Genomic DNA, 57671 nt, shown 5'->3' with positions numbered 1-57671 from the left:
CCACGGTCACAGTCCCATTCTCCGACGGGCCATCACGGTGTGACCGGACGGAAACACCCTGGGCGTTTTGACGACCGCTGGCACGGACGGCACCGTGGATCAGCCTGGTCAGTGACGGGGAGGGGTCCACACCGAATTCCTCCCTCAGCTCCTCGGAGAAGCTTCGGTAGGTGCGGAGGGCGGAGACGAGGTCTCCGGTGGCGAGGTGTGCCTGTATCAGAAGCCGGTGGGAGGATTCCCGAAACGGTTCCAGAGCGATGGCCAGGGCGGTGGAGGCTTTGGTTTCCTCGGCATTTCCCTGGCTGAGCTGGTATGCGGCGACGGAGTCGAGGGCCGCTGCCCGCAATCCCCGGAAGCGTTCCTGTTCGGCCAGAACCCAGTCCTCGTACCACCCCGGAAGGAGCCGCGCGGTTCTTAGCCGTTCCCACCTTTCGTACGAACGGTGCAGCTCAGAGGCCGGAGTGTGAAAATCACGTTCAAGATCGGTGATGTCCACCCTCACCCGCTCACTGAGGGAGACGGAAACGTCGGTGGCTCCATCGGCGTCGAGCAGTCCGGGGAGCTCGTGGTTGATGTGCCAGATGCTCACCCTGAGGCCCACCGCCGCCTGAGCCTCAGAAGAGTCCGGCCAGAGAAGACCAGAGAGGAAAGTGCGCGGGCGGGGCCCGAGCAGTGCCAGCGCGGTGATCAGGCGTTGCTGCCGATGCGCTACTTTGACCCGCCGGCCAGCCCGGGTCAGCGTCCAGCCGTTGAGCAGGGACAGGAACCACTCAGGCTCTGATGTTGGCCCCATGTCCCCTACCCCCTTGAACGTCGGATACCTTCCTTGTTGCCTGAAGCCGGGATGTTCCCGTCTGCCTATGTCGACCCGGGTGACCGTCCGGCTCGCTGGATTCTTGATCCCTGGTCCGGGCGGGCGGTTCGGGAACGGGGCCGGAGGAATTCAGAGGGCTTCGGAGGGAGGTCACAACTGATGCCTGAACCGGATGGACGCCCCGGTTTTTGGACCCTGGAAATGCTTGTGGCTGAAATAGTTCCATCTCGGGTGCTTTCGTCGTTCCGGCACAGGAGGCGACACGTTACGTGGACAGACACTACCCAGCGCCAATCAGGCCGGTCACGAGTGGCCACTACTTGAATGAAGGAGCCCTGGACTTCGGAATACGGGGTGTCCTACTTACCGGGTTCGACTCCACTGACCCGGCAGGCGATGCGAGTTCCGGCTGACGCACGGCCCGGACTTCTGGTAACAGGGCTGTAACGGGCACGCTTTCATGCTCATGCCAACATGCACCTGACCTGGTGCCTGTAACCGCGAGTGAGATCGAGGTGCGGCCATGAAACATCCAGGCCCCCGTTCCCGGCGAGTGTCCACGGGAGCCCGCCGTTCAGTTGCCAGCTGGTCTTCCGCCTTCGTGCGGGTTAATGGTCGGGGGTGAGGGAGGTGTCCATTGGACAGCTGGAGCCCGCACCCGGCCGGACCGAGACGGCCCCGCTCCCGGCCGCCTGGACCCCGGGGGCTTCGCTCCCGGCCGCTTCGATAAGTGTGGTGATTCCTACCTTGAATGAGGCGCTGAACCTGCCGTGGGTGCTTAGACGGATGCCATCGTACGTTGACGAAGTGATTATCGTGGATGGCCGGTCAGAAGACCTCACGGTCGACGTCGCCCGCGCGCTTCGGTTCGACGTCGTCGTGGTAAACGAACTGCAGCCCGGCAAGGGCGCCGCCATGCGCGCCGGCTTCGCCGCTGCCGGCGGGGACATCATCGTCATGCTCGACGCGGATGGCAGCATGGACCCAAGGGAGATCGGCTGGTTCGTTTCGCCCCTTCAGCACGACTTCGACTTCGTCAAGGGCTCCCGCTACGTCACCGGCGGCGGATCGGATGACTTGACCCGTCTGCGTAACCTGGGCAACCGTGCGCTCACAGGGCTGGCAAACAAGGCCTTGCATTGTAATTTCTCAGACCTTTGCTACGGGTATATCGCCTTCCGTAAAGAGTGCCTCGAGGTCCTGGAACTCGAATCCGACGGTTTTGAAATCGAGACCGAGCTCGTATCGAGGGCAGCAAAGGCGGGGCTTCACATCGCCGAGGTGCCCAGCCATGAGCTGTCCCGCATTTCGGGCAAATCAAATCTGCAGACCTTCCACGACGGGTGGCGGGTCCTGCGCACGCTGACCCGTGAGTGCGTCGGATGGGATGCGCCGACGGCGGGGGCGAGGCCGGAGGCTCTTCGGCGGGTAAAGTACCGCTACCCGGAGATGAGGCTTCCGCATGTTCCCACCGACCCGCAGACGGTCCTGGCAATACTGGCGGACGACTGAGATGCCCGACAGTGCCAGCTGGCCCAGCGTCAGCGTCGTGATCTGTTGCTTCACCGAAGCCCGGTGGGAGTTGCTGTTGCGCGGGATCAAATCGGTTCAGGCCCAGACGTTCCGGCCGGAACAGCTAATTGTCGTGGTCGACCACAACAGGGGCCTATACCGGGGGCTCAGCCTTTACGGTCGAGTGACAGGTGCGCTGACAGGGGTCGTGGCAATGGAGAACTCGGGCCCGCAGGGACTTTCCGGGGCCCGCAACACTGGGGTGCACGCGGCAACGGGTGACATCGTGGCCTTCCTCGACGATGACGCTGAAGCCGCCCCGGACTGGCTGGCCAAGCTCATCCCGGCGTACGACGATCCGGACGTGCTGGCGGTCGGGGGCCGGGTTGAACCGGTATGGGAATCGGGCCGGCCGGCCCACTTCCCTGAAGAGCTTGATTGGATTGTCGGGTGCACCCATAAGGGACTGCCCAGAGTCGCGGCGCAGGTGCGCAACGTGGTCGGTGCGAACATGTCCTTCCGCAGCGACGTCTTTGAACGGGTCGGCGGGTTCAACGCTTCCCTTGGCCGGCAGGGGGTGCGCCCCCTTGGCTGCGAGGAGACCGAACTGTGCCTGAGGGCCTCCATCGGAGCCCCCGGAACCCGTGTGGTTTACGAACCGGCAGCCGTGGTCCGCCATCATGTGCCGGCCACGCGCGGCACCCTGCAGTACATGCTCGCGAGAGCCTGGTCTGAGGGCGTTTCGAAAGCCCAGGTGACCCGGATCTTGGGCCAGGCCAAAATCCTTGGACCGGAACGCCGGTATGTTCGCCGGGTGCTGCCACGCGCTGTTTTGGCCGGGCTCCGCTCATATACGCACGGCGGCGACGCGGGCGGACTTGCCAGGGCCGGCGTGATCATAGCGGTCTTGGCCGTCACCGCGTTTGGTTACCTGCAGAGCCTTTGGCAGCCCTCACCGCCGCGGGCACCGGAACCCGGCCCGGTCCTTTCGTACCGGCTCATCCGCAACGACCGTGGAGGCAGCACCCGTGATTAGTCAGCAGATCCTCACATCGCCGGCAGTTACCTTTGACGTCCACGGACGTGTCGCAATCCGGGTCGCTCCGGACACACCAGGGGAGGCTCAACTACGCGACATGCTTGCCCCGTTCCTTGGCCGGTCGGCTTCAACGCTTCAGCTGAACATCAGCGGGAGCGTGACCGCGGTTCCCGCCCAATCCCATGCCGAGGACGCCTACCGCTACACCGATGATTCCTTGTTCCTCCCGGAGGACCGGGTCCGGGTCATCCGCACAGAGACCGGATTCACCGTTGAAGGCGCGGGGGAACTGCTGACTGCGGTTGTGCCGCTGCTGGACCACCTGTGCATCCGGCAGGACACCGCGATGGTTCACGCCGCGATGGTGGACTACCGGGGAGCGGGCATCCTGCTCCCGGCGTGGGGCGGCGTCGGCAAAACCAGCACCGTTGCGAAACTCGTGGCAATGCCGGGCGTCGGTTTCATGGCCGATGACTGGGGATTCATCACCACGGACGGGACGCTTCTGCCCTACGCCAAGCCGATGTTCATCAAGCCCCACCACCGGCCGATCTATCCGGACCTGTTCCGGGGACTCCGCAAGCCGCTCGCACCGGGCTGGCTGACCTCGACGGTGAGTAGCGTGGCTACCGCCGTGCACCCGGTGATCGTCCGCTATCCGCGCACCGCCGCGTTCACGCGCAGGTGGTCACCCGAACACAGAATGGTCCACCCGGCGGACGTCTTCGGCGCAGGGAAAATCGCGTCCACGGCCCCTGCCCGGCTCGCCATTTTCCTCGAACGGTTCGACGGAACGGAGGCCACGCTCGAGCGGCGGTCACAGGCATGGATGGCCGCACGTATTGTTGGCAACTTTCACTCGGAGCTGCCCCTGGTCTCGCGGAGACTCATCGAGGCGCTGGGCGCCACGGGCCTGGTGCCGTTGGGCGAACATTTCTCGGCAAAGACCTCCGCCATCGCGCGCGCATTGGGCGAGGTTCCCTGCTTCGTGCTGCGCCTCCCGGCCGCATGGTCGGCGGACCGAACCTCGGACCATGTCGCGGGCACCGTCACGTCGATGGTCGAGCGCCAGCCGTGAGCAGGAGTGCGGACGCCAGCGCTGGCCTGGACGTGTCGGTGGTGATCCCGGCCCGCAACGCCGCGAACTGGCTGGCCGAATGCCTTCAGTCTGTCGTTGACCAGAACCCCCGCGAAGTGATCGTCATTGACGGCTGCTCGCAGGATTCCACCGTGCAGATCGCCCGCTCCTTCGGGGTCCGTGTCATCTCCGACGAAGGGCGCGGACTTCCGGCGGCACGGATGCTCGGCGCCCGGGCCGCGCAGACCGAGATTATCGCGCTCATCGACGCCGACGTCATCGTGCCCGCGGGTGTCCTGGCAATCCTGATGGATGAGTTCCAGGCAGGGGGCTTCGATGGTTTGCAGTTTGGACTCGTCAGCGAGCCCGACGGCTCCGGCTACTGGGGAGCCGCACTTGCCTGGCACCATAACCACAGCAGGGTCCGATCCTGGTTCGGTGTGAGTGCCACGCTCATGCGCCGCAGCGTGCTGCTCGATGCGGGCTTCGATGAAAGCTTCCGGTCCGGCGAGGACATCGAGCTCCGGATCCGGCTTGAGGACGCCGGTTGCCGCCTCGGTGTCTCTCCCACCACGTTCGTCAGGCACCGGTTCGCTGACAACTTCGAGTACGCCCGCGACCAGTGGCTTCAGGACGGGGCCGGTTTGGCACGGACGATGCTCAAGCACCCCCGCCGCGCCGGGTGGCTGGTGTTGCTGCCCCTGTTGGCAACAGCGCGTGGCGTCGTCCTCTCCCTGGCCACAGCACCCCGGTACCTGCCCTACTGGGCCGGTTTCCTCATGTATAACTACCGGGCCTTTGGCGGCACTTTGCTGCGCCTGCCCAAGCAGGAACTTTCCCTCGGCGGGAACGCCCTGTGGCTGGCCGCGGCGCGCATAGCACCGATGGCAGCGGGGCTGCTGTTCTGGGCCCTTGCCGCCCTGCGGATTCCTCCCGATCGTCTGGGCCTGGCCTCCGCTGTGGTCTCGGCGACCCTGTTGACAGTGCAAGTGGGCATGCTGGGGGTCGGCCCCGCAACCCTGACCCTGTTGCCCGCCCAGGCAGACCGGGGGCGAACCCTTATACCGGCGAGCGTCGCAGCCGTGGGTCTTTCATCGCTGCTCACCGCTGCCGGGTTGGTCGTGGTTACCTACGTCCTGGGATCCGGGGTCGGGACCGCCTGGAAGAACCCGGTCATGACCGCCGCCTTTTTCGCGGCCGCACTCCTCGCCGCTGTCGCGTACCAGTTCGACCACATCGCCGTCGCGCAGGCACGGGCGGACCGTGCACTAACGCGCAGCCTCGTACAGGCCCTGTTCCAGCTCGCTACCCTGGCGGTCTGCCTGTTTGCCGGCTACGGGGCTCCGGCCGCCATCGTCGCCTCCGTGGCCGCCGGTGCCCTCGCGAGCGTACTCCTTGGCCTGCACCAGCTCAGACGCGCCGATACTGCTCCGGACTGGAGAGGGGTTCAGTGGCACGAAGCTATAGGGGTCTGGGGTCCGGGGCTGCGCCAGCATGCGCTGATGCTTGCTGACCGCGCCCCCGGCTATGTCCTTCCACTCGTGGTGGCAGCAGCGTTAAACACATCCGCCGCGGCAGCTTGGTACGTCGTCTGGATGCTTGCTTCCGCGATCTTTTTCGTCCCGCAATCAGCTGGCTACTCGCTCCAGACCGCGATCGCGGCTGACACGTCCGTTCCTCCCTTCTCCTCCCATCCGGGCTTGATCCGGAGGGCCTTGAAGATGAGCCTCTTCCTGACCGCCCTTGCCGGGGCACTGTTGCTGGCGGCCGGTTCAGTGCTGCTGCCGTTGTTGGGCTCCGGCTATGCTTCGGCGTGGGTACTGCTGCCTGTTCTGGTTCCGGCTTTGATGCTTACCTGCATCACACAGGTTTATTACGGGCTATGCCGCTCCACCGGACGATTGGCCGAATCCACCATGGTCGCGATGATGGCGTTTGTCTTGGCGGTGGCGCCGGCTGCGGCGGTTGCACAACACTACGGGCTGGGCGGAGTTTCGGTGCTCTGGTTGACCGCGCAGCTGGCGGCGGCCCTGGTCGCCGGCGGCCGGCTGCACCGGCTTTCCCGCGGCCATCGCCGCGCCCCGGTCAGACACAATGTCGAGGGGACGTCCGGGCCACGTGCGCATGGAGCACCGGCGCCGTGATGGTCCAACAAACCCTGTGGAGTGACTCCACCGCGCGCTTGCCAGGATTCGACGGCGCGACCGGCCCGAGGAGTCCCCGCCCGGCCCGGCATCGGGCTGACCGGGGAGACCCCAAGGCTCCGGGAGCTCTCGCGATGATGGCGGCGACCGCCCTGGTCCTGGGCGTGTGGGCGCTAAGAACCGTGAACGCACAGGACATTGGCGGCGCCGGCCTGATCCAGGTGCTGCCCGTCACCTACTTTCTCGCCCTGGGCCTGAGCCTGGCCGGTTTCGTAGGTTCCCTCGGGCTAAAGGTTCTTCGCCCGTGGCTGCTCGTCGTTCAGCTTCTGGTTCTGATCCTCGTTCTGCACGGGGCTGACCCGATCATTCACGGCTTGCCCCGGCTCGAAGCCAGCTACCGCCACCTGGGCATCACCGACTACATCACCCAGTCCGGAGGCCTGGACCGGAAGCTGGACGCATATTTCAACTGGCCCGGGTTTTTCGGTCTCCTGGCGATGCTCTCCGATACCACCGGAATCCACGACCTGACATGGGCTGCTACCTGGGCGCCCGTCGGCGTCAACGTCCTGCTCCTGCCCGCCCTGCTCGCGCTGGCCCGCCGGCTTACCTCCAGTCCACGGCAGGCGTGGGCAGGGGTATGGATGTTCTATCTGGCCAGCTGGGTCGGGCAGGACTACCTCGCTCCACAGGCCTGCGCCCTGCTGCTGCTCCTGACCCTGACCGCCTGTGTGCTGACGGCCTTCCCCGGATGGCCGTGGAAGCCGACAGGCAAACCCGCCACTCGGCTCAGGAACCTTGTGCACCGGCTCGAACCCGGGCAGCCGGCACCGGTGCCAGCCGAAGTGTCGCCGGCCGGGACCCTCATATTGGCCGCGGTCTGCGTGGTGCTCCTGGCAGGGATGACCGTCGCCCATCAACTCACACCCTTCGCCGCTATTCCCGTCCTGGCCCTGCTCGCCCTGAGCGGAAAATGCCGGCTACGGTTCCTGCCGGTCCTGGCGGTGCTGCTTCCGGTCGGCTGGCTGGTCCTGGCCGCCACCCCTTTCCTCCTCGGTCACCTGCACACCCTGTTCGGGTCCATCGGCAACATCAACGCCGCCGCCTCCGCCTCCTTGTTCAACAGGGTGGGCGGCAGCCCGGCCCATCAGTTCGTTGTCTACTCCCGGCTCGCGGAGGGAGCCGTGGTATGGGTCCTCGCGGGACTGGGCAGCCTCCGGGGACGACGGCTGCGGACGCCGTGGCTGGCCGCGGCGATGGGGACCATGGCGCCTTTCGTCATGTTTCCGCTCCAGTCATACGGTGGTGAACTGCTGCTCCGGATCTACCTGTTCAGCCTTCCGTTCGCCGCCACCCTCGTCGTGCTTCCGCTTGTTCCCCGTAGCCCCGGTCCCCCCGGTGCGCGCCAGATGGCAGCGCTCCTGCTGCTCGGATCCGTCATCGCCACGAGCACAGTAGCCACCCGGTACGGCAATGACGCCATTGAGAATTTCACCCCCGATGAGATCACCCTGGTCAACCAGCTTTACGTGACCGCCCCCCACGGCTCGGTCCTCATCGAGGCAGTACATGACACCGCCTGGCGGTATGAGCAATACGCCGGATACCGGTACCAGACTCTCCTCCAGGCCGAGCCGGCCCGCCCTGGCGACCCGGCACCCGGCTGCGCATCGCTAACCGGGCTCGTCCCCTCCACAGGCGCCTACCTGATAGTGACCGCAAGCCAGGTCGCCGCCGCCGACGTGCTTCGCACCGGGCCGGCTGAAGGCTTGGAACACTTCATCGACAGGTGCGCCCTCCAGGGGGGCTGGTCGATGGAGTACCGCAACGCCGGCGGAGTGATTTACCACCTGCAAGGAGCACCGAATGGCATCTAAGCACAGGAGCGTCGGCACCATCGGCGCCATTGTGGCCGCTGTGGCACTGGCTTCGGTTCCATTGTCCTTCGCCGGCCCGGAGCCACTACGCCTTGCCGTCATCGGACCGTTCCTTCTGGCCGGCCCGGGAACGGCGCTGATCCTGCTCCTGAAACCGGTCCGAATCCGCAAAGGTAGCGGATTCGGGGTACTCCCGCTGGCCATGGCAATAGCGGTGAGCTTCAGCCTTGCCTCGGCCATCCTGCTCTCGACGGCGATGCTCTACGCCGGCTTCTGGCACCCGTCGGCGGCCGTGTCCCTCTTGGCCGTGCTCACCGTGGGACTGCTCGCCGCCGACAACCGGCGGTCCCGGAGGGAGGGACGCGACGGGGTAATCACGCTGCCCTTCAGGACTGCCCTCGGTGTTCCCCGTACGGACTCTCCGGCAACCCGTACCGGGACGCGCTGAAACCGGGGGCGGCGCTGGTGCGTTCTTCCCATGCCACTGACGACGAAAGGGGCCGGTAATGGAGCTATGCTCTTGCCCAGATTGCCACCCAGTCCACCTGCAGGTGTCCGGCTGTTCCCGGCGCGGGGCAGCCGGTCAGGCAGGATTCGGTCTGGAGAATGTAATGCATCGGCTTGTCCGGGACGCCGACGGTGCTGGCCCCGATCGAGACACCATCGAGAAAGAACTCCACCCGGCCAGGCCCCCATTCAGTGGTCGCGGTATGCCAGGACGTGAACCGCGCACCCGACTGGATCAGGTGGGCGATGTTCCGGTCCGACCCTGCCTGATGGAGTGCACCGTAAAAAGCCCTGGACAGATCACCCTCGGGGTAATCAATCTCCCCGTCACGCGGCCACACCCCGCTGTCGGGCCACAACAGCCACGCCGTCTTGAACCCCTGCAGCGCCTCGGACCTGAACCGCACCGAATACCGCCCGTACAACAGGCTGTCATAGGGTCGGTCATTGGCTGGACCCAGCTTCGGAGCAGGCGCCGCCCCCATCGAAACACCCTTCTCGGTGTGCAGATACATATCCAACACGCCATCCGTGACGCTGAGCACCTTCGAGGGGTAGTACCCGGACCTGCCGCCGTTCTGCTGACCGGCCGTGTCCGGCGTTCCGTCGACGTAGTTGACACTCCACTTCGCGCCGTACAGGCTCCCGGGGAAACCCCCAACCGCGACGTTCCCCTCAGTGAAATCTTCGCTGAAGACCTGCCGCCAGCCGGGCAGATCACCCACGGGCATCCGTCCAACCGGCTGGGACAGCTCCGGCGCAGTCCCCGCCGCCGGAGTTCCCGTGGCGCTGCCCGTGTCGGAGGCGTCCGGTGTCCCCGACGGGCCAGCGCTGCTGCATCCGGAGAGGGCCAGCGCCAACACCGCGACGAGCACCATCGTCATGCCCGCCTGGGGGCCGGTACCAGCGCCCTTGCTGTGCCGCCGTCCCTTCACGTGCATGCGAGCCAGTGTGGCGGCAAACGCACGCCAAAACAAGACCCGGGCCTCTTACCATGATGAACCGGAGCCGCCGCGCCCACGGCAGCGGCACGAATTCACAGGGAACCCGAAGCCGGGAACCATGGCCCGGCTGAACATAGCGTGGGAAAGTGAACGGACCGGAACGCCCGCCACCGCGAAAACGAGGCGTGGCCCTTCGGCGCAGGGCTTCCGGAAGGCCAGTCAGGGCCGCTGCCCCCGGACGGGAGGAGGCAAAATCAGATGAAACTCGGAACGAAATCCGGCAGAAGGGTGCCCGGCCCCGGGCGTCCACGGGCGGTGCGCGTCCTCCTTGCGGCGGTGCTTATGGTCATGAGCACCGCCTGCCAGGGCCCATCAGGGGGTGGAACGCCGGTTCCCAGTCCCACCGGCCCCGCCGCTTCCTCCCCGCCCGGGCCCTCGGCTTCCCGGCCCGCCGGCAGCCCCGTGCCCTCGGCAGCATCCGGGAAGATCGGCCACGTCTTTGTGATCAATCTGGAAAACCTGGGTTATAACAAAACCTGGAGTCCGGACTCGGACGCCCCCTACCTCGCCCGGACTCTACGCAGCCAGGGCGTCCTGCTGACCCGGTACTACGCCATCGCCCATCATTCCAACCCCAACTATCTGGCCCAGATCTCCGGACAGGGATCCAACCCGATAACGCGCAACGACTGCACGACCTACGCCCCGTTCTCCCAAACCGGAACCGCGGACCCGGGCCAGGTGCTCGGATCGGGCTGCATCTATCCCGCTTCAGTCCCGACGCTCGCCGGGCAACTCAGCGACGCCGGCAAAACCTGGAAAGGATACATGGAAGACATGGGCACCCCGTGCCGCCACCCGGAACCAGGCGCCCGGGACAATGCCCAGAACGCCAAAATCGATGACCAATACGCCACCCGCCACAATCCCTTCGTCTATTTCACCAGCATCACCTCCTCCCCCGACTGCCAAAACAACGTCGTGGACTACACCAACCTCGCCACCGACCTGCAGTCCGCCGCCACCACCCCGAACCTGGCTTACATCAGCCCCAACCTCTGCCACGACGGCCACGACAGCCCCTGCGTCGATGGTGCGCCCGGCGGGCTGGAAAGCGCCGACGCCTGGCTGAAGGAAGAAATCCCCGCCATCCTGAACTCACCGGCCTACCGGCAGGACGGCGCGCTCGTCATCACCTTCGACGAAGCGGACGGCAACCAAACGGGCCCCTCCGGCCTGCCAGGAGGCACAGCCGGAGGTCTGATCGGCGCGCTTGTGCTCTCCCCGTTCACCAGTCCGGGCACCAGCACCGGAACGATGTACAACCACTACAGCCTGCTCGCCACCATCGAGGACACCTTCTCCCTCCCCCGCCTCGGCTACGCCGGAGCCCCAGGACTGCACAGCTTCGGGCCTGACGTCTTCAGCGCCGACCCCTGACCCTGCCGGGGACAGCCACCTCCCGGGAGGCGAGGGATTGTTCCTGACCGGACGGCCAGGAAAGGTCGCCGATGTCTGCGCTTCGCCTGCCGGTCACTTCTCCTGGAGAGCTCCTGCCTCCCCCGCCACCCTCATCAACGCAACCGGGACTGGTAACGCACCTGTAACCGCCCCCATGGTGCCATGGGTTCTCGACGGCGTTGCCGGGCGCCTGGGCCGGAACCGTCGCAAGAACCCCCACCACAGGCAGATCAAACCGGCTCCACGCCCAACAGCGGCGAAGCCGGTATCGACCGCAGGTTGGAGGACAGATCAGTGAAACGACTGTTTAGGTTCGGCGTCATCAGCACCCTTGCCGTGCCCGCAATGGCACTCGCCTTTGTATCCGGTCCGGCAAACGCCGCCACCACCCCGCCGCCAGCCACTTGTTCAACGGGAGTTTCCGCTCCGACGAACACCTATCCTGGAACGACGGTGGCGGCCAACAACTTCGAATCCGGAACCCTGGACGGGTTTACAGTTAACACCGGAACGACCGGAACAGCCACCATCGACAACACCCAGGCCCATTCCGGCACGTGTGCCGCGCACCTGCATGTGACCACCGACCCCGGTTCCCTGGCCAACCTGGTGACCACGCTCCCGGCAAATTCCAATGACGTATATGCGGACGCCTGGTTCAATATCACCACCGCGGGCGTCGCCGGAAACGATGTCCCGTATTTCCGGTTCTTCTTCGACACCACCAGGTTCGTGGACATCTACCGATACAACAGTAACGGCCAAATGTGGCTCCGGGTAACGTCCTCCGCCGGCTTTACCTACACCAATCTCGTGCCCGGCTCCATCGCGCTGAACGCGTGGCGGCATGTTGGCATGCATGTCATAGCCAACGGGGCAGCCTCCACGGTCGAGGTCTGGCTCGACGGAACATCCATCTTCTCCAGCAACCAGATCGACACGACCGCGACCACAGTAACGGCGGTCCAGCTCGGGGCTGAGCATCTGACGCAAATGGGTGACGAGTACATCGACGATTTCGTCATCAAGACTGGAGGAACGGCGCCCGGAGGACAGAACCCGGGCGCGGATGCCATCACCGCAGCAGCCACAACCGCGGGCATTGGTACGGCCACCGGAACCGTTGTATGCGGCCTCACCGCTGGCGGCTGCTACCAAAACTACACGGGCGGCGTGATCCACTGGACGGCGACCACGGGCGCCTTCGCCACCAAGGGAGCCATCGACGCGGCCTGGGCAGCCCTGGGCTGGGAAACGGGCGCCCTCGGCTACCCCACCAGCAATGAAATCGGCGGCCTCAAGAACGGAGGCGTCTACCAGAACTTCCAGCACGGCGTCATCCACTGGTCCCCGGCCACCGGAGCCCACGCCACCAAGGGCGCCATCGACGCTGCCTGGGCGGCCCAAAACTGGGAGAACGGCGGACTCGGCTACCCCACCAGTAACGAAATCGCTCTGAAGAACGGCGCCTACCAAACATTCGAAGGCGGCGTCATCCACTGGTCCCCCGCCACCGGAGCCCACATCACCCAAGGGGCCATCGACGCGGCCTGGGCGGGGCTCAACTGGGAGAACGGCTTCCTCGGCTACCCCACCAGCAACGAAATCGGCAACCTGAAGAACGGGGGCGTCTACCAGAACTTCCAGGGCGGCGTCATCTACTGGTCCGCCGGTTCCGGGGCCCACGCCAACGCCGGCGCCATCCGCACAGCCTACGCATCACAGGGCTGGGAGAACGGACGCCTTGGCTATCCGACCACCAATGAGTACGCCTCCGGCGCCGGCGTGGCCCAGGACTACCAAGGCGGACGCATCACCTGGTCCGCCGGTACCGGCACAGCGATAACCTACAAGTAGGCCGGCACAGCCAACCCGGTACTCCGGCAACCACCGAACAAGGCACACGCCCCGCAGACCGTGAATGCGACCAGACCCCGGCTAGGCCCGCGAGGGCCCGGCCCGGGGGTGCCGGTCGACGGAGCCGGGGACGGCCTGTAGCAGCAAGGCAAAGCTCAATCCCGGCGAGGCGCACTTCAGGGTTTGCGGGGTGTCATTTCGTAGCGGCTGGGAGCCGAATGGCGCTGGGTGGTTTTCATCCAACGCTCCCTCCCCGGGATCGAGGAAGCCACACCATGAATACCTGGAAACCATTGGACGTTGCTGGTCTTGGCGGCTCTATTGACCCGGATGGCCGGGTGCGCTTCCGGCAGCGGGTCGCCTGACCCGACGTCGAAGCCCTCCGTTTTCGCATTAGGGCGGCCATGAGCCGCGATACCCCGTAGGCCCCGAAGACGCCGTTGAGCTGCGGATAGCGCGACGTCGGGGTCGTGGTAAGCCATAACACACTACCGGCACCTCGCCAACTGTCATCGCAGAAGCCTCCGTCGCCGACCTCCTTGTTCCGTCCCATCGACAGAGCACCAATCTAAAAACGTGTTACGTTATTTTAGAGATTCGGCGATGCCAGCAGTTTGAAACCGAGCACGCCTGAATCTCAGAAGGAGGGGACCAATGCCCGAGGAACATGTCATTGCAGCAGGACCGGGCGCCGGAACGGACGGCATCGGCACGGTGTCCGCCGATTCAGCCGCGGTTGGACCCGTTGGACGGGCGCGTTCGGGGCCCCCTCGGGCTACGATGCGCACCCGGGTGCGCATCCCGCTCAGGTTCGCCGACGGCTTCGCCGCGACGGCCGATGCATTCACTTTCCGGGGTCTGGTGGACGGCAAGGAGCACTTACTACTGGCGCTCGGCGATTGGGAGGGCAGCCTCGCCGGAGCGGCCGCCCCCTTGGTGCGCCCCCATAGCGAATGCCTCACCGGGGACGTCCTGGGATCGCAGCGGTGCGACTGCGGGCCACAGCTCCGCGAGGCGGCCGAACGGATCGCGGGCGAGGGCGGCTTCCTGCTGTATCTGAGGCAGGAAGGCCGGGGCATTGGACTCTACGAGAAGCTCGACGCCTACTCCCTCCAGGACCGCGGGCTCGACACCTACGCTGCGAACGTCGCCCTCGGCCACGGTGAGGACGAGCGCGACTATCGAGCAGCGGCCCAGATGCTGCTCGCCCTCGGAGTGGAACGGATCCGGCTGCTGAGCAACAACCCCGACAAGGCACTCCAGCTAGAGGCCAACGGTGTCGCTGTGGCCGAACGTGTGCCCACCTGGGTCCATCTCTCCCCGACGAATGCGCGGTACCTGGCCACCAAGCGCGACCACACCGCCCACACGATCGTCCTGGGGCCGATTCCGACCGGGATGCCCGACCGTTGACCCGGCGACCGCCCCTTTGACCCACCGTGCGCCGTCCATTACGGCGCTCCGGAGTTCACCCGCATTCCCCGGATGGGCCGCCGCACCACCCGACACCGGCCACCGACTCCGGCCCGGGGCGTAGCTGCGTCCAGGCCGGTCCCTGATGTCCGTGGCAAGCCCAAACTGGCGCTGGGCGCGCCGAGCTCAGGCGTCTGATCGACGCCACTGACGGGCACTGATCGGCGCGAGGTTCATCCGCCAGGGTGATGCATGGGCCGGGGCCGGGTTGCCGGTCCCGGCCCGTTTCCGTATCAAGGATCTGCCGCGGCGCCCGCCCCCAAGGCCAAGGGCTGCTCGGTGCTTTCGGGTTGCTGCACCTCCTCAACAACCGCACACGACGCCGTCGACACCCGCAGCAGAGAAGCCATACCCGGAACGACGGGGGTGGCTGCCAGGCGACACCCGCTCTCAGGGCGCAAAGCGGTCTGACAGATGAAAAGTTCCTGGTTGCGAAAGCCGGTGTGGTTCGGGTTGGCTGTGTCAACTATTCAGGCCCCACCTGCACCTAGGTCGTGGGGCGGATTGTTGTCTGGGGTCAGGCGGGTTCGCGGCCGAGGATGAGGGAGCGTTTGAGGTAGTCGTAGAGTCCGTCCATGATGGGTCCGCACACGGCCAGGGTCTGGTCGTCGTTCAGGGTCATGGATAGTCCGCGGATGATGATGTCCAGGCCGGGGGCGGCGGGGGCGTCGAAGCGTTCGTCGTCGATGTCGGCTTCGTGGATGATTTCGGCGAGTTTCCACAGCACGGGATCCTGGATTTCGTAGCGTCGCAGCATGGTTTCGAAGGTGCAGTCGTGGCCGTGGTGGGTCAGCTCCACCCCGGGCATGTCGAAGGGCACGGCATCGTCGGGGACCTCGGCGGGGTCTGCCACGAAGATGAATTCGCAGGCGTGGTCGATGTTCCTGCGGATCAGCCATGCGCACGCGGCCCGGTCAACGTGGACGCCGGTGCGGGTGGCCCAGTTCATGGCTGTCCCGCCGACGCGCTTGTGGTGCGGGCGGGAAGCTCGGCGGTGGCGAGGGCGGTGACGGCGGCGTGGGCGGCGTCGCGTTCGAGGGGCGGGAAGTAGTCGCGCCGGCCGATCCGGCGCAGCTCGGCCCGGAGCCGCTTCACGGCCCTGGCGCGTTCCGGCGCATCGAGTGCCGCTGCGGCGTGGGCGGCGGCGGTGATGTCCTGGTATTCCCGGGCCCGGTCCGCGGCCATTCCCGCGGCGAGCTCCCGCTCCTGCCCCAGGGAGGCGGGCCGGCTCAGCCAGAGGCCGGCGGTGCCGCCGGCCTGCCGGACCTGGTCCGCGATCCAGTCCAGGTGCTCCCTGGTGCGGGCATCGGCCGGGAGGGCGACGAGCCCGTCTCCGAGCTGGGCGGCGCCCAGGGCCTGCAGCCGCCGCCAGACCGCGACCCTCGGCCCGGACGGGACGCGGGGCATCCGGTAGGTCAATAGGACCCAGCCCCCGGGTATCAGCGCTTCACTCTTCACATTTTGTATTGTAACCGTGGTTACCTTGAATTGGTGTGGTTCAGGCTGGACGTGCGGTGCACGCGGCTTTCGAGGTTTCAGGAGAAGACATGATTTCGCTCGTGCTCATTGTGATCTCCGCGATCATCGCGGCGGCCGCGGTGGTCCTTGCCTGCCGGTTTGCCCGCTGGCCGACGGCGGATCTTGCCGCCGCTGCGGCGGGCACGCTGGTGGCCGTCATCGCCTGGCGGGTCCTGGCCAATGCGCTGTTCCTGAACGAGGATTTCATGCCTGCCGTCAGCGTGGGGGATGCGGTGTGCCTGATCGCCGGGGCCCTGCCGCCGGCCGTCGTCGCCTCCGTCGACCGGGAGCTCCCGCGCCGGGCCCTCCCGGCGTTGGCGGGCGGGCTGGTCGCCTTCATCGCCAATGTCATCATCCTCTGAACGGAACGGAGACAGCTATGGAATCCACCCCGCCGCGCAGGCCGGCGAAGGCCGCGCTGATCGCCGCAGGGCTGCTGGCCCTCCTGCCGGGGTCCGTGACCGGCTGTTCAAGTCCGGCCCCGGCGTCCTCGCTGCCGCTGACCCGGGTCCAGGACATCGCCCTGCCCGGGGCGGCGAGCAGGCTCGACTACCAGGCCCTCGACGAGGCAGGGAAGCGGCTTTACATTGCCCACCTCGGCGACGGCACCGTGCATGCGGTGGTCTGGCCAAGGGCACGGTGGCGGGGACCGTGCCGGGAACACCCTCGGTGCACGGGGTCACCCTCGCGCCCGACCGGCATCTTCTCCTGGCCGCGGTCTCGGGAACGAACCTGGTGGCGATCATCGACACCAGCACCCTGACGGTGACCGCCCGGGTCCCGGCCGGGAACACCCCTGACGGGATCGCCTACGACCCCGTCCACGGCAAGGCCTACGTCTCGAACGAACACGACCACGCCGAAACGGTGATCGACCTCGCCACGAACACGGCCAAAGCCCCGATCGAGATCGGCGGGGAGGCCGGCAACAGCGTCTACGACCCCGCCAGCGGAACCGTGATGGTCAATGTCCAGGACCGCAACGAACTGGTCACCATCGACCCGGCGACCGACACGGTCACCGGCAGGATCCCGGTCCCGGACTGCGCCAGCAACCACGGCCTCTACCTCGACGGGGCAAACAAGCTCGCGTTCATCGCCTGCGAGGGCAACGCGAAGCTCCTGGTCCTGGATCTGGACACCAACCAGGTCACCGCACGGTTCGACACCGGCGAGGGCCCGGACGTGCTCGCCTTCGATACGGGCCTGCACCGGCTCTACCTCGCCTCGGAGTCCGGGGTCGTGAGCGTCTTCGACGAACAAAACCGCACCCTGGTGCCCAAGGCGTCCGGCAAACTTGCCCACAACGCCCACACCGTCGCCGTGGACCAGGGCACCCACCGGGTCTACTTCCCGCTGGAAAACATCGACGGACACCCCGTGCTGCGCATCATGGAGCCCAGGCCATGACCTCCGGCGGCGGACCCGCCCGTGACGGCCCCGGGGACGATGCCCCGGAACCGGCCATAGCGGCCGTGCCGTTCCGCCGCATCGTGCTGTACTTCCTGCATCTGGGAACGACAGGGTTTGGCGGCCCGATCGCCACCGTGGGCTACATGCAGCGGGACCTGGTCGAGAAGCGGCGCTGGATCGGGAGGAAGGATTTCCTCGACGGCGTCGCGCTGGGCCAGACCATGCCCGGGCCCCTCGCCGCCCAGGTCGCCATGTGGGTCGGCTACCTGAACCGCGGCCCCTGGGGCGCCCTGGCAGTCGCGGCCGCGTTCAGCGGCCCGGCCTTCATCATCGTCGTGGCATTCCTGGTTCAAAACGGCACCTTGGTGCCCATTAACAGCAGCGCATTCGTCTCCATTTTTGCCGGCACGGTCGGCCCGTTCCGCTCCGAAGTCCTCATCTTCGTGGTCGTGACCCTGGCAGCCGCCGCATTAATGAGGTGGAGCATTCTCGGCCGGCGACTGTACGCGCTGGGTGGCAACGCCCAGGCAGCACGACTCTCAGGGCTGCCGGTGAACCGTGACATAATAACCGCCTACCTGCTGTCGGGCTTGCTGGCCGGCCTCGCCGGCCTTATGTTGGCGGCCCAGCTGCGCGAGGGAAACTCGCTGCTAGGCAGCGAACTGGCGCTGAACTCAATTGCCGCTGCTGTCGTTGGTGGCGCCTCCCTCTTCGGCGGGGGGAGCACCGACTCTTACCGCCTCGCCCACACCATCGCCAACAGACAGCAGGATAACTGAGGCAGCTTGGGACTGACAGAACCGAAATTTCGGATGCGATTATCTAGAGAAGACGAAAGCCTGAAGTTCTGTCCGGGTTGTGAGAGCTTTATGCCAAGGAAATAACTGGGGGCTTGGACTAACAGTCAAGTTGCAGGCGCCAGGGCAAGCATGACAGCGACGGCCACAAAACAGACGCCGACCACTACGAACGACCCTCCAAATACCCGTACGAACCGAACAAGAAAGCGGGATCCCGTGTCAGGCCCGAACGTCTTGCTCAGCCGGGCGTAAGCGGACGCGGAACCTCGGAAGTCCGTAGCCAGAATCATTCCCAAGGCCAATCCCGCGATGCCAAGACTTCCTATCGTCCACGCGACTAAGCCGCGACCGGCAAGTCCTTGCCCTGCTAGCACTGAGAGTGACAAGAACGACAGCACGAACACGGCGAAAAAACACCAAAGCCCCGATCCGCAGCGGCGCAGGAAGTGTCCGAAGACTATCTGTCAGTTCCATGCCGTGTGGGTCCCGCCGCATTGTGAAGGCTTCCGGAATTGGCCGCTGGTTGGGAGCCTAGATGTATTGTCCACGGACGTTAGGGACGCCCGGCGTGGATAGGTGACAAAAAGAAGACCTCCGAGTGGAGTGGGGCTTGTCTAGAGTCCGATCCACAAGGAGGTCTTCAATGTCCCATGCTAACGCGCTCCTGACGCCGAAGGGCAGGCTCCGGCTGGCTAGGTGCGTTGTCGAGGACGGGTGGTCCCTGCGCCGTGCTGCTGAGCGGTTCCAGGTGTCGGTGGCAACCGCGGCGAGGTGGGCGGCCCGTTACCGGGAGCACGGTGAGCGCGGGATGGGTGATCGTTCCAGCCGGCCCGTCAGCTCCCCGCAGCGGACGTCCGTGCGGCGGGAGCGGCGGATCATCGCGCTTAGGGTCAACCGCCGGTGGGGTCCGGCACGGATCGGCTTTCTGCTGGGGATCCATCCGTCCACAGTGCACCGGGTTCTGTCGAGGTTCGGGTTGGCGAGGCTGTCGTGGATGGACCGGGCCACAGGCCGGGTGATCCGCCGGTACGAGCACCACAGCCCCGGGGAGCTGGTCCACGTGGACATCAAGAAGCTCGGACGGATCCCGGACGGCGGCGGCCACCGCGTCACCGGCCGGGCCGCGGGTAATAAAAACAAGACCGGCACGACGGCGAACCGGCGACCGGGCTACGCCTTCTTGCACAATGCCGTTGATGACCACTCTCGGCTTGCCTATACCGAGATCCTGGCCGATGAGAAGAAGGACACCGCAGCGGGGTTCTGGGAACGCGCCAACGCCTATTTCGAATCGTGCGGAATCGTAGTCAAAAGGGTGTTGACGGACAACGGCTCCTGCTACCGCGCCCACGCCTTCAAGGACGCGCTGGGCCCGGACATCAGCCACAAACGCACCCGCCCCTACAGGCCCCAAACCAATGGCAAAGTCGAACGCTACAACCGCACCATGCTCGACGAATGGGCCTACGCCAAACCCTATGGATCAGAAACCGAGCGTGCTGCCGCTTTCGCTGACTGGCTCCATCATTACAATCATCACCGAGGCCACACTTCACTCAAAGGTCAGCCACCGGCCAGCCGTGTTACCAACCTCTCAGGTCAATACACCTAGATGCGGTGCGGGCACTTGTCATTGGCCTCCACCTGGGGAAAACTCCGGCCGCTGCTTGTCCAAAAACACCGGGTCTCCGGACCAACTGATATTGGCTGCCTAGATGGCGGAATTTTGCAGTTATCGACCTCGTCCGAGTCGGCAGAATACGCCTCACCCGGGAATGCCGCCCCTTTACCGAACTACTCAACGGCCCGCACCGTCCGCTCAGGTTTCCCACAATGGGACGGCTCTTGCATGCGCGAGCCCGTCCGTCGCCAGCCTCCACTGTCTGCGCGCAATCCTTGGCGCTGGTCAGCAAGGTCGTAGGTGGTCCTCGTTCAGGCCGTCTCGGCGGTCCTGAATCGGGTTGACATACTCACCTGTCAGGACCTTCGACCCTTCTTCCCCCTCGTCGCTACCGCCAAACTAAATGGTCAGCCATAGATCGGAGAAGCCATGCCCCCGCACTGCGACTCATTGGATGGTCCCGTCGTGACCGCTGCGCGACAGGCACTCGAGGCCGCCGACGTCGACCTCGTCCTGCCCTTCGTCCAGCCCGACGGGGAGGCAGAGGTTCGTACCATGTTTAACACGGTGATGCCGGTCCGGGGCCTGGCCCCGGGGGCCCGCGAGGTGGCCGACCGCCTCTTCTTCGAGACTGTTGTCCGCATACACCGCGTTGGGGAAGGCGCCCCTTACACGGGGCTGAAACCTGCCGGACTCTCGGTTGGGCCGGTCATCCCGCTCGCCGAACGTGCCGTCGCGACCGGCTCAGCAGATGAGGTCCAGACCTTCCTTACGGCAGCGCTGCGCGACGAGCTTAGGCGGCGGCTCGAGCTCGTCAACACCCTGAAGGCCGCCAGGGACCGCTCCACCGACGATGCCAGGCAGTACATCGAGGCAATGCTCGATTTCGAGGTCTACAGTGACCACGTATTCCGGTCACTTGGCACTGCGGGGCACAATGATCTCAAGCAATCCGAGTTCGGGCATCACGGCTAGGCTGCGTCCGGCTGCTGACAGAAAACCCGAATCCGAGGCACTGGCAAGCACTCCCCGGCTGCCTGGGCATTGACGCGCCGACGATTGCCACCAGGTCAGACCGGCAAGTCCCAGCAGTTCCAATGCCGCAGCGAGTGCCGCCTGAAGGATCAGCTTCTCGGGAATCGCGTCGAACGTCGTACCGCGGATCTGCACCGTACGGCAGTCGGCATCGCCGCACACGGAACAGCAGGGGCTGCTCCCCACCGTCGCGCCGAGCCAATCCTCCATCGGCCGACCCGCGATCCAAATGCGGTTGGACTCCGCGGGGTTTGCTTGCAACGTCGCCTTGTCGACGCCTTGTCACCGTCACGGGCCAGATTTCCCTGGAGCGGCTCGTAGCTGCCGAACCGCTTCGGCACTGCCTCTGGCAAGTACTGCCGGGCAAGATTCAGATACTTCTGTGGGAAATCGTCTCGGACCTCATCCATGAGGTGGTACCAGCGCACCTCCACCGTGTCGACCATCATGTCTCGTTCGGGCTTAGTCGCCGCGCGGGTGCTGGTCTTGGGCCAGATCTCTTCCGTCTGGGCATCCATGGCCGCGCCGTTGCCTTCCTTTGCCAGGCGCTTGGCGAACCGGACAGCGTGCGGGATGGACACCGGATCGGTGCCTTCAACCAGGACGCTGTACATGACGCCCGCACCCAGGACGGCAGCCGTCACTTTCATAAGAATCATCCTCCGGCTCGACGAGGTAGGGGCCTTCAAGCGTAAAGCAGTATGCGGCTATCTTGCCGCGGAGGATGTGCCAATTCTGAGGGCCACCAGTGCTACCGCCGGTGCTTTCCTCCAACTGCAGTCCCGGCGAAGCATTCACGAGAGCAGCGACCGCTTCAGGATCCAGGGCTTCCGGCATGTACACGTCAAGGTCATATGACATGACCACAGGCTAGATGTGTTCAATCCTCCATCAAAACCTGACCAGACGGTGGTCTAAATGCAGTCATTATTTGGACGCTACTCCGTTAGTAAGCTGTCTTGGAAAACAACAGCTTTTCGAGACACTGCCCTCGGCACCTGCCGGGCCTGCATTTGCCTCGCAGAGATAAATGGCGGCCTTTCGCAGCGCTATTTGTCACCCTTCCGGACGTAAGGGGATGGCTACCCGGACCCAATCACCAGTGGCTCATGTGGCGTCCTGCCGGGGCCTGCCTATCTCTTGGCGGCGAAGTGTCGTATTTTCAAAATGTCAATGGCCATCAGTTTCTGCCCACCGGCGGCCAGTGAATGTGCCCGCTGGCTTGAATTCTAGGGGTCGTTGCAACGCCCGTGCTTAGCTGGCTATCAGTAAATCACGTAGACGCTCGGCTGGGGTGTCCCAGTCCAGTGTCTTGCGTGGTCGGGCGTTGAGTTCCTGGGCGACGTGCTCGAGGTCCTCTGGCCCGTAGGCGTTCAGGTCCGTGCCTTTCGGGAAGTATTGGCGCAGCAGCCCGTTCGTGTTTTCGTTGGATCCGCGCTGCCAGGGGCTGGCGGGGTCGCAGAAGTAGACGTCCATGTCGGTGGCGATGCTGAATGCCTTGTGTTTGGCCATTTCGGCGCCCTGGTCCCAGGTCAGGGATCCGCGCAGGTGCGCCGGCAGGGTGGCCATGGTCTTGATCAGCCCGTCGCGGACCGATTCGGCGGTATGGTCCACCGGTAGGTGCACCAACATCACGTAGCGGGTGGTGCGTTCGACCAGGGTGGCGATCGCCGACTGGTTGTAGGCTCCGGTCACCAAATCCCCTTCCCAATGGCCTGGGACGGCGCGGTCTTCGACCTCGGCGGGGCGTTCGGAAATGTTGATCATCGGATCCCGGAAACGGCTGGTGCGTTCCTCGGGCTTCCTGTGCTGCTTGCGGCGGGTCCGGCCGCTGCGCAGGGCCTCTTTGACCTCGCGTTTGAGTCCGCCGCGGGCCTGAAAGTACAGGGCCTGGTAGATCGTTTCGGGGCTCACGCGCATCTGCTCGTCATCGGGGAAGTCCTTGATCAGCGCCTTCGAGATCTGTTCCGGGGACCAGCGGGTGAGGAGCTTGGTCTTCACGTAGTCGTGCAGTTCCCCGGGTTCTGCCAGCTTACTGTCCTTCTGCCGTGCACGGGCCGCCGTGGCAGCCCGGTGAGCACCGTAAGGCCGGTAACCAAGCACCGGGTGGCTGTTGCGCTTGATCTCCCGGCTGATGGTTCCCATGGACCGGCCCAGCGCCCTGCCGATCGCCCGCATGGAGGTCCCGTGGGAGCGCAGATCCGCGATCCTCTCCCGCTCCTGCAAGGAAAGGTAGCGGGCGCTGATGGGCTGCTCCAGAGCTTCCAGCGCCACCGCGGCGGGTGCTGGCTCCGTCGCTGAGGCTGGCAGCTCCGGCGCTGCCGCTGCCGTCCGCTCTGGTGCCGCTGCAGGGGCCGGCGGTTCCGCGAATGTAGTTCTCACTTCCTGTTTATACGGCAGATCAGCTGCTTGACCTTGGGCCGCGGCCGTGTCCTTTGCAGCCTGTTGCCGGTCCCACACGTAGGAGCTCTGTTTGCTGGCGCCGACGGCGAGGGCGGCGTCCCTCCGGCCGGTTCCTTCCCGGCGCAGGCGCAGGTAGTGAATCTGCTTCGCCGATGGGCCTCGCGTACCGACGGAGACCAGACCGGCGGCCTTGGCCCAGTTGTGGCAGGTGGAGTGGTTCAGGCCCAGTTGCCGGGCTGCCGCGCTCACGTTGCCGACTTCGCGCAACAGACCCAGGAACTCCTCAATCACCGCCGTCGGGTGGCGCTGCGCCGGAACAGGCTTCACAGTCCTCGTGGCCCGTGGTTTTCTCGCGGCAGGATTGACCTTGCCGGCCCAGTTATGCGCGGTGCTGATGTTCAATCCCAGCTCCTGGGCCGCCGCAGTGATGGTGCCGGTCCTGTCCAGAACGGCATAGAAGTGGTCCTTGTCCGCCTGGCTGTACTGGCGCTGCGGCCTGATCCCGGCAGCGTTCGCCCACTTCTGGCAGGTACTCCTATTGATGCCGAGCTCCTGAGCCGCCTCGGCGACAGTTCCCAACCGCGCCACGGCGGACAGGAAATCCTGTCTTTGCGCACCGGTATGAGACTGCTGCTGACGCTTCACGGCAGCCCCAGACCAAGGCGCCGGTTCTTCCGGTAAAGGAGATTTTTCCCTTAAGGAAGGACTATTTTCTGATGGTGATTCCATGGGTGTTGCGACTCCCGATTATTCGGGGGTGTTGCAACGTTCACTAGAACTCGCCTGGTGGCCAGCAAAACTGCCCGGTGATGGCCAATAGATCTGCCCACTGAATGGTTCGGCGGGATCGGCCATCTTCGGGTCGTGTTAGTTCAGTTGGGTGACTCCTTTTCCGGCGAGGGCCTGGGTGAGGCGGATGGAGTCGCCGCTGGTTTGGCAGACGTGGGCGTGGTGCAGGAGCCGGTCCACGGTGGCCGTGGCGAGGGTTTTGGGCATGAGCTCGTCGAAGCCGGCCGGGTGCAGGTTCGAGCTGATCGCGACGGAGCGTTTTTCGTAGGCTGCGTCCACGACCCGGTAGAGGCCTTCGGCGGCGTCGGTGGCCACGGGTAACAGGCCGATGTCATCGATCACCACGAGTTCGGCGCGGAGGATTCTGGCGACCGCGCGGGTGACGCTGTCATCGGTGCGGTGGGCCCGGATCAGGGCTCCGAGGTCCTCGAGCCGGAACCACGCCACGCGCATCCCGGCTTCGACGGCCTGTTGGCCGAGGGCTTCGAGGAAGAACGTTTTCCCGGTCCCGGAGGGTCCGCAGACGACGAGGTTTTCCCGCCGGGTGATCCATTCCAGCGTCCGCAGTGCCTGCTGGGTCGGGGCCGGGATCGAGGAGGCTGCGGGGTCCCAAGCGTCGAATGTTTTACCCGTGGGGAAGCCTGCTGCTTTGCGGCGGGTGGCGAGCATGGACCGGGCCCGGCCGGCTGTTTCTTGGGTGAACAGGGCCTTGATGACCTCGGCCGGTTCCCAGCGCTGGGCTCGTGCGGTGGCGATGAGTTCCGGGGCGAGGGCCCGGGCGTGGGGCATCTTCAGCTGGCGCATCAGCGCTTCGAGGTCTGCCGGCAGTGCCGGGGCGGTGGTGTTCGTGGTGGTGACCGGGCTCATCGGTTCTGCTCCTTCGGCGTAGCGAACGGTCCGGCACCCATAGCTGCCCAGGCGCCGGTGCCCTGGGTCAGGGACCGGGTCTCGTCCGCGGAGTGGGCGGTGGTGCGTTGGATATTGGCGTTCAGTATCGAGGCGAGGTCCGGGTGGGCGAATCGGCCGTGGACTGCTGCGTTGCCCAGGGCTTTATCAACTTCGGCGGTCCCGGCGATTTTGGCCAGGGTCACGGCCTCGGCCATCTTCACGTTCATCCTGGCAGTGCCGGCCGCCGCGGCCTCCAGAAGCCAGGTCTTGGCGCCCTCACCGATGGCCAGGAACTCGGCCTCGCCGGCGTTGCGGGCCTTCACGGCATAGTCGCCCGGGATTCTGGTCCTGGTCCCGGGGAAGTGCTCATCGATGATCGCGGGGCTGCCGGGCCTGGCCCGGCCGTGGCGTGCGACCTCGATCGGACCGGACGGGCCGTGGTGGACGATGACGATCTGTTCGTCGGGCCCGGTGCCGTGGCAGCGGACGAACACCCGGGCTCCGAGCAGGTGCGCGGGCACGGAGTACTGGGCGTTTTCGAAGGTGACCATCGGGGTGTTCTCCGGAACGGTGCGGGCCAGTCCGAACGCGACCGTGTGCGCGGTCTCCGGGATCCGGTGCAGGCGGGATGCCTCGTCTGCCAGCACCGCGGCCGGCTTACGCCGAGTGGTGCGGTGCTCACGGTTGTTCACTTCGTCCATGAACGCCTGGCAGGCGGCCTCGAGCTCGGCGAAAGAACCGTACTCAGGCCGGAGGTTAGTGTCCTTCGGCACGAGGTCGGCCTTGGCCAGTTTCACGGACGCTTCGACTCCACCCTTCGTGGCGGGGTCCGCGGGCTGGCAGGTCAGCACGGTGATCCCGTAGTGCCGGGCGAAGTCCAGGGTCTGCTGGTTCCGCACCGGGACCCCGGCGACATGCGCGGTGGTGACGGTTTTCTCGTTGTCCGTCAGAACATAGGTCGGTGCCCCGCCCAGGATGCGGAAGCAGCGGTCCAAGGCGGCGAACACGCTCGGCGCGGTCCTGTCCCGCAACGGGATCACGATCCGGAACCGGGAGAACGCCAGCCAGGCCACGAACAGGATGGTCTTCACCCCGCCCACGCGTGGCCCGTCGCCAAAGTCATACTGCAGCCACATCCCTGGCTCTGTGATCCATGGCCGGTGAACGCGGGTGTGGCCCAGCCGCCATGCGGCTTTGACCTGCGCGATCGCACGGCGGGTGGACCGCTCCGACCCCGCATAGCCCAGGGCGAGGAGCCTCTCGTGGGCCTTGTCGGCGCGGATCCGTCCCTTGGACGCCTCGATCCATTCCTCAATTTTGGGCAGGAATACGTCCGTGACCCGGGGCCGGAGCGCCGGTTCGGCGATTGGCCGGCTGGCGTCCCGGGCCGCGACATGTCTGGCAACAGTGTGGTGCGAGCATCCAGTGAGCTCCGCCGTGGCGCGCAACGATCCGGTCAGATCGTAGGCAGCAAGAATTTCCATGATTTCTCCGTCATGCTTCATACAGGGCCTCTTCCTGGGCGACATTTGATGCGACTAGACACCGTCATCAAATCCCGGGGAGAGGCCCCCGCCGCTTAAGACGCGGCAGGTTCAGTAAGGAAGTGGGCAGATCTGCTGGCCATCACCGGGCAGTTTTACTGGCCACCAGGGCGAGTTCTAGTGAACGTTGCAACACCCCCGAATAATCGGGAGTCGCAACACCCATGGAATCACCATCAGAAAATAGTCCTTCCTTAAGGGAAAAATCTCCTTTACCGGAAGAACCGGCGCCTTGGTCTGGGGCTGCCGTGAAGCGTCAGCAGCAGTCTCATACCGGTGCGCAAAGACAGGATTTCCTGTCCGCCGTGGCGCGGTTGGGAACTGTCGCCGAGGCGGCTCAGGAGCTCGGCATCAATAGGAGTACCTGCCAGAAGTGGGCGAACGCTGCCGGGATCAGGCCGCAGCGCCAGTACAGCCAGGCGGACAAGGACCACTTCTATGCCGTTCTGGACAGGACCGGCACCATCACTGCGGCGGCCCAGGAGCTGGGATTGAACATCAGCACCGCGCATAACTGGGCCGGCAAGGTCAATCCTGCCGCGAGAAAACCACGGGCCACGAGGACTGTGAAGCCTGTTCCGGCGCAGCGCCACCCGACGGCGGTGATTGAGGAGTTCCTGGGTCTGTTGCGCGAAGTCGGCAACGTGAGCGCGGCAGCCCGGCAACTGGGCCTGAACCACTCCACCTGCCACAACTGGGCCAAGGCCGCCGGTCTGGTCTCCGTCGGTACGCGAGGCCCATCGGCGAAGCAGATTCACTACCTGCGCCTGCGCCGGGAAGGAACCGGCCGGAGGGACGCCGCCCTCGCCGTCGGCGCCAGCAAACAGAGCTCCTACGTGTGGGACCGGCAACAGGCTGCAAAGGACACGGCCGCGGCCCAAGGTCAAGCAGCTGATCTGCCGTATAAACAGGAAGTGAGAACTACATTCGCGGAACCGCCGGCCCCTGCAGCGGCACCAGAGCGGACGGCAGCGGCAGCGCCGGAGCTGCCAGCCTCAGCGACGGAGCCAGCACCCGCCGCGGTGGCGCTGGAAGCTCTGGAGCAGCCCATCAGCGCCCGCTACCTTTCCTTGCAGGAGCGGGAGAGGATCGCGGATCTGCGCTCCCACGGGACCTCCATGCGGGCGATCGGCAGGGCGCTGGGCCGGTCCATGGGAACCATCAGCCGGGAGATCAAGCGCAACAGCCACCCGGTGCTTGGTTACCGGCCTTACGGTGCTCACCGGGCTGCCACGGCGGCCCGTGCACGGCAGAAGGACAGTAAGCTGGCAGAACCCGGGGAACTGCACGACTACGTGAAGACCAAGCTCCTCACCCGCTGGTCCCCGGAACAGATCTCGAAGGCGCTGATCAAGGACTTCCCCGATGACGAGCAGATGCGCGTGAGCCCCGAAACGATCTACCAGGCCCTGTACTTTCAGGCCCGCGGCGGACTCAAACGCGAGGTCAAAGAGGCCCTGCGCAGCGGCCGGACCCGCCGCAAGCAGCACAGGAAGCCCGAGGAACGCACCAGCCGTTTCCGGGATCCGATGATCAACATTTCCGAACGCCCCGCCGAGGTCGAAGACCGCGCCGTCCCAGGCCATTGGGAAGGGGATTTGGTGACCGGAGCCTACAACCAGTCGGCGATCGCCACCCTGGTCGAACGCACCACCCGCTACGTGATGTTGGTGCACCTACCGGTGGACCATACCGCCGAATCGGTCCGCGACGGGCTGATCAAGACCATGGCCACCCTGCCGGCGCACCTGCGCGGATCCCTGACCTGGGACCAGGGCGCCGAAATGGCCAAACACAAGGCATTCAGCATCGCCACCGACATGGACGTCTACTTCTGCGACCCCGCCAGCCCCTGGCAGCGCGGATCCAACGAAAACACGAACGGGCTGCTGCGCCAATACTTCCCGAAAGGCACGGACCTGAACGCCTACGGGCCAGAGGACCTCGAGCACGTCGCCCAGGAACTCAACGCCCGACCACGCAAGACACTGGACTGGGACACCCCAGCCGAGCGTCTACGTGATTTACTGATAGCCAGCTAAGCACGGGCGTTGCAACGACCCCTAGAATTCAAGCCGTGGGCATTTTCGTGGCCGCCTACGGGCAGTTTTTCATGGCCGCTAACACAAAATCCAAGCGATCTCGGGGGAACTTGGTCTAGTTCCTGGGAGCATCCGGGCCACCATCGCGACGCAACGCCGCGTCCCCGGCAAAGGTCACGAACCGTAGATAAGCGTCACGCGAACCTGATTCGGGAACTTCCTGGAGGCTGGCGAGCAGATCGTGAAGAGGCATGCTGCCATCTTGGCGCACAAGATAACGAACAACTCAATGCCACGACAAAGGGACTGGTGTCGGTTGTCGAGTCACGCCCGTTAGACGGTCGATCACCGTGCCGCGGAAGCCCGCCGCCACGTTCCGCGCCGTTGCTGGCCTAGGCCTGCGACTCGCAGCGATAAATGGCGGTCTTTTTGCAGCGCTATTTGTCACCCAACAACCCGTAGGGGAATCGGCGGATTCAAGCGGTGTTCGTGGTTCAGTGGAGGAGTTCTGCCCCGAGGGTGTCCAGCGCATCCATGATGACCGCAAGCCGTTCATCGGTGAGACCGGGGAAGGCAGCGCGGATTGCACTCGTGATAGGTCTCCGCCCGCGGGACTGGAAGTCGTTCGCCTGAAGGGCCGGGTTGATCGAGATGAGGCTGCGGCGCCGGTCCGCGGGGTCGGCTTCTGTCCGGACAGTTCCCGCGGTACCCATGCGGACGATGGTTCGTGATACGAAGCTTTGAGCCAAGCCGGTGCGTGCGGCGATCTCACCGACGGACGTGCGGGGGTGATAGGAAATATCTTCTGCGATGGCCAGCTGTCCTGTGGAGACGCGTGGTTCCCCGGGGTCGGCGGTGGCCGAGACCGCGATCTCCCGAAGAGCCCTGGCCAGGCGATGAAGTTCTCCAGCATACATGTGACCATCTTAGAACCCTGGTGATGCATATCTAGTGATCGACATGGTAGTGTCGTTCCCTAGGGATATATCCCTAGGGCTGGAATTGATGGACGCGGTACAAGACTACCCGTCGATCCCGGCTCCCGCAAGATGTTCAGGAGGAATCGATCATGCAAGAAGCGCTCATCGTCGGTGCGGTGTTCTTCGGTTACATGATGCTGACGCAGTTCGGCCGGCGACGCTGGACGTGGCACAAATGGCTGCCCCCGGTTGTGGCGATTCCCGTCTTCGTCGGGATCTACTTCGCCAAGGCTCCCCATACCTGGCAGGACGTCCTTGCCTACGCCGCCTGCGGTGTTCTCGGGCTGGCGTTCGGAGTGCTCGCCATCGTCTTTACCAAAATGTATCGGTCCGGGACAGACGGGCGCCTCTACACCCTGTGCGGCGTCGGATTTGCAGTCACGTGGCTGGTTGCGATGGGATTGCGCGTTGGGTTCGTTTGGGCACTGCAAAACATTGACCCGTTCCGGACCGGGTTCGGCAGGTTCATGGTGGAAAACGACATCGCCAAGGACGCGATCGCGCCCTGCTTCGTGATCCTGCCCTGCGTGATGATCAGCGTCCGGATCATCGCACTGGGTCTGCGCGCCCGCCGCTTCCCACCTCACGACGACCGCATGACCGCGAGTACCCATCGCCTCGCAGAGGGCCAGCCCGCTCCCTCCCCCTCAAATGGGCGCTGATCGAGTGCCGCCGCACGATGACTTCGCAGACCTCGTGGGCCGACACGGACATGTGGGAGGCCTACTTGGCGCGAGTTCCGATCTCCTGAATGGCCCCATCGGGGTGATCCTCGGAATCGCAGTCGTCCTTTACGTCCTGATGCGCCGGCTAATCGGTCAGCAGGCCGAAGGCAAGCGGCTGCTCCTGCTGCCCGCCATCCTCATTCTCGTCGGGCTGCTCCAGACCGCGAGAACGGAGATGTCACAACTGAACGTAACCTTCCTGCTGGTGACCGCTCTGGCCAGCACCGGCCTCGGCGCACTCAGAGGCAGCACCGTTCGCATTTACGCTCACGATGGCATCGCGTGCCTGCGCTACACCTGGCCGACCATTGCGCTCTGGACCGTGAGTGTGGGCATCCAAATCGGCGCTCACATCTTCAGCTCCTCTCTAGACCCCAAGGGCGGTGCAGCCACCCAGAGCGCCGTGCTCATCACCGTCGGAGCCGGTCTCCTCGCCGAAGGACTCGTCGTGCTCCACCAAGCCATACGGCATCAACACCGCGTTATCTGGCAGCAAGGCAAAAACGGAGCACCGTACACCACCTCACCGTTCCTCGACCACCTCCAGCATCACCATCCAGGATGATCCTCACCCGAAGACGCACGTAGGCCGGTCGATCAGCGTGCCGCAGAAGTGCGCCGCCATGTTCCGCGCAGCTGCTGTGTGACTTTCGGCGGTAAATGGCGGTGTTTTCACAGCGCTATTTGGCGCACACCTGAGCCCGGAAGGGGATCCCTTACCGGGCCGTTTGGGATGCCGTGGTGCTCAATGTCATCATCCGATGCGCTGACGGGTGCCCCCCACTCACGTTCTTTGCCGTCGTTGAGCTAGAAGCCATCGGTCGAACTCGGCGGTTGAAGACAGAACCTTGAAGCTCAATGGAGGACTGAACCGGCCCTTGATTCCGTAGCGCTTCCCCACCAGTTTGTTCATCCGGCCCATGAGGTAAATAGATCGGGCAGAGGCAGGGACCAAAACGGCGAAGCCAAGACCTGCGCAAGCGATTCCCAGAGCGGGCAGACCAACCAAGTTGAAGACAACAATTCCCAGTGCCAAAACCAGGACCAGAAGGTACCCGTATCTAAAAATCCGCTTTCCATCCTCAAGCGCGTCAACCGCTTCGGGGTCGAGCCGGCCCTGCCATTTTTCCTGTTCGCTTCCGAAACGCGTGGGGCTGGTTCTCAATGAAAAGCGCGATTTCATGACCATCATGAAAGACATTCTCCAGCCGTTGTCTCCGCCAGACCGTAACCATCCAATGCCATACCTCCGTTGCCTGGCATCATTGAAAGATGCTAGGCCCTAATGATGGGCGCTTGGCGCCCTCAAAGGAACACAGCCGGGACTGCTGAAGGTTTAGTTGACAGCTTGACCTGCCCCAGGGATTGGTTACCCCGGGAAGAATGAGCCTCAGGCTGTTTGGGATGGGTTCTGGCAGTGTAGCTCGTGCTCGATCGGAGTCCGATAGTCCAGCCGGAATGGCGGCGCTGACGGTTGTAGAAAATCTCGATATAGTCGAAGATCGCGTTGGCCAGGTCCGTCCGGGTCTTCCAGCGTTTCCTGTTCAATAGCTCGATCTGCATGCTGGACCAGAAGGACTCCATCATGGCGTTGTCATACCCGTCCCCAATCGTCCCGAACGAGGGCATCAGGCCGGCTGAGCGGATCTTGTTGGTAAAAGCCCAGGACGTGAACTGGACGCCATGGTCGGCATGGACGATGCCGCCCGGGACGGGTCGGCGGTTTTTAATGGCCATGTCCAGGGCGTTGACGACCAGGACAGAGTCCTGGCTGGTGTCGATCGGCCACCCAACGATCCTGCGGCTGAAGGTGTCCATCACGGCACAGCAGTAGACCTTGCCCTCCCTTGTCGGATGCTCTGTGATGTCCGTGACCCAGAGCTCGTTCGGCGACAGACGGTGGAATTTACGGTGGACGAGGTCATCGCTGGTGGCGATGCCTCGCAGGCGTTTGACCTTGGCCGGCCCGGGAAGGCCGGCAATTCCGGCCAGACTCATCAGCTCTGCGACCAGATGCTCGCTGACGCGCACGTCCATGCCCCGCGTCAGTTCGGCATGGATCCGGCGGGACCCGTAGGTTCCGCGGCTGGCGGTGTGGACCTCCCTGATGAGCCCGGTCAGCCACTGCCTGCGCATCCGGGTCGGTGACATAGGCCGGTTCCGGTACTTGTAGTAACCGGGACTGCTCACGCCCAGCAGCCGGCAACAGACCTTCGCGGGAAACCCGGCACCGGTAAGTTCTCCGATCACCGGGTGGATTCTTTTGGGTCGGGCCGGTCCTCACCGAGCAGCTTCGCTGCACGCTTGAGGATCTCTACTTCCGTTTCCAGCTGACGGATCCTCTTCCGCGCTTTGGCCAACTCGGCGCTCTCCGGAGTCGTCAGTCCTGGGCGTTCGCCACGGTCGATCCGGTCCTGACGGACCCAGTTGTGAAGGCCGCCCTCGCTGATGCCCAGTTCGGCGGCCACTCGGCTTATCGGTTTGCCGGCCCGGACCAGGGCGACTGCCCGTGCGCGGAATTCCGCTGGATAGGGTCTTGGCATGTCTGAAAGCCTCTCAGCGAGAGCCCAAAACTCAAACCATTTCGGGTAACCAATCCCTGGGGCAGGTCAAAGTGTCAATCAAACCTTCAGCAGTCCCTTTTCATGGCTGACGGGCAGATTCTCGAATCCGGAGAGCCCAGCGTCGTCCTGCGCACCCCGCAACATGCTCGGACGCAGAAATTTCTGCAGGCGGTGATCGGCAGGTGACCGGATTCCTGGGCGCAATGCAGATCATTGCCGGGGGCTTGGGAACAACGTTCGTTCTGACCGTTTCCAGCTTCATCATAGGAGGGGTCTTGGCATTTCCCCTGGCGATGGCCAGAGTAGCCAAGAATCCCTTTCCGCGACTGTTGTCCGGAGCCTACACATCGATCGCCCGCGGCATCCCGCCGATCGCGTTGTCTTCTTCTTCGGCCTGGGTCAGCTCGGCCTGAAGCTGAACAGCCTGACGGCCGCGATTGCTGGACTGTCGATAATTTCGGCCGGCTACCTGGCTGAAATCTACCGATCCGGTCTGCTTGCCGTACCGGCAGGCCAGCGAGAAGCATCTACGGCTCTGGGCTTGTCCTCGTCGATTGCACTTCGGAAGGTCATTGTCCCCCAGGCCATTGTGACCGTCCTGCCAATTGCCATTGCCTTCTTCATTGGGCTGCTGAAGGACTCTGCCGTAGCGTCAGTCATCGGTGTTCAGGACGTGACAGCCTTCGCCCTGTCGCTCAGCCGGCGTGAAGCGGACAGCTTCGGGGTTTTCCTGGCCGCCGGAGCCCTATACCTGATTATCAGATGACGCCGACCACAAAACCTTCGAACTCGTCGCCGAGCACGGCAGCGAACAGACCGACCTCACCGCACTCTTCGGCGCCTTGATACCGGACTCCGGTGAGTCTTTGGGTGCAGTCGAAGACGAGGTCGACCTACCGGTCACCAAAGAACCCGAAACGTTCCGTCATGACCTCGCGACGATTTCGGCTGGAAACCGCAGTTCGGGGACCTAGCCTCTGCACTCCTGACTTCGTAGACGTATGCAATACGCGGAAGTGCGCCCGGGCAATTGAGGCCGTACCTCGGGACGCACTCCTGGCGCCTTGGTGCGTCAGGGGGTCGGACGTATTGCCGTATCCGAGCTGTAGGAGGTGATCTGGGAGGCGGCCCCGCTATCGAGAACTTTCGAGTGGGTGGTCGATGCGTCGAGAACGACATGCTGGGAGGGGACGTCGCTGACCACGTGGTTAAGCGCGACCACGTTGGCATCTCCGCCGGCGATCAGGATCTGTGTCGGTTGGGCGCCGGCGGGGGCGATGTTGGCGGGCGGGACGTTGTAGGCGAAGAAGTTGTCGGAGATGAGGTTGTTGTCTCCCGCGACGTGGACGACTCCGTAGAGGTCGTCGAGGCCGTTGCCGCGGCCGATGAACGGCGCATACCCCTCGTTGGTCCGGCGGATGTGGTTGGCCGTGATGAGGTTTTCCTTGCAGCCGTTCAGCAGGCGGAGCATGCCCGGGTAGAAGCCCTGGAGCCTGTTCGAAGTGATCGAGCACCGGTTGCAGCCGGTGAATTCGATGAGGCTGCGGCCTCGGGGGAAGAGGTTGTTGCCCGTGACGAGGAGGCCTTCGTGGTTCTCGGCCAGGAGAGTGACTCCGTCAGGGCCGGCGCCCATGTGATTGCCGCTGACAATTGTCGCCTGCCCGGCCCCGGTGAGCTCGACGCAGTTGCCACATTCGGCGATCATGTTATCGCTGACGCGGAGCGCGTCCGCGCCGCGCACGATCAGGGCATGTTCGAGATAGACGAATCCCATTCCGGTGATGTGGAAGGAGTCGTTATCGGAGGCAACTTCGATTCCGGTCTTGCCGTTGTGGTAGCTGTTCTTCTCGGGGGTGAAACCGACTCCGTCGAGGCAGAAGTCCCGGAACACGATTCCTGAGAGACGCGGATCCCCCGCCCGCTTGACGAGGAACGCCTGGGGCGCGCTCGGAGAGGTCAGGACGCGGATGTGGCTGGCTCCGGGCTGGAGGTTCTGCCATCCGGTCGGGTTCGAGTTGTCAAGGATGCTTCGGGAGAAGAAGCCATGCCCGAAGCCTGCGATTGTCAGGTAGCTCACATCGACGACAACCTGGGTGTGCAGATCGTAGTCGCCCGGAGGGATGATGATCGCGGCTCCGGGACGCGCGTCCGGGGACGACTGCCGCTGCTTGATGTCGGCAATGATGTCGTTGATGACCGCCCCGATGTCGGACTGCGCGGTAACGCCCGGGTGCGCCTTGATCCGCCATGTCGTTACGTCGTACGTGTTGGGCGAATTGAGTGGTGCCCCTTGCTGGCCGTCGGCCGCATTAGCGTTCTGCGTTGTTCCGAAACTCAATGCAGCCGCAAGCGTTCCGGCGGCTCCTGCGCCGATCAGCCGGCGGCGGCTTGGAGTCGGATTTTCTTGATTCTTGCCGGTTACCACGGGTTCTCCTCTGTGAGATAAGACTGCTGTTGTTCAGAATCGGGTACTGCCGGGCTGGGCAGCCGAATACCTGACTGTCCTGGTCATCCGCGTCGGCGGCATGACGCTTTTATTCCGGGAAACGCCTGATGTCCCACGTGGACTGATGCCACAACTGATATGCCAAACCGTTTGGGCCAACGAAAGATGACACTAGAAGTACGGCAAGCCAGCTGTCAACGCCAAAATCTGGACAGAAGTTTTTGGCACACCCGACCGCCTCTGCCAATCATTTGTGACCCTTGACACCCTCCGTCCTCTATGCCTAGTCTTATGCCAAGTCGTTTTGGCAAAACGGTTTTTCACATGTCACTCAATCTTTATTTCCGTTCCCGAGAAAGGGAGTCGACAGCGATGTCCTCTCGAAAAACAATCTCCAGGCTTGCCGCTCTCGGCGGTCTTTCAACTGCGGTGATCCTAGCCGCGACCGCATGCGGCGCAGGGGGCCCGGCGACGTCCGGGGGCGCGGCGAGCAACTCCATCAACGTCCTGGTGGAGGCGGGCGGACATGCAGAACTGCAGCCCATCGCCGACCAGTGCAAGAAGGACACCGGGATCAGCGTCAACTTCGTTGAACTCCCTTATGACGGCCTCTTCAACCGTCTCTCCAGTGAGTTCTCCTCCGGCGCTGTCTCCTTCGATGTTGCGGCTCTTGACTCCGTCTGGCTCCCCAGCTTCAAAGACGCCCTGCAGCCCATCGATGAGCTCTTCACGGAGGAGGCAAAGAAGGACATCTTCCCTTCTCTTGTCAAGGAAGCCAACGTCAATGGCCACTTCATCGGCATGCCGGCGTGGACCAACGCCGAGATAGTCCTCTACCGCAAGGACCTTTTTGAGGATGCCAAGAACAAGGCCGACTTCAAGGCCAAGTACGGTTACGACCTCGCCGCGCCGAAGACCTGGCAGCAGTACCAGGACATCTCCGCCTTCTTCACCAAAGACGGCATGTACGGCACGGACGTCAAGGGAGGCGTCGAAACCGAGTACCTCGCCCATGTGCTTCAGGCCGGATCGCCCATGGTCCTGGACAGCAACAACAACGTCGTGATCGACAATGCGGCCCACAAACAAGCACTGGATTTCTACACCAGCCTCGTCAAGGACGCCCCGGCCGGGGCGGCCCAGGTCGACTGGGCCGCCGCCCAGAATCTCTTCAACCAGGGCAAGACAGCGATGACCCAGTTCTGGGCCCACGCGTACCGGCAGATCCCCAAGGACTCCCCGGTCTACGGCAAGGTCGGAACGGCCCCGATGATCGGTGGATCCGCCGGCGTTGCCGGTGTTCCCGGCCCTTGGTACCTCTCGGTGCCCAAGGCAACCAAGAACACCGACGCCGCCAAGAAGTTCGTCAAGTGCGCCTTCGACCACAATGATCTTGCCATTCAGTCAACCCTTGGCCTGGCAGCACGAATCTCGGCCTTCCAGAAATATCAGGACCAGCCGGGCTACGAGAGTTTCAAACCGCTGATCGAAACCCTTAACGCTCCCGCGACGGCAACCCGCCCGCCAACGGCAAAGTGGCAGCAGATCGTTGACACCGTCCTGGTTCCGATGCTCCAGAAGGCCGTCGCCGGTGGAGACAGCACGGCCTTGCTGGCGGACGCCAAGTCCAAGATCCAGGCCCTGATCAAGTAAGCCCTTCGCGGCCGGCACCCGCAATCAGCGGTGCCGGCTGCGGAGATCCACCAAACAGAAGAGAATCCCGTGCGTATCCCTGATCGCCGTTTCGCGCTGTTCCTGATGACCCCTGCCGCCGTTTTCCTCGCGGTGTTTGTGGCCTACCCGCTAATCCGGCTCATCACCGACAGCTTCTACAAAATTTCCCCCAACGTCGGCGGCACCCGCGAATTCATTGGCGTGGCCAACTACGTTGAGGCTTTCAGCTCCGAAGCCTTCACCGGCGCCGGATGGCGGACCCTCGCGTACACCACCATCGTCGTCACCCTCGAATTCACCCTGGGGCTCGGCATGGCCCTGCTGTTCACCATGCTGGGCAAACGGTCACAGATCTGGCGGACAGTGTTCCTGTATCCGCTGATGATCGCCCCGATCGTGGCCGGCCTGCTCTGGAAGTTCCTCATGATCGACAACTTCGGTCTGATCGGCACCCTCCTGCACCAGGCCGGCATCCTGGAGAACCCGAACCAGATCGGCTGGCTCTCCAACCCGGACATCGTGCTGTTCTCCGTGGCCGTTCCGGATATCTGGCTCACAACCTCGTTCATGTGCCTGGTGCTCTTCGCCGGGCTCCAGAACATCCCCGGAGACCTCATTGAAGCAGCCCGGTTGGACGGCGCCAAGGCTCCGGCGCTGCTGTTCCGCATCATCCTTCCCCTAATGCGGCCAGTGATCGCCGTCGCCCTGGTGGTCCGCGGCATCGATGCCGCCCGGGCCTTCGACACGATCCTCATCCAGACCAACGGCGGCCCCGACTCCGCCTCGGAGACCATGAGCCTGCTGATCTACCGGACCATGATCCGATTCGGCGATCCAGGCCTGGCCAGCGCCATGGGCACCATCTACCTGCTCGCGATGCTCGGCGTCGCATTCTTCGCCGTGACAACCATCTGGCGGCCTGGAACGGACACCTGATGAGCACCGCCCAGACCCCCGACGAGGGCGCCTTGTCGACTCACGTCGTCCCCTACCGGCCACGCCACGCAGGCGTTGCAGCACGCGTCTCCGCAGCGTATGACAGGAGCAAAATCCCTTTGGCTACCGCAACAGCCCCGCCATTGCCTACCACCGAGGCTCCCGCAAGTACCCCCAAGCGGCGCCGCCGCTACAACGCGGAAGGCCTCGAGGCCGCAAAGCGCGGCACGCGGACCCTGCTCTGGATCCTGCTGGCCGCGGCCATGGTGCTCTACAGTTTTCCGTTCCTGTACCTGCTGTTCACGTCATTCAAGACTCCGATCGACACCATCGCGGTACCGCCCACCATCCTGCCCCGGGAATGGACGCTGGAGAACTACACCAACGCCCTTGGCCGCAGCGGGGTCCTCCCGTCGTTCATCAACAGCGTCCAGACGGCCATCATCAGCACCATACTGTCCCTTGTGCTCGCCATCCCCGCCGCCTACGGCATCACCCGCTACAAGACCCCCAGCGGCAGGGTATTCATCATGGCTGCCCTGGTCACCAGGATGGTCCCGCCCGTCGCCATCGGCATCCCGCTCGCGTCCATGATGGCCGGTGTTGGTTTGGCCGACACTCCGATCGCACTGTCGATCGCCCACACCACCATCTCCCTGCCGCTTTCCATCTGGCTGATGTCCAGCTTCTTCGAAGCCGTTCCGCAGGACCTGGAGGAAGCGGCTACGGTGGACGGCTGCAGCCGGCTGGGCGCCTTGTGGCGGGTGGTCATTCCGGTGGTGTCCGGAGGCATCGCCGTCACGGCAATCTTCGCCTTCCTCGCGTCCTGGAATGAGTTCCTGTTCGCACTGCTGATGACCGCCGTCCGGTCCCAGACCACCCCGGTGGTTATCGCCAACTTCCAGACCCAGTTCGGACTCGACTGGGGATCCATGACTGCGCTTGCGGCCGTGTTCTCCATCCCGGTCATCCTTCTCACGCTTCTCTTGCAGCGCAAGATCGTCGCAGGCATGACGCTCGGCGCCGTCAAGGGCTGAGAAGCCACAGCACAAAGGGGAAGAACCTATGTCAAGCAACAACTACTACGACGTGACCACCTGGCCCGTCGGCAACCCGTCCGAGGACGTCGGTGAAGTAATTAACAGCATCATCGCTGACATCAAGGACCGGCAGACGGTCACCGATGCGAGCAATGGAGGAAAGCCAGGCGCGGTGATCTACATTCCGCCCGGGGACTACCACCTTCGTACGCAGGTAGTGATCGACGTCAGCTTCCTCAGGATCCATGGCTCGGGACACGGCTTTACGTCCTCGAGCATCCGGTTCAACGTTCCTGAAGACGAATGGTCCGATTTGCATGAGCTGTGGCCCGGAGGGAGCCGCATTATCGTCGACATTCCCCTCGGCGGAGACGGGGAGGAATCCAAGGGAGCCGCCTTCTACGTTGAGCGAAGCGGGAGCCCGCGGATCAGCTCGGTCGAGTTCTCCAACTTCTGCATCGACGGGTTGCACTTCAACTCGGATGGCTCGGGGATGCATCCGGAGAACACCTACGTCAACGGCAAGACCGGTATCTATGTCGCGAACGCCAATGACTCATTCCGCGTAACTGGCATGGGGTTCGTCTACCTTGAGAACGCGCTCACTATCTACAACGCGGACGCGCTGTCCGTTCACGACAACTTCATCGCTGAATGCGGAAGCTGCATCGAGCTGCGCGGGTGGGGACAGGCATCAAAGATCACCGACAACCTGGTCGGAGCAGGGCCCAAGGGTCACTCGATCTACGCCCAGAACCATGGCGGGCTCCTGATCACCGCGAACAACGTCTTCCCCCGTGGTGCGAGCAGCGTCCATCTTGACGGCGTCACGCGTTCAAGCGTCACCAACAACCGTTTGCATTCGTTCTACCCGGGGATGGTGATTCTCGCAGCGAATAGTTCGGAGAACCTCGTGGCCACAAATCACTTCCTGCATGACCATGAGCCCTGGACGCCCTTCCTGGGAGTCGACAACGGACTGAACGACCTCCACGGACTTCTCTGTGTCAGCGGCAGCAACAACTCTGTCATCGGCAACCACTTCTCCCAGATCATCGACTCACAGAGCATCCGGCCGACAGGTGCGACGCCTGTCATCATCCGGCTGATGGCCGGGGTTGGCAACTTCGTCTCCAACAACCACGTGGTGGCGATGGACGTTCACTCCAAGTCAAGTGACGACTGCTTCTCGGCTCAGGTGGACGCCCTGTTGACGACCGAGGCATCCGACGGCCTCGCCGTTACGGCCGTCATGGTCGATTCCGAATCAGCCCGGAATACGATCCTTGATTCCGGACGTGACGCCCAAGTTATCGCAGACAGGGCTGTCAACGCCTTTAGGGCCACACCCACGGTCGGTTTCCAGGCGGCACACGCACCACTTGTGGCCCAGTAGCCCGCTCAGGCCCGGCGAGCCCCCGGGGATCGCCATTGGGACGAACAAAACGCACGCAGCAATTACCCGGACGTAGAATCAGCATCAACATAAGGACGTGAAAGACCAATGAACAAGTCGGTCGGCATCAAGGACGTGGCAGCCGCAGCCGGCGTCTCCGTCACGACGGTCTCCCACGTCCTCAATGACGTTGCCTACGCCCGGGTGGGCGTGGAGACGAGGGAACGGGTCCACGAAGCGGCGCAGCGTCTCGGATACGGCCCGAACCGGCTGGCGCAGGCCCTGCGCACCCAACGTTCGGGCATGATCGGGTTCATCAGCGAGGAAATCGCCACCACCCCGCACGCTGGCCGGATCATTTTGGGGGCCGAGGAGACGGCCCGTGCCCGCGGGTACCGCATCATGATCATCAACTCCACCACCACCAGCTCCCAGGATTCCAGGGAAAGTGATGTGGCGGATCTACTGGACCGGCAGGTAGACGGCATCCTGTACGCCACGATGTATCACCGCAAACTGGCCGTCCCCAAAAACCTCGTCGGGCTCCCCGCTGTCCTGGTGGACTCTGAAGACATCAGCCACACCGTTTCCTCCGTCATCCCCGACGAAGTAGCCGGTGCGAGGTCGGCCGTACAAACCCTGATCGACGCCGGACACACCCGCATCGGCATGCTCAACAACACCGACGACGTTCCGGCCACCCACTCCCGGCTGAGGGCCTTCAAAGAGACACTCGCGGACGCCGGGCTGCCGTTCCACGAAGAACTGGTCCAGTCCGAGCATTCGGAGGTGCCCGGCGGCTACCAGGCGGCCCTGCGCCTCCTGAAACCCCAAACCCGGCCCACGGCCGTCTTCTGCTACAACGACCGCATGGCCATGGGCGCGTACCGGGCCGCCGGGGAACTTGGCCTTAGGATTCCGGATGACATCTCCTTCGTCGGCTTCGACAACCAACAACTCATCGCCGAAAACCTCTACCCCGCGCTGACAACCGTCGCCCTGCCCCACTACGAAATGGGCGCCTGGGCAACCGAAAACCTGATCGACGCCATCGAAGGAAAAACCGACCTGCAGCTGTTCGCCGCTCATCCAACCCTCCTTCCCTGTCCCCTGGTTCTTCGCGATTCCGTCGCCTCCCCAATACATAAGAACGCTTCCAGTAGAGCGGCACCGGACTCTCCTACACACGCCAACACCTGACCTCGAGCGCGTCCAATAACAGACGCGCCCACCCCTCCAAGGACCGCAAATGCACATCACCCCAGTTCCGCCATGCCCTGAAACGGATGTCGTCGTCGTCGGCGAGGCCATAATCGACATCATTGATACCGCCGCAGGACCCGTCGAGTTCCCCGGCGGATCGGGTATGAACGTCGCGTTCGGACTCGGCCGGCTAGGCGTCAGCACCGCATTTCTCACCGCCCTGGGCAGGGATGAACGCAGCAAGAGCATCCAACGGCACCTGGGAACCGCGGGCGTACGCCTGCTACCGGGAGCCGAACACCTCAACCGCACATCCACTGCCAGGGCACTTCTGGACAGCAGCGGCTCCGCAGAGTACGAATTCGACTTCGACTGGAACCTCCCCCAAATCAGCCCCACATTCCTCCCGCAGGTGCTGCATACGGGGTCACTGGCCTCCTTCACGGAACCCGGAGCAACCCAAGTCCGGTCCCTGCTGGAACTGTTCTCCCGCCGTTGCTTGATCACGTACGACCCCAACATCCGCCCGACACTGCTCCACAGCCACACTGAAGCGCTCAGGACCTTCGAACACACAGTTGCCCTGGCTACCGTTGTGAAGCTCAGTTCGGACGATGCCCAGTGGCTTTACCCGCGCACGTCTGCTCACGACGTCGCGCGGCGGCTGCTTGATCTCGGGACAGAACTGGCAATCATCACCGATGGCGCATCCGGATCCTATCTGCGGTCGAATGCCGCCGAGATCGAAGTGCCGGCACCACCAGTACTCGTCAAAGATACTGTCGGCGCGGGCGACTCCTACATGTCCTCGCTTATCGCCGGCCTCATCGAGGACCCCGAGGACGGTTTCGGCTATGGCAAACTCACCCGCCTGGGAACAGCCGCCTCGCTCGCTGCGGCCATAACGGTCGGGCGACACGGAGCGAACCCGCCCACGCGGGCGGAACTGATCCGCTCCCTGGAACTGGCCCAGACTTCCCGAAAGAACTCCGATGACTGAAACAACAACACACCCTGCCGGGGGCCGCGCCGCAGAAACCGCCCCCAACATGCGGCCGATACTTCACTACACAGCCAAGAACACGTGGCTGAACGACCCCAACGGGCTCGTATGGCACCAGGGCGTCTACCACCTCTTCTACCAAAACAACCCCTTCGACAACATCTGGGGCAACATGTCCTGGGGACACGCCACCTCAACGGACCTTCTGCACTGGACCGAACACCCGGTTGCCATCGCCTGCGACGAGGAAGAAGACGTCTATTCCGGCAGCATCGTGGCGGACCGCGGCAATACGTCGGGATTCGGCACAGCAGAAGATCCGGCCTTGGTGGCCATCTACACGAGCGCCTTCAAGGAAGGTTCGGTGCACCAAGGGACACAAGCCCAGTCTCTCGCGTTCTCCACGGACGCCGGCATGACGTGGACCAAATACGCAGGCAACCCGGTGCTTGGCCGCGGCTCGGCCCATTTCCGGGATCCCAAGGTGTTCCGCTACGAGGGACCGGCCGGTTCCTGCTGGATCATGGTGGCGGTGGAGGCCCAGCATCAGCAGGTTGTGCTGTACCGCTCGGCCGACCTCAAGGACTGGGATTACCTAAGCACCTTCGGCCCCGCCAACGCCAGCGGTGGCGAATGGGAATGCCCCGACCTCTTCCCGCTGCCCGTCGAAGGAGATGCAGAGAACGTCAAATGGGTCCTGGTGGTAAATATCAACCCGGGTGCCGTGGCCGGCGGCTCCGGAGGGCAATACTTCGTCGGCGACTTCGACGGGGTGCGGTTCACCGCCGACCCTGACTCGCTCGTTCCAGCGGATGCCGACGGGAACGTCGATCTCAGACACTGTCTGTGGCTCGACTGGGGACGTGACTACTACGCCGCCGTCTCCTTTAGCAACGCTCCGGAGAACCGCCGCATCATGATCGGCTGGATGAACAACTGGGACTACGCCAACTCCTTGCCCACGTCTCCGTGGCGCTCCAGTATGTCGCTTGCCCGGGAGGTCGAGCTCGCGATGGTGGACGGCTTGCCGCGCCTGGTGCAGCGCCCTGTGCTGCCGTTGGACTGTGGGGAGCCGGCCCTCACCATCCAGAACATGGAACTTCGCGACTCCCTGCTGCCACTGCCCGACGCGATGCCCGGATCAGCCCAGCTGATCGAGGCCGAGATCCTGCCCGGCACGGCACGGAGCATTGCGTTCAGGCTTCTCGGCGCATCGCGCGGGAGCGCCGCAACGGTTCTCAGCTTCGATGCCGTGACGAGCAGCCTCACCCTGGATCGCCGAAAATCCGGAAACACCGCCTTCCACGGAAAGTTCGCGTCCGCCGACTCGGCACCACTGAAGCTCGACGGCGGCGTGCTTAGGCTAAGGATAATCGTCGACGAGTGCTCTGTGGAGGTCTTCGCCCAAGAGGGCCGGGTTGTTCTGAGCGATCTGGTGTTTCCCCTGTCCGGGAACCTAGGCACCGAGATGCGCGTGGAAGGCGGCACGGCCATGGTGCGGAAACTGGCCGTCACGTCCTTGTCCTAATGACAGCACCCTGCCACAGTGCCCACCAGGTCCTGCCGGAAAGATGGCCAGCCACCGGCGGGGAGCCCACGATTGGTCTATCGGCCGTTATGGAGTTGGAGGCGGCGGGGGTCGGTGCCTTTTTGGGTGATGTCTGAGCCGAAGTCGAGCACTCCTTGATCGACGTAAAATGCTGGTATGGCATCCAAGCTGGCGCCCTACTTGAGCTACGCCGACACCCTTGCCGCAATTGCCTGGCTGGAAGCCATCGGCTCCGTCCGTCCGTCAGGACGGTCCTGACGGTAGGGTGATGCACTCTGAACTGCCGATGGACGAGGTTGCCGTCATGCTCGCGAGCGATGACAGCGACTATGTTGTCGCTCCGCTTGTTGGGAGGTCGACCGGGGCGGGCCTGTATGTCGTTGTTGACGATGTTGATCTGGTCTATGCCGCCGCCGTCAATGCCGGCGATGCGTCGGTTTTCCCGCCCGAGGACACTGATATGACAAAGGAAGAAAGCGGTCCTCGGGCACTATCGCCGATGCGAACAGTGAAACAGCCAGCCAGAAGACTCATTGCCTGACCACGAGTCACCGCCGCCGGGGTCCTTATACGGCGCCACGGACCTGCCAAGATGCGAAGACGCAAGATCGACGCACGAAACTGGACTGCCGCACCCTGGAACTCCTGTTTGATCTTGCATTCGTCGTCTCCATACGCTCGGGCTGCAGATCAACTCACACATCAAGTCGGGACTGTCTGGGACTGTCTGCATAGCGGTGGATCCACGACTATTCGGACACTCCCCCGCCCAACTATGTGGGCGTGAGCCAGAAGATTCCTTTCATGGGCGGGTCTTGAAGGATTCCACTTTGGTGGGGTCTCGTTCAATGACCGGGTCCAGGATGTCATCGATTTTGGCTAGCAGGGCGGGGTCAAGTTTCATCCCGGCTGCGGTGGCGGTGTCGATAAGTTGGTCCGGGCGTGAGGCGCCGACGATGGCGGCCGAGACGTTGGGATTTTGCAGTACCCAGGCGACGGCGAGGGCGGCCATGGACAGGCCGGCGTCCGCGGCGAGTGGTCTGAGCTGCTGGACGCGGGTGAGGATGCCTTCAGCCAGGTAACGGTTATCAGACTTGAGTTTGCCGTTCTCGCCTGTGAAACGGGACGCTGCCGGGGCAGCTTGGCCGGGGACGTATTTTCCGGTCAGCACGCCCTGGGCCATGGGTGACCAGCAGATCTGGCCCAGGCCAAGCTCCTCACAGGTGGGGACGACTTCTCTTTCGATGACCCGCCAGAGCATGGAGTACTGGGGCTGGTTGGAGATCAGGTGAATGCCAAGTTCCCGGGCGAGGGCGGTGCCGGCGCGGATTTCGTCCACGGTCCATTCGGAGACGCCGATATACAGGGCTTTACCTTGACGGACGGCGTCCGCGAAGGCCTGCATGGTTTCTTCCAGCGGCGTCTCGTAGTCGAAGCGGTGGGCCTGATAGAGGTCCACGTAGTCGGTCTGCAGCCGCTTCAGGGAGCCGTTGATGGATTCGATGATGTGCTTGCGGGACAGGCCGCGGTCATTCCGGCCCTCGCCGGTGGGGAAATAGACCTTAGTGAAGACTTCAACGCATTCTCGCCGCACACCGGCTAGAGCTTCACCCAGCGCGTGTTCCGCGCGGGTGCCGGCGTAGGCGTCGGCGGTGTCGAAGGTGGTGATGCCCAGATCCAGGGCCTGCCGGACGCAGGCCGTTGCAGCGTCCTGGTCGATCTGCTCACCGTGGGTGGCCCAGTTCCCATAGGCCAGTTCACTGATGTACATGCCGGAGGAGCCAAGTTTGCGGTATTCCATGCTCGTAGTGCCTTTCGGAGTCAGACGCTGCCGGGGCTGCCGGGCAGGTGGCAGCCCGGGAGATTCTGAAAGTGTCAAAAGATGGGTTGTGCGGCCATGGCTAGGAGGCTGGCTGCAGGTGTGTCCGGAGTTCCTGAAGGGTCGGCGGATTCGCGCCCGGGCGGCGCACGGTGATGGCGGCGGCCATGGAGGCGGTACGTCCCAGCTGCTCCAGAACTGCGGGCGCGAGGCCGTCGGTTCCGCGGGTAAGGAGCCCCAGGATCAGGGCTGCCATGTACGAGTCGCCGGCGCCGATCGTGTCGGCGACACCGGATGTCACTGATGGGATGTTCAGCTGTGTTGCAGTTGTGGCGAGCAGTGAACCTTGTGATCCTTGGGTGATGACTGCCAGGCCGGCACCCAGCCCGAGGAGGTGCGCGGCGGTGTCGGCCAAGTCCTTCCGGGGGTAGAGCCATTGGGCGTCCTCATCGCTGAGTTTGACGACGTCGGTCAGGTGAACCAGGGCTTCGAAGATGGATATGGCCTCGGCGTGGCTGCCGAGGAGCGCGGGCCTGATGTTGGGGTCATAGGTGATCATGCATTCGTGGCGGCACTGTTGCAGGAGGGCTTTGACCGCGTCCGCGCCGGGTGCGAGGAAGGTGGCTATCGAGCCGGTGTGAAGGATTTTCGGAACGTATGCGGGAGCGACCGGTTCCAGGGCCCAGGAAATGTCGAAGTCGTAGCTGGCGGACCCGTCCGGGGCGAGCGTCGCAGTCGCCGAGGCGGTCCGGTCCAGGGAGTTTGAGCCGGGTAGGAGCGTGACGCCGGCACTGTGGAGGTGCCGTTCGATGGCTGCGCCGCGTTCATCGTCGCCGATGGCGGTCAACAGCCCGGTGTTGATGCCGAGCCGTCCAAGCCCATAGGCGACGTTGGCGGGTGAACCGCCTGGGTATTCGCTTGTCCCCTCGGGCGAGGTGACGACGTCGATGAGGGCTTCGCCGACGACGACGACGTCCAGGAACTGCCGGGACGGGCCGGCGGACTCGAGATGGTGCATGTCATGTCTTTCTTCAGGTGGGGTGCTGCCGCCCTCGCGCTGGAGGAGACGGCATTCAAGCTGCCGGCCGTGCTCAGGCCGCGGCGGCCGTTGCCGCTTCCACGGCAGGCTCGGGACCGTTATGCGTATCGGGTGACACTCAGACTATCTAGGGTTGCTGTGCCCCCGGTGGCGTAGAGCGAGACCTCGGTGCTGGTGGCGGCCGGGAAGATCAATTCGGTCAGGGTGACCTGGCCTCCCTGGGCGAAAATCTCGACGGAGCATCGGTCCACGTAGATGGTGAGTTCGTAGGAACCGTCCGTCGCCCGGATCGGGGCGGTGTCGCGTGAGGCGAAGGATTCGTGGAAGTCTGTTTGCCCGGATTCCCTGCGGTCGACGAGGATGAGAGCTTCCGTGGGACGGATGCCGATGCGGGTTCCCTGGGTTCCATCGCCGCGGACTACCAGCCCGAATTCCTCGGCGGTTCCGGGTGTAAGGGTGAGCTCGATGCGTTGGACGCTTCCGGCTGCCCCGTCTAGGGCGTGCTGGCCGGGAGATATCTCAACTGCCGCGAGGCTGAATGACGGGGTCTGCCCAACAAGTGGGGCCAGATCCCCTGCGGCCTGCTGCACTAGATGCCAGTTCCCCTCCACGCTGTTCAGGGACACGTCCCGGACCAGTGACATGGGGCTGCGCCACGGCGAGGTCGGTATCTCGTTGGCGTACTGCCAGTTGTTCATCCAGCCGATCATGAGCCGTCGGCCGTCGGGAGCGTCGCTGAAGGAAACGGCGGCGTAGTAGTCGCGGCCCCAGTCGAGCCATTGGTACTCGCCGAGTCTGTCCGGGTCCTGCAGGCCGTCGGTGACTGTGGTGGCTGAGGTGAACGTGGTCCCGTCGAAGTCTCCGACGAAGTACTGTCCGGCCGAGCCTTTGTTGGGTCCGCCGGGATTGAGGTTTACGGTCAGGACCCATTTGAGATTTTCCGGGTCACCGTCGACCGGCAGCGGGAAGAGGTCCGGGCATTCCCACACGCCGCCGGTCGCGTTCGCGGGGCCGAAGCTGCTCAGCAGTTCCCAGTTCTTGAGGTCGTGGGATTTGTAGAACACGACTTCGAAGTCCTGGGCTTCCACGGCCACCATCACCCAGTAGCTCCCGGCGTCGGATTCGTAGCGGAAGACCTTTGGGTCGCGGAAGTCGGCTGATGCGCGGTTCAGCACGGGATTACCGGGGTGTTTGGTCCAGGTGTAACCGCCGTCCTGGCTGTAGGCCAGGGACTGGGCCTGGATGCCGTGGTGTGCGGAAGCTGTCTTGTAGGCGCTGGTGTAGACGGCGACCAGCGGGGCGGTTGATCCGGTGCCGAATCCGCTGGTGTTGTAACGGTCGAAGACGATGCTGCCGGAGAAAATGTCTTCTTCCTCGTCGCAGGCGATGGCGACGGGGTGCTCGGTCCAGGTTAGAAGGTCCGTGGAGGTGGCGTGCCCCCAGGACATGTTTCCCCAGACGTTGTCCAGCGGGTTGGTCTGGTAGTAGAGGTGGTAGACGCCCTCATGGTGGATCAGGCCGTTGGGATCGTTGAGCCAGGTATTCCGGGCTGCGTAGTGCAGGGCAGGCCGGAAAGTGTCGGCCGTCGTGGCGGTCACGGCAGTCATGAGGGTCGGATCTCGTTTCTGTGCTGGTGCGTGCGGGAATTTCCCGGTGCGGGGTCCCGGGCCGCGGGGCAGGCCGGTATGGTGTCCGGCCTGCCCCGCGGTGTCGGTGGCTAGGAGTTCTTCTTGTAGCGGTCGTAGGCCTGCTGGTAGACCTCGATCATTTTGTCCGCCCCAATGTTCTTGAGCTGGGTGACGTAACCGTCCCATTCCTGCTCGATGCCTCCGGAGACGATCCACTTGGCGATGTTCTGCTTGACCAGGGAGCCGGTGTCGGTCTCGATGCTGGTGATCTGCTGGAGTTCCTCGGTGGACAGGGCCATCGAGGGGTAGCCGTCGTTGCCGGCGAAGGGCTTGTAGTTTTCGTTGACCGTTTTCTGGCGTTCCGCGGCGCGCGGTTCGGGAGCGACGACGGTCTTGAAGTTCTCCGCGGTGTTGGCCTTCGGTCCGCCGGGGGCGACCTTCTGCCGGCGTTCGCCTTCGCTGGTTCCGGCCGGGGCGGGGATCTGGGTCAGCAGCCCGTTGGCGTCCTTTTGAAGGGTTTCGCCGATCGGTCCCCAGTTGGCCTGGGCGGACTGGATGGGGTCGTAGAGGTTGTCGGCCCAGCGCATGGTCGCGGCGGGGTATTTGTCGGCCCGGGTGATGGCGAAGGCGCCTCGGGCGATTTCCTGGTTGTTGGACTGACTGGCGATGCGCTTGCCGTCCACGCCCTGGAGCACGGGCACGAGGGCGTAGTCGTTGGCGCGGTCGGCGCCGACCATTTCGGGGACTTCCCACCAGGCGAAGGAGCCGAGGTTTTCCGTGGCGGCCTTGCCCTTGGCGAGGTAGGCCTTGTCGTCCTGGGAGAAGGATTCCGGATCGATCAGGCCTTCCTGGTACCACTGGTGCAGGGTCTGGATGGCTTTCTTGTAGCCGTCCTGGGTGGGGGTGAAGATGACTTTGTTGTCCTGGACGATGCGGTGGTCCATGTTGTCCGGCACTCCGCCGAGGGCGGCGATCAGGTCCACGATGTCTCCGCACCAGGAACCGGGCATGAAGCTCAGCGGGATGGTCTTGCCGGTTCCGGAGGCGTCCTGGGTTTTGAACGCCAGCAGGGCGTCGTGGAATTCAGCGATGGTCTTGGGCATGGGGATGTTGAGCTTTTTCAGCCATGCGGTGTTGATGGCTATTTCGTTGGGGAACTGGACGAGGCCGAGCTCCTCAATGGAGGGAAGGGAGTAGATGTGCCCGTCCGAGGAGGTGATGGCTGCCTTGATGTCGGGACGGGCCGCGAGCAGCTTGGAGAGGTTGGGCGCGTTCTTCTCAATCAGGTTCTCCAACGGGATCAAGGTGCCGCTGGCGGAGTACGTCGCGATTTCGGCATCCGTCAGGCCCGTGTTGAAGAACGCATCGGGCAGGTCACCGCTGGCCAGGATGAGGTTCTTCTTTTCCTTGAACACGGTCTCGGGCAGGTTCTGCCAGTCGATATGGACGTTGGTGTCCTTTTCCCAGTTCTTCACCACGGTCATGGTGTTGTAGTCCGGCGCCAGTGCCGTCTTGGTTCCGGAGAACTTCAGGGTCAGCTGCTTGCTGACGATCGGGAAGCCTGTTGCCTGGAATCCGAAGTCAGCGGATGCGTCTTTAGTTTCCGGGGAGCCGGACTTTCCGCCGGAACAGGCGGTGAAGGTCATCGTTCCGGCCAAGAGGGCGCCAAGGACGGCGTATTTGCGGCTGATTGCCATGGTCATTCCTATTCTGAGGTGTGGTTTAGCCGCCCCTATGCGAAATGCTCGGGGACGGGTGGTGCACGGGGAGGGTCCCTATTTGACGGCGCCGATCATGGCGCCCTTGGTGAAGTGCTTCTGCATGAATGGCAGGGCAATCATCAGTGGCAGGCTCGAGACGACGATCATGGCGTATTTGGTGAGCTCTGCGATCCTTTGCGCTGCGGCGTAGGACTGGATGTCTCCTCCGGTGGTGCCGGTGGATGAAACATCGGATTGGATGAGGATGTTGCGCAGGACGAGCTGCAGCGGGTATTTGGAGTCGTCGTTCAGGAAGATCAGGGCGTCGAAGAACGAGTTCCACTGGGCCACGACGTGGATCATGATCATGAGCATGATCAGGGGTTTGGACAGCGGCAGGACCATCTTGAAGAAGAACTTGAAGTCCGTGGCGCCGTCCATCTGGGCGGCTTCGCGCAGTTCGTTCGGGATGGTGTGTTCGAAGAAGGACCGGGCGATGATCAGGTTCCAGACCCCGACCGCGCCGGGAAGGACAACGGCCCAGACGCTGTTGAGCATGCCCAGGTCGCGGACGACCAGGTACTTGGTGATGAGTCCGCCGTCGAAGAACATGGTGATGACGAACAGGAGCATCAGGATTTTCCGGCCCGGCATGTCCTTGCGGGACAGTGCGTAGGCTCCGCAAAGGATCGTGGTGACACTGATCGCAGTCCCCAGGACGGTGTAAATGAGGGTGTTGCCCAGACCGTTCCAGATCCGGCTGTCCGCGAAAATCCGCTGGTATCCCTCAAGCGTCACGCCGGAAGGAAAGAGCCAGACCTTGCCCTCGTAGATCGCGTTCGGGTCGCTGACGGACGCGATGACGATGAAGTAGAGGGGGTAGACCACGGCAAGGATGGACAGCAGCAGGATGGCTGTGGCGGTGATGTTGAAGGCGCGGTCACCGTACTTCTCCCGCAGCGTGGGTTTTGGCCTGCGAGGGCTGACAGCCCTGGTAGGGGTATCGATGTTGATGGGGCTGGTTCTTAGGGACATCTCGGCATCACCACAGGGTCGCTTGGTTGGCCCGGCGCGCCACCGTGTTGAAGAAGAGCAGGAGCGCCAGGTTGAGGACGGAGTTGAACAGGCCGATGGCGGCCGAATAGCTGAACTGGGCCTGCTGCAGACCCGCGTGGTAGACGTAGGTCTGGATGATCTCCGAGCTCGAGAGGTTCAGCGGCGTCTGCATCAGCAGCGCCTTCTCGAATCCGACGTTGAGCAGGTTGCCGATGGCGAGGATGAACAGGATCGTTACCACCGGCATGATGCCGGGCAAATCGATATGCCGGATGCGCTGGAGCTTCGAGGCGCCGTCGACTTTGGCCGCGTCATGCAGCGCCGGATCGATGGCCGCCAGGGCGGCCAGATACACGATCATCGAGAATCCGGCGTTCTGCCACACATCCGAGATGACGTAAATGGGACGGAACCATTCCGCCGATCCCATAAAGAAGACCGGCTCACCGCCGGCCAGCTGGATCGCGTTGTTCACCAGGCCCGACCTCGGGGACAGCACGACGAACATGATGCCCACCACCACCACGGTGGAAATGAACGCGGGCGAATACAGCACCGTCTGGGTGAACTTCTTGAACCGCTCGTTCTGGAGCTGATTGACCAGCAACGCCAGGACGATCGGGATCGGAAAAGCCACCAGAAGGCCCAAGACCGCAATCCACAGGGTATTTCCGAGGATCTGGCCGAACTGGTACGAGTTCACGAACCTGATGAAGTGCGTCAGGCCCACCCAGGGGCTGTCTGTGAACCCGTCGGCAGGGTTGTAGTTCTTGAAGGCGATCTGCACGCCATACATCGGCCAGTACTTGAAAACACCGATGTAGATGAGTGCCGGAGCTAGTAATACGTATAACTGCCAGGCTCGGGAAATCCTTTTCAGGCGAAGCGAAAAAGAAATCCTTCGTTGCGGCAGCGGTGCCGCCGACGGACGCCCGCGTCGGGCCGGGATGGTGCGGCTCATGGCATCTCCTTAGGATGTGTCACTGAATTCCGTTCAATCAAAGGGCACTCCATCAGCTCTACCCCGCCATCGGGTTCAGCATCCTGAAGAATCAGTTCAACCGCACGCCTGCCCATGGCGACGAACGGCAATTCAAAGGTGGTCAGGCCCGGCCGCAGGAACGGTGCCAGCGTTGCCTGATTATCGAATCCCACAATGGAAACGTCCCCGGGGATCGACAGACGCAGATCCGACACCGCCTGATAGGCGCCCCAGGCGCTGCGGTCATTCGCACAGAAAATAGCCGTCGGCGGCTTGGCGGCCGTCATCAGCTCCATCGCGTACCGGTAGCCATCCTCCTCCCCACCTCCGCCGAAGCGGACCACCTCCGAATCCAAGTCCAGGCCCGCCTCCTCAAGGGCCATCGTGTAGCCCTCGTAACGGCCGACGGCGGCGGGAAGTCTGCTTTCGAGGGTTTCGATGTTGATCAGGCCTATCCGGCGGTGCCCTGCGTCGAGCAGCCGGCGCGTTGCGGCATAGCCGCCCTTGACCTCGTCCGGGGCGACGCTCGGGAGGCGCCCCGCCCGGTCCTGGGAGTTCAGCACCACCGACCGCACACCCGCCAGGGCCTCCGGGACGTCCAGCTCCCGGTGATACATGGCGGCGTAAACCACCCCGGCCACTTTGTAGGAAAGCATGGCGTCCAAGGAAGCCGCCTCAAGGTCCTTGTCGCCACCGGTGTTCACTGCGAGGAGAAGGAGCCCGTCTTCCCAGGCCCGCTGCTGCGCCCCTTCGATGATGGCCCCGGCAAAGGGAGTTGTCGCTACGGTGTCGCCAATGAAACCGATCATGCCAGCCACGCCATCGCGGAGAACCTTGGCATGAGCGTTGGTACGGTACCCCAGCCGGTCCACGGCGTCACGCACCCGCCGGCGGGTGTCCTCGGAGAACCGCGAGCCGGAAGCCGAATTCAACACCAGTGACACAGTGGCCTGGGAAACGCCGGCAGCAGCCGCGACGTCATGCATCGTCGGTCCTGACTTAGGCCGTGATCCAGCCATGGCACCTCCTCGGGCCTAAGGTAATTTTGGTGGGTTATGCGTATAACTTCTGCTGAACTGTATCGTGCATCACGCCGGCCGTCAACAGGGCGGATAAACGCCCGCGGGCAGGGCCGACAGAGAGCCAGACGCAATCGGATGATCTGCTGCCCAGCCGGAAGGCCGTGCTTGCCCAATCACTGACGGCGCATTCCCAAAGATCAGCTTTCACTGCGAACCTCTGGCATTCCGAGGCTGGTTGGGCCGAGCCGGACGAGTCGGTGTGCGTCGGCCCGTTTGTCCTGGAGGAATTGAAGGGTGAGGTCGATACCTTCGAGCTCGCCGAGCCAGCCTCTTGTTTGGGCGAGCTCGCGTCGGGCGATGAGGTCGGTGTTGATCTCGTCGAGGCGGCCGATCGTGCCAGGGTCCACCTGGAGCAGGGGGCAGCGGATGCAGGCGTGTTCGTGTTCGCAGGGGGTGGCGTAGGGCCGCCCGCAGTTGCCGAGTTCGACTTTGCGCTTATCGAAGTGCTCTTCGAATTCGGCCCATTCCGTGGCGGAAGGGGTCCGGTATTCCCGGGCGGCCCGCGCGGCGCGACGGCCGGCGAGGTGGGTCTGGTAGTGGCGGATGACGTCTTCCTGGAAGACGGTCACGTAGCCGTGCGTCGTCTGCACGTCCAGGTGCCCAAGGAGAGCTGCACCGATGTGGATCGGCAAGCCGTGGTTGACGAGGTCGGTGGCAAACAGGCGGCGGAAGTCGTGCGGGGTAAACCGGCATCCGGCCAGCTCGGGGTGCTCCTGCCAGGGCATCGCTGAGTTTGCCGAGTTCTGCGCGCAACGATCCAGGATGGATAACCTCGGTGCGTTGCCCGATCGTGCGCTGGAACAGAAACGGCTGCGGCTCACTCGTGATGCGCTCGTACGGATCAAAGCGGGTCGCCAGAGGCACGCTGCGCCGGTTCCGGGTGAGGCGGCGGATGGACGCGCCTGCGTGACCTGCTCCGCGAACACCCGAAAGCTCTGCTGCAGGCAGCTGCGCTCTCTGCCCCGGCCGTCGCCTACTACACCTGGGCCACCCTCCTCCCCACCTACGCCAAACTGACCAGCGGCCGGGACCTGGCCTCCACCCTGGCCGGGAGCGTCATCGGACTGGCCTTGCTCGTCGTCATCGTCCCGGTCTGTGGCGCGCTCTCGGATCGACTCGGCCGACGCAAGATCTTCCCCATCATCGGCGCCATCGGCATGATCGTGCTCTTCTACCCCTTGCTCCTGCTGCTGAACCAGCCCGGCTTCGGCGTCTACGTCCTGGTGTCCGCATCCGGATGGGTAGTTCTCGCTATCTGGCAGTCCGTCTACCCGACAATCCAGGCAGAGCTGTTTCCGGCCTCAGTCCGGGTGTCCGGCATCGGCTTCGCGCACCAGATTGTGATCGCCGTCTTCGGTGGCACCGCACCACTGATCGCCGCCGCCTTCGTCGGCGCCGGACACCCCATGTACGTCGCGGTCTACATGATCGCCATTGTCGCCCTCAGTCTCATCGTCTACTTCACGCTCCCAGAGACTGGCAGCCGGGCAGGGCGTGTCACCGTAGCTCCGGCCGACCCCGAGGTACTGGAGGGGGAGCACCTGCTCTCCGAGACCGCACACGGCGGGATCCAGGCCAAGGGTGCCAGGCCGTAGGCGACTTCTCCTCGGACCGATTCTCTGGAACAGCATCAATAAGCGTTAGAGGCTACTCTCCGACGCCACTGTTGGTCTGCTGACCAAATAACGCCCCGCACTAAGGGGATCACCCTCGACCGAGGATCGGTCGAGGGTGATCCCCTTTCCGGCCAAGGCCAACAATGAGCTTGGATATCCTTTAGACAAGCACAGGCGGGTCGGCAGCCGCCTTGAGACTTCTCGACACCCTGAACAGTCGGAGGGCGGCGGATCCTCGGTATCTGGGCGAAGTACACCCCAACCTGATCATTGGTGCGGTCCTGGGCCCGGCCGAACGCAGCTGCGCAGGGCAATGTCCCTCTCGATCACGGCATATGTCATCGCGGTCCTCGTCGCGTTTGTGCCGCCGATCCTGAAGCGCCGGGAACGACGTACCGCCAAGGAGACCGGAGCCCTTCCGGAATTTGAACGTGCATCCGCTTCAGCGACAGACAACGACTAACTCCGAATCCAGGCAGTGGCAGCGGGAGCAACATGCTCCCGCCGCTACCTCGTTTAGGGCCCATCTCCGCCGCCATCGTTGCGACCGACGGGCACTAGTCTCCTGCATCCGCACATCAGGTCCATTTGGAACCCTTGGGGGATAGAAGTGGATGCGGGAACTCCCGTCCGGCGATAATGGAAGTTTTCCCGGGCAGATCGTAATACCCCTTGCATTAGGAAGCAGGGGCGACAAGAGAACCCCCTTAATGAAGGGCCTGACTCGCGTGGACTATGCCCCGGCCCTACGATTGTTGCGCTTCCAGACGGCGTGCCCAGCTGTGGCCAGCGAGGACGCAACGACGTCCGTACTTATGATCGGCGGCAAGTCGGAACCGGAGACCGTCCGTGCTGAAAATAGCGACACGCCTCCGGATGTGAATCGCGGCGGTAAGTGGCAGCTTTCTCGCGGAGCTTTTTGTCACCCTTAACGCTCCTGAGTCCGTCCGTGAATGGTCAATGGTGATGCGTAGTCAGGCGGTGAATCCGAGGATCTGGCCGTGAAGCGTGGACGCGATAATGCCCGGTTGGCTGAACGGGATGTCGTGCGCAGCGCCCTGCACCGTCCGGAGAGTGCTGCCGGGAAGCGCCGAAGCGGTCAGCTCGGCGGATTCGTGCATAAGTTTTCGTTCGTTCGCTCCAACCAGTACGTCGACAGCTCCCTGATAGTCGCTCCATGTCGCGGGCAGCGTGAATCGGATGTTCTCGCTCACGCTAGACAGGAGGGTTTCGCGAGTGGTTGTGGTGCTGTCGTGAAGGTAGTCGTCCAACAGGTGCCTGGGGATACCGAGCTGGTGCGCTTGGGCCGCCGCAAACCGTCTATGCCGAGCGAGCGGGGCAGCCAGGCTGAGCAGTGCGAGCGTAGGTCCGGGAAAGGGAGCGGGTTTTGTTTCAGCGCTGACAACGACGACGCCCCGCACAAGGTGGGGTAGCTCGGAAGCGAGGAGGATCGCGAGCTGGGCTCCCATGGAGAAGCCGACGACGTGGGCTCCCTGCGGGGCGTGGCGTTCGATGACGCCGGTGAGTCGTTCCACTGTGTCTTCATGCGAGATGTACGGCTGTGCTGCGCTTCGGCCGAATCCTGGGAGGTCGGGGACGATGGCTTTCATGGTCGGCCCTAGCAGCTCGCGCAGGGGTCTCCACATCCATCCGCTCACGCCGGCCGCGTGAATCATTAGAACCGGATCGCTGCCCTCGTCCACGTTGACGTACACCCTGTCATCATCGCAGAGCGGTTGATCGCACAGGCGAGGCGATGAGGCCCGTAAGCCGGTCTCCCACCGGCGAAAGGCGCCCCCAAGGAGTTTCCAGATCACGATCGCCGAGTTTCCGGGACGGTCCATTCCCGTGAGACCCGCCCGCAAAATGCCGGTGAAGGGGGCGGGCGGTTTCTGGGGGTACAAACAACACCATTACCGGACTCCTCATCTGATATGCCCTCGTATCCACGAACGACCGCCGCGACCGCCAGGCGATCGGAAAGATCCGGTGTGGGTCGTCGACCTGCTCGCCCAGCACGCGTTGACGCCGGGGCGGCAGGGATCGTCCGGATCTGATTGAGGGCAAGGTGGCGTGGCCAGCCCCCGCCGGTAAAACAGCGAGGACAGCAACGCCGGATCCCCGGAAGCCGGGTGCGCGATGCTGGAAAAATGATGGCTGCGGCGGCGGTGTCAGTGCTGGTCGAAAAGTGAGCCGTTTCGTGGGGTGAAAACTGAGCCACGTTGACGAAATTATTCTGCCGTATTTTCCGGTCTTGTCGAGGGCAGGGACTCGATCTGGTGGTTCCTGAGCCGGTAACTGGAGCCCTTGAGGGTGACGACCTCAGCGTGGTGGACGATGCGGTCGATCATCGCGGAGGCGACGACCTGGTCCCCGAAGACATCGCCCCAGCGGGCGAAGCTCAGGTTTGAGGTCAGGATCAGCGAGGCATGTTCATAGCGTGAGGACACGAGCTGGAAGAACAGGTTCGCGGC

General features: G+C 63.8%; 52 protein-coding genes and 2 pseudogenes (2 of these 54 only partly in view). 31 read left to right on the top strand and 23 right to left on the bottom strand.

Features of this window, described 5'->3' with window-relative positions; translation table 11 throughout:
* Nucleotides 1-793, bottom strand: the start of a protein-coding gene (locus tag ACP4XC_RS09900) for a BTAD domain-containing putative transcriptional regulator (RefSeq protein ID WP_427174766.1). 971 nt of this gene lie to the left of the window's left edge; only the first 793 of its 1764 coding nucleotides appear in the window; the start codon lies at nt 791-793; its stop codon lies beyond the left edge, outside the window.
* A gap of 753 nt (nt 794-1546) precedes the next feature.
* Between ACP4XC_RS09900 and ACP4XC_RS09895 the strand changes: the two genes are divergently transcribed.
* The 6 genes from ACP4XC_RS09895 (at nt 1547) to ACP4XC_RS09870 (ending at nt 8912) form a co-directional block, all read left to right on the top strand.
* On the top strand, nt 1547-2326 hold the full coding sequence (locus ACP4XC_RS09895; protein WP_427175078.1) for a glycosyltransferase family 2 protein: 780 nt from the start codon (nt 1547-1549) through the stop codon (nt 2324-2326).
* 1 nt (nt 2327) lies between these two features.
* Nucleotides 2328-3362, top strand: a complete 1035-nt coding sequence (locus ACP4XC_RS09890) for a glycosyltransferase family 2 protein (protein ID WP_427174765.1) — start codon at nt 2328-2330, stop codon at nt 3360-3362.
* 100 nt (nt 3363-3462) lie between these two features.
* Nucleotides 3463-4443 carry a hypothetical protein gene (locus tag ACP4XC_RS09885; RefSeq protein WP_427174764.1) on the top strand — a complete coding sequence of 327 codons (981 nt, stop codon included), beginning with the start codon at nt 3463-3465 and terminating at the stop codon, nt 4441-4443.
* Nucleotides 4440-6587 carry a glycosyltransferase gene (locus tag ACP4XC_RS09880; protein WP_427174763.1) on the top strand — a complete coding sequence of 716 codons (2148 nt, stop codon included), beginning with the start codon at nt 4440-4442 and terminating at the stop codon, nt 6585-6587. The genes ACP4XC_RS09885 and ACP4XC_RS09880 overlap by 4 nt, the downstream gene beginning before the upstream one ends.
* A 134-nt stretch (nt 6588-6721) precedes the next feature.
* Nucleotides 6722-8464 (top strand): hypothetical protein, encoded by a 1743-nt coding sequence (locus ACP4XC_RS09875; RefSeq protein ID WP_427174762.1) that lies wholly within the window; start codon nt 6722-6724, stop codon nt 8462-8464.
* On the top strand, nt 8454-8912 hold the full coding sequence (locus ACP4XC_RS09870) for a hypothetical protein (RefSeq protein WP_427174759.1): 459 nt from the start codon (nt 8454-8456) through the stop codon (nt 8910-8912). Before ACP4XC_RS09875 ends, ACP4XC_RS09870 begins: the two co-directional genes overlap by 11 nt.
* A gap of 64 nt (nt 8913-8976) precedes the next feature.
* On the opposite strand, the gene ACP4XC_RS09865 is transcribed toward ACP4XC_RS09870, so the two are convergent.
* On the bottom strand, nt 8977-9912 hold the full coding sequence (locus ACP4XC_RS09865; protein ID WP_427174757.1) for a glycoside hydrolase family 16 protein: 936 nt from the start codon (nt 9910-9912) through the stop codon (nt 8977-8979).
* 261 nt (nt 9913-10173) lie between these two features.
* Here ACP4XC_RS09865 and ACP4XC_RS09860 point away from each other — a divergent pair, with 261 nt between their 5' ends.
* The 3 genes from ACP4XC_RS09860 to ACP4XC_RS09850 all read left to right on the top strand — a co-directional run bounded on the left by ACP4XC_RS09860 (nt 10174) and on the right by ACP4XC_RS09850 (nt 14646).
* Nucleotides 10174-11355: an alkaline phosphatase family protein gene (locus tag ACP4XC_RS09860; protein WP_427174756.1), complete on the top strand. Its 1182-nt coding sequence runs from the start codon at nt 10174-10176 to the stop codon at nt 11353-11355.
* 315 nt (nt 11356-11670) lie between these two features.
* Nucleotides 11671-13233: an LGFP repeat-containing protein gene (locus tag ACP4XC_RS09855; protein ID WP_427174754.1), complete on the top strand. Its 1563-nt coding sequence runs from the start codon at nt 11671-11673 to the stop codon at nt 13231-13233.
* A gap of 654 nt (nt 13234-13887) precedes the next feature.
* Nucleotides 13888-14646, top strand: coding sequence for a GTP cyclohydrolase II (locus tag ACP4XC_RS09850; RefSeq protein WP_427174752.1), 759 nt, complete (start codon nt 13888-13890; stop codon nt 14644-14646).
* 577 nt (nt 14647-15223) lie between these two features.
* On the opposite strand, the gene ACP4XC_RS09845 is transcribed toward ACP4XC_RS09850, so the two are convergent.
* A complete protein-coding gene (locus tag ACP4XC_RS09845) occupies nt 15224-15655 on the bottom strand; it encodes a chromate resistance protein ChrB domain-containing protein (protein ID WP_427174644.1) in 432 nt (143 codons plus the stop codon).
* Complete coding sequence (locus tag ACP4XC_RS09840) at nt 15652-16164, bottom strand: Chromate resistance protein ChrB (RefSeq protein WP_427174643.1); 513 nt, start codon at nt 16162-16164, stop codon at nt 15652-15654. The genes ACP4XC_RS09845 and ACP4XC_RS09840 overlap by 4 nt, the downstream gene beginning before the upstream one ends.
* An 89-nt stretch (nt 16165-16253) precedes the next feature.
* Between ACP4XC_RS09840 and ACP4XC_RS09835 the strand changes: the two genes are divergently transcribed.
* From ACP4XC_RS09835 to ACP4XC_RS09810, 6 genes are all read left to right on the top strand, one after another.
* Nucleotides 16254-16586 (top strand): hypothetical protein, encoded by a 333-nt coding sequence (locus ACP4XC_RS09835; protein WP_427174642.1) that lies wholly within the window; start codon nt 16254-16256, stop codon nt 16584-16586.
* A gap of 17 nt (nt 16587-16603) precedes the next feature.
* Complete coding sequence (locus ACP4XC_RS09830; RefSeq protein WP_427174751.1) at nt 16604-16987, top strand: hypothetical protein; 384 nt, start codon at nt 16604-16606, stop codon at nt 16985-16987.
* Nucleotides 16960-17634, top strand: coding sequence for a YncE family protein (locus ACP4XC_RS09825; protein WP_427174749.1), 675 nt, complete (start codon nt 16960-16962; stop codon nt 17632-17634). The genes ACP4XC_RS09830 and ACP4XC_RS09825 overlap by 28 nt, the downstream gene beginning before the upstream one ends.
* Nucleotides 17631-18416 (top strand): chromate transporter, encoded by a 786-nt coding sequence (locus ACP4XC_RS09820; RefSeq protein WP_427174748.1) that lies wholly within the window; start codon nt 17631-17633, stop codon nt 18414-18416. Before ACP4XC_RS09825 ends, ACP4XC_RS09820 begins: the two co-directional genes overlap by 4 nt.
* A 664-nt stretch (nt 18417-19080) precedes the next feature.
* Nucleotides 19081-20049, top strand: coding sequence for an IS481 family transposase (locus ACP4XC_RS09815; protein WP_427171285.1), 969 nt, complete (start codon nt 19081-19083; stop codon nt 20047-20049).
* 474 nt (nt 20050-20523) lie between these two features.
* Entirely contained in the window at nt 20524-21033 is a 510-nt protein-coding gene (locus ACP4XC_RS09810; RefSeq protein ID WP_427174746.1) for a DUF6448 family protein, read from the top strand.
* Here ACP4XC_RS09810 and ACP4XC_RS09805 read toward each other — a convergent pair.
* Nucleotides 20974-21357 (bottom strand): annotated as a pseudogene (locus ACP4XC_RS09805) (DUF2703 domain-containing protein); the annotation flags it as partial. The gene ACP4XC_RS09810 and the pseudogene ACP4XC_RS09805 sit on opposite strands and share 60 nt — an antisense overlap.
* Before the next feature lie 144 nt (nt 21358-21501).
* On the opposite strand from ACP4XC_RS09805, the gene ACP4XC_RS09800 reads away from it, so the two are divergent.
* Complete coding sequence (locus tag ACP4XC_RS09800) at nt 21502-21951, top strand: hypothetical protein (protein WP_427174744.1); 450 nt, start codon at nt 21502-21504, stop codon at nt 21949-21951.
* A gap of 396 nt (nt 21952-22347) precedes the next feature.
* Here the strand turns inward: ACP4XC_RS09800 and ACP4XC_RS09795 are convergent, their stop codons facing one another.
* From ACP4XC_RS09795 to istA, 3 genes are all read right to left on the bottom strand, one after another.
* Nucleotides 22348-23622, bottom strand: a complete 1275-nt coding sequence (locus ACP4XC_RS09795; RefSeq protein ID WP_427175064.1) for an IS30 family transposase — start codon at nt 23620-23622, stop codon at nt 22348-22350.
* Nucleotides 23623-24363: 741 nt separating this feature from the next.
* On the bottom strand, nt 24364-25152 hold the full coding sequence (gene istB, locus ACP4XC_RS09790; protein WP_427174742.1) for an IS21-like element helper ATPase IstB: 789 nt from the start codon (nt 25150-25152) through the stop codon (nt 24364-24366).
* Nucleotides 25149-26678, bottom strand: coding sequence for an IS21 family transposase (gene istA / locus ACP4XC_RS09785; protein ID WP_427174740.1), 1530 nt, complete (start codon nt 26676-26678; stop codon nt 25149-25151). Before istA ends, istB (ACP4XC_RS09790) begins: the two co-directional genes overlap by 4 nt.
* Nucleotides 26679-27484: 806 nt before the next feature.
* Here istA and ACP4XC_RS09780 point away from each other — a divergent pair.
* Entirely contained in the window at nt 27485-28759 is a 1275-nt protein-coding gene (locus ACP4XC_RS09780; protein WP_427175064.1) for an IS30 family transposase, read from the top strand.
* Nucleotides 28760-28874: 115 nt separating this feature from the next.
* On the opposite strand, the gene ACP4XC_RS09775 is transcribed toward ACP4XC_RS09780, so the two are convergent.
* Together ACP4XC_RS09775 and ACP4XC_RS09770 are read right to left on the bottom strand one after the other, a co-directional pair.
* The gene (locus tag ACP4XC_RS09775; RefSeq protein ID WP_427174738.1) at nt 28875-29012 is read right to left on the bottom strand and encodes a hypothetical protein; all 138 of its coding nucleotides are present in this window, start codon (nt 29010-29012) and stop codon (nt 28875-28877) included.
* A 241-nt stretch (nt 29013-29253) separates the two neighbouring features.
* Nucleotides 29254-29676 (bottom strand): MarR family winged helix-turn-helix transcriptional regulator, encoded by a 423-nt coding sequence (locus tag ACP4XC_RS09770; RefSeq protein ID WP_427174736.1) that lies wholly within the window; start codon nt 29674-29676, stop codon nt 29254-29256.
* 152 nt (nt 29677-29828) lie between these two features.
* On the opposite strand from ACP4XC_RS09770, the gene ACP4XC_RS09765 reads away from it, so the two are divergent.
* Entirely contained in the window at nt 29829-30401 is a 573-nt protein-coding gene (locus ACP4XC_RS09765; RefSeq protein ID WP_427174735.1) for a hypothetical protein, read from the top strand.
* The gene (locus ACP4XC_RS09760) at nt 30391-31029 is read left to right on the top strand and encodes a DUF1453 domain-containing protein (RefSeq protein ID WP_427174734.1); all 639 of its coding nucleotides are present in this window, start codon (nt 30391-30393) and stop codon (nt 31027-31029) included. Before ACP4XC_RS09765 ends, ACP4XC_RS09760 begins: the two co-directional genes overlap by 11 nt.
* 219 nt (nt 31030-31248) lie before the next feature.
* Here ACP4XC_RS09760 and ACP4XC_RS09755 read toward each other — a convergent pair whose 3' ends face one another.
* Entirely contained in the window at nt 31249-31656 is a 408-nt protein-coding gene (locus ACP4XC_RS09755) for a hypothetical protein (protein ID WP_427174733.1), read from the bottom strand.
* A 198-nt stretch (nt 31657-31854) separates the two neighbouring features.
* A pseudogene (locus ACP4XC_RS09750) lies at nt 31855-33007 on the bottom strand (IS3 family transposase).
* A 203-nt stretch (nt 33008-33210) separates the two neighbouring features.
* Here ACP4XC_RS09750 and ACP4XC_RS09745 point away from each other — a divergent pair.
* Together ACP4XC_RS09745 and ACP4XC_RS09740 are read left to right on the top strand one after the other, a co-directional pair.
* Nucleotides 33211-33441, top strand: a complete 231-nt coding sequence (locus ACP4XC_RS09745; RefSeq protein ID WP_427174731.1) for a hypothetical protein — start codon at nt 33211-33213, stop codon at nt 33439-33441.
* Nucleotides 33375-33794 (top strand): ABC transporter permease subunit, encoded by a 420-nt coding sequence (locus ACP4XC_RS09740; RefSeq protein ID WP_427175077.1) that lies wholly within the window; start codon nt 33375-33377, stop codon nt 33792-33794. The genes ACP4XC_RS09745 and ACP4XC_RS09740 overlap by 67 nt, the downstream gene beginning before the upstream one ends.
* 306 nt (nt 33795-34100) lie before the next feature.
* On the opposite strand, the gene ACP4XC_RS09735 is transcribed toward ACP4XC_RS09740, so the two are convergent.
* Entirely contained in the window at nt 34101-35453 is a 1353-nt protein-coding gene (locus ACP4XC_RS09735; RefSeq protein ID WP_427174730.1) for a NosD domain-containing protein, read from the bottom strand.
* A 393-nt stretch (nt 35454-35846) separates the two neighbouring features.
* Here ACP4XC_RS09735 and ACP4XC_RS09730 point away from each other — a divergent pair, with 393 nt between their 5' ends.
* From ACP4XC_RS09730 to ACP4XC_RS09695, 8 genes are all read left to right on the top strand, one after another.
* The gene (locus tag ACP4XC_RS09730; protein WP_427174729.1) at nt 35847-37127 is read left to right on the top strand and encodes an ABC transporter substrate-binding protein; all 1281 of its coding nucleotides are present in this window, start codon (nt 35847-35849) and stop codon (nt 37125-37127) included.
* Between the two features lie 69 nt (nt 37128-37196).
* The gene (locus ACP4XC_RS09725; protein ID WP_427174728.1) at nt 37197-38084 is read left to right on the top strand and encodes a carbohydrate ABC transporter permease; all 888 of its coding nucleotides are present in this window, start codon (nt 37197-37199) and stop codon (nt 38082-38084) included.
* A 113-nt stretch (nt 38085-38197) separates the two neighbouring features.
* Nucleotides 38198-39121 carry a carbohydrate ABC transporter permease gene (locus tag ACP4XC_RS09720; protein WP_427175076.1) on the top strand — a complete coding sequence of 308 codons (924 nt, stop codon included), beginning with the start codon at nt 38198-38200 and terminating at the stop codon, nt 39119-39121.
* 28 nt (nt 39122-39149) lie between these two features.
* Nucleotides 39150-40520, top strand: a complete 1371-nt coding sequence (locus ACP4XC_RS09715) for a NosD domain-containing protein (protein WP_427174727.1) — start codon at nt 39150-39152, stop codon at nt 40518-40520.
* Between the two features lie 108 nt (nt 40521-40628).
* Nucleotides 40629-41720, top strand: coding sequence for a LacI family DNA-binding transcriptional regulator (locus tag ACP4XC_RS09710; protein WP_427174726.1), 1092 nt, complete (start codon nt 40629-40631; stop codon nt 41718-41720).
* 49 nt (nt 41721-41769) lie between these two features.
* Complete coding sequence (locus tag ACP4XC_RS09705; RefSeq protein WP_427174724.1) at nt 41770-42723, top strand: carbohydrate kinase family protein; 954 nt, start codon at nt 41770-41772, stop codon at nt 42721-42723.
* Nucleotides 42716-44254, top strand: a complete 1539-nt coding sequence (locus ACP4XC_RS09700) for a glycoside hydrolase family 32 protein (RefSeq protein ID WP_427174723.1) — start codon at nt 42716-42718, stop codon at nt 44252-44254. Before ACP4XC_RS09705 ends, ACP4XC_RS09700 begins: the two co-directional genes overlap by 8 nt.
* Nucleotides 44255-44543: 289 nt before the next feature.
* A complete protein-coding gene (locus ACP4XC_RS09695; RefSeq protein WP_427174721.1) occupies nt 44544-44816 on the top strand; it encodes a hypothetical protein in 273 nt (90 codons plus the stop codon).
* 261 nt (nt 44817-45077) lie between these two features.
* Here the strand turns inward: ACP4XC_RS09695 and ACP4XC_RS09690 are convergent, their stop codons facing one another.
* The 8 genes from ACP4XC_RS09690 to ACP4XC_RS09655 all read right to left on the bottom strand — a co-directional run bounded on the left by ACP4XC_RS09690 (nt 45078) and on the right by ACP4XC_RS09655 (nt 54306).
* Nucleotides 45078-46076, bottom strand: a complete 999-nt coding sequence (locus tag ACP4XC_RS09690; RefSeq protein ID WP_427174720.1) for an aldo/keto reductase family protein — start codon at nt 46074-46076, stop codon at nt 45078-45080.
* A gap of 100 nt (nt 46077-46176) precedes the next feature.
* Nucleotides 46177-47112: a carbohydrate kinase family protein gene (locus ACP4XC_RS09685; RefSeq protein ID WP_427174719.1), complete on the bottom strand. Its 936-nt coding sequence runs from the start codon at nt 47110-47112 to the stop codon at nt 46177-46179.
* A gap of 119 nt (nt 47113-47231) precedes the next feature.
* On the bottom strand, nt 47232-48740 hold the full coding sequence (locus ACP4XC_RS09680) for a glycoside hydrolase family 32 protein (RefSeq protein ID WP_427174718.1): 1509 nt from the start codon (nt 48738-48740) through the stop codon (nt 47232-47234).
* Nucleotides 48741-48850: 110 nt separating this feature from the next.
* On the bottom strand, nt 48851-50458 hold the full coding sequence (locus ACP4XC_RS09675; RefSeq protein ID WP_427174717.1) for an ABC transporter substrate-binding protein: 1608 nt from the start codon (nt 50456-50458) through the stop codon (nt 48851-48853).
* A gap of 78 nt (nt 50459-50536) precedes the next feature.
* Nucleotides 50537-51496 carry a carbohydrate ABC transporter permease gene (locus tag ACP4XC_RS09670; protein WP_427174716.1) on the bottom strand — a complete coding sequence of 320 codons (960 nt, stop codon included), beginning with the start codon at nt 51494-51496 and terminating at the stop codon, nt 50537-50539.
* A 7-nt stretch (nt 51497-51503) separates the two neighbouring features.
* Nucleotides 51504-52478, bottom strand: a complete 975-nt coding sequence (locus tag ACP4XC_RS09665; protein ID WP_427174715.1) for an ABC transporter permease — start codon at nt 52476-52478, stop codon at nt 51504-51506.
* Nucleotides 52475-53518 (bottom strand): LacI family DNA-binding transcriptional regulator, encoded by a 1044-nt coding sequence (locus ACP4XC_RS09660; protein WP_427174714.1) that lies wholly within the window; start codon nt 53516-53518, stop codon nt 52475-52477. The genes ACP4XC_RS09665 and ACP4XC_RS09660 overlap by 4 nt, the downstream gene beginning before the upstream one ends.
* A gap of 200 nt (nt 53519-53718) precedes the next feature.
* On the bottom strand, nt 53719-54306 hold the full coding sequence (locus ACP4XC_RS09655) for a site-specific integrase (RefSeq protein ID WP_427174713.1): 588 nt from the start codon (nt 54304-54306) through the stop codon (nt 53719-53721).
* A 177-nt stretch (nt 54307-54483) separates the two neighbouring features.
* On the opposite strand from ACP4XC_RS09655, the gene ACP4XC_RS09650 reads away from it, so the two are divergent.
* Both ACP4XC_RS09650 and ACP4XC_RS09645 read left to right on the top strand, forming a co-directional pair.
* On the top strand, nt 54484-55176 hold the full coding sequence (locus tag ACP4XC_RS09650) for an MFS transporter (RefSeq protein ID WP_427175075.1): 693 nt from the start codon (nt 54484-54486) through the stop codon (nt 55174-55176).
* A gap of 334 nt (nt 55177-55510) precedes the next feature.
* Nucleotides 55511-55660 carry a hypothetical protein gene (locus tag ACP4XC_RS09645; RefSeq protein ID WP_427174712.1) on the top strand — a complete coding sequence of 50 codons (150 nt, stop codon included), beginning with the start codon at nt 55511-55513 and terminating at the stop codon, nt 55658-55660.
* Between the two features lie 511 nt (nt 55661-56171).
* On the opposite strand, the gene ACP4XC_RS09640 is transcribed toward ACP4XC_RS09645, so the two are convergent.
* Together ACP4XC_RS09640 and istB (ACP4XC_RS09635) are read right to left on the bottom strand one after the other, a co-directional pair.
* A complete protein-coding gene (locus ACP4XC_RS09640) occupies nt 56172-56873 on the bottom strand; it encodes an alpha/beta fold hydrolase (RefSeq protein WP_427175074.1) in 702 nt (233 codons plus the stop codon).
* Between the two features lie 555 nt (nt 56874-57428).
* On the bottom strand, nt 57429-57671 hold the end of the coding sequence (istB, locus tag ACP4XC_RS09635) for an IS21-like element helper ATPase IstB (protein WP_427173932.1). 546 nt of this gene lie beyond the right edge of the window; 243 of the gene's 789 nt are visible here — the last part of the coding sequence; its start codon lies beyond the right edge, outside the window; its stop codon occupies nt 57429-57431.

This window comes from Arthrobacter sp. 92 (assembly GCF_050260325.1).
Taxonomy (GTDB): domain Bacteria; phylum Actinomycetota; class Actinomycetes; order Actinomycetales; family Micrococcaceae; genus Arthrobacter.
The sequence above is the reverse complement of the archived record's forward strand: the minus strand, read 5'-3'. Positions and strand labels throughout refer to the sequence as shown.

Coding starts and splice junctions, on each gene's coding strand:
- istB (WP_427174742.1), bottom strand. CDS start 25,152: ATGAGCCCGGTCACCACCACGAACACCACCGCCCCGGCACTGCCGGCA.
- ACP4XC_RS09670 (WP_427174716.1), bottom strand. CDS start 51,496: ATGTCCCTAAGAACCAGCCCCATCAACATCGATACCCCTACCAGGGCT.
- ACP4XC_RS09870 (WP_427174759.1), top strand. CDS start 8,454: ATGGCATCTAAGCACAGGAGCGTCGGCACCATCGGCGCCATTGTGGCC.
- ACP4XC_RS09800 (WP_427174744.1), top strand. CDS start 21,502: ATGAGGTGGTACCAGCGCACCTCCACCGTGTCGACCATCATGTCTCGT.
- ACP4XC_RS09685 (WP_427174719.1), bottom strand. CDS start 47,112: ATGCACCATCTCGAGTCCGCCGGCCCGTCCCGGCAGTTCCTGGACGTC.
- ACP4XC_RS09730 (WP_427174729.1), top strand. CDS start 35,847: ATGTCCTCTCGAAAAACAATCTCCAGGCTTGCCGCTCTCGGCGGTCTT.
- ACP4XC_RS09710 (WP_427174726.1), top strand. CDS start 40,629: ATGAACAAGTCGGTCGGCATCAAGGACGTGGCAGCCGCAGCCGGCGTC.
- ACP4XC_RS09860 (WP_427174756.1), top strand. CDS start 10,174: ATGAAACTCGGAACGAAATCCGGCAGAAGGGTGCCCGGCCCCGGGCGT.
- ACP4XC_RS09680 (WP_427174718.1), bottom strand. CDS start 48,740: ATGACTGCCGTGACCGCCACGACGGCCGACACTTTCCGGCCTGCCCTG.
- ACP4XC_RS09845 (WP_427174644.1), bottom strand. CDS start 15,655: ATGAACTGGGCCACCCGCACCGGCGTCCACGTTGACCGGGCCGCGTGC.
- istA (WP_427174740.1), bottom strand. CDS start 26,678: ATGAAGCATGACGGAGAAATCATGGAAATTCTTGCTGCCTACGATCTG.
- ACP4XC_RS09715 (WP_427174727.1), top strand. CDS start 39,150: ATGTCAAGCAACAACTACTACGACGTGACCACCTGGCCCGTCGGCAAC.
- ACP4XC_RS09890 (WP_427174765.1), top strand. CDS start 2,328: ATGCCCGACAGTGCCAGCTGGCCCAGCGTCAGCGTCGTGATCTGTTGC.
- ACP4XC_RS09775 (WP_427174738.1), bottom strand. CDS start 29,012: ATGCCTCTTCACGATCTGCTCGCCAGCCTCCAGGAAGTTCCCGAATCA.
- ACP4XC_RS09885 (WP_427174764.1), top strand. CDS start 3,463: ATGCTTGCCCCGTTCCTTGGCCGGTCGGCTTCAACGCTTCAGCTGAAC.
- ACP4XC_RS09760 (WP_427174734.1), top strand. CDS start 30,391: ATGGGCGCTGATCGAGTGCCGCCGCACGATGACTTCGCAGACCTCGTG.
- ACP4XC_RS09835 (WP_427174642.1), top strand. CDS start 16,254: ATGATTTCGCTCGTGCTCATTGTGATCTCCGCGATCATCGCGGCGGCC.
- ACP4XC_RS09640 (WP_427175074.1), bottom strand. CDS start 56,873: ATGATTCACGCGGCCGGCGTGAGCGGATGGATGTGGAGACCCCTGCGC.
- ACP4XC_RS09820 (WP_427174748.1), top strand. CDS start 17,631: ATGACCTCCGGCGGCGGACCCGCCCGTGACGGCCCCGGGGACGATGCC.
- ACP4XC_RS09755 (WP_427174733.1), bottom strand. CDS start 31,656: ATGATGGTCATGAAATCGCGCTTTTCATTGAGAACCAGCCCCACGCGT.
- ACP4XC_RS09645 (WP_427174712.1), top strand. CDS start 55,511: ATGTCCCTCTCGATCACGGCATATGTCATCGCGGTCCTCGTCGCGTTT.
- ACP4XC_RS09770 (WP_427174736.1), bottom strand. CDS start 29,676: ATGTATGCTGGAGAACTTCATCGCCTGGCCAGGGCTCTTCGGGAGATC.
- ACP4XC_RS09830 (WP_427174751.1), top strand. CDS start 16,604: ATGGAATCCACCCCGCCGCGCAGGCCGGCGAAGGCCGCGCTGATCGCC.
- ACP4XC_RS09850 (WP_427174752.1), top strand. CDS start 13,888: ATGCCCGAGGAACATGTCATTGCAGCAGGACCGGGCGCCGGAACGGAC.
- ACP4XC_RS09875 (WP_427174762.1), top strand. CDS start 6,722: ATGATGGCGGCGACCGCCCTGGTCCTGGGCGTGTGGGCGCTAAGAACC.
- ACP4XC_RS09705 (WP_427174724.1), top strand. CDS start 41,770: ATGCACATCACCCCAGTTCCGCCATGCCCTGAAACGGATGTCGTCGTC.
- ACP4XC_RS09865 (WP_427174757.1), bottom strand. CDS start 9,912: ATGCACGTGAAGGGACGGCGGCACAGCAAGGGCGCTGGTACCGGCCCC.
- ACP4XC_RS09700 (WP_427174723.1), top strand. CDS start 42,716: ATGACTGAAACAACAACACACCCTGCCGGGGGCCGCGCCGCAGAAACC.
- ACP4XC_RS09690 (WP_427174720.1), bottom strand. CDS start 46,076: ATGGAATACCGCAAACTTGGCTCCTCCGGCATGTACATCAGTGAACTG.
- ACP4XC_RS09765 (WP_427174735.1), top strand. CDS start 29,829: ATGCAAGAAGCGCTCATCGTCGGTGCGGTGTTCTTCGGTTACATGATG.
- ACP4XC_RS09660 (WP_427174714.1), bottom strand. CDS start 53,518: ATGGCTGGATCACGGCCTAAGTCAGGACCGACGATGCATGACGTCGCG.
- ACP4XC_RS09695 (WP_427174721.1), top strand. CDS start 44,544: ATGCACTCTGAACTGCCGATGGACGAGGTTGCCGTCATGCTCGCGAGC.
- ACP4XC_RS09815 (WP_427171285.1), top strand. CDS start 19,081: ATGTCCCATGCTAACGCGCTCCTGACGCCGAAGGGCAGGCTCCGGCTG.
- ACP4XC_RS09665 (WP_427174715.1), bottom strand. CDS start 52,478: ATGAGCCGCACCATCCCGGCCCGACGCGGGCGTCCGTCGGCGGCACCG.
- ACP4XC_RS09655 (WP_427174713.1), bottom strand. CDS start 54,306: ATGCCCTGGCAGGAGCACCCCGAGCTGGCCGGATGCCGGTTTACCCCG.
- ACP4XC_RS09675 (WP_427174717.1), bottom strand. CDS start 50,458: ATGGCAATCAGCCGCAAATACGCCGTCCTTGGCGCCCTCTTGGCCGGA.